At 40.5% G+C, this 57,671-nt stretch carries 52 protein-coding genes, 1 tRNA gene and 3 pseudogenes (2 of these 56 running past the window's edge); 13 read left to right on the top strand and 43 right to left on the bottom strand.

Features of this window, described 5'->3' with window-relative positions; translation table 11 throughout:
• Positions 1–2,131, bottom strand: the 5' portion of a protein-coding gene (gene pcrA / locus PAN07_RS00525) for a DNA helicase PcrA (protein WP_084863401.1). It extends 161 nt beyond the left edge of the window; only the first 2,131 of its 2,292 coding nucleotides appear in the window; it begins with the start codon at positions 2,129–2,131; its stop codon lies off the left edge, out of view.
• A 267-nt stretch (positions 2,132–2,398) separates the two neighbouring features.
• Positions 2,399–4,069 carry a formate--tetrahydrofolate ligase gene (locus PAN07_RS00530; protein WP_084863399.1) on the bottom strand — a complete coding sequence of 557 codons (1,671 nt, stop codon included), beginning with the start codon at positions 4,067–4,069 and terminating at the stop codon, positions 2,399–2,401.
• Positions 4,070–4,294: 225 nt separating this feature from the next.
• On the opposite strand from PAN07_RS00530, the gene coaB reads away from it, so the two are divergent.
• The 5 genes from coaB to PAN07_RS00555 all read left to right on the top strand — a co-directional run bounded on the left by coaB (position 4,295) and on the right by PAN07_RS00555 (position 7,324).
• A complete protein-coding gene (gene coaB, locus PAN07_RS00535; RefSeq protein ID WP_084863397.1) occupies positions 4,295–4,984 on the top strand; it encodes a phosphopantothenate--cysteine ligase in 690 nt (229 codons plus the stop codon).
• An 11-nt stretch (positions 4,985–4,995) separates the two neighbouring features.
• Entirely contained in the window at positions 4,996–5,547 is a 552-nt protein-coding gene (gene coaC, locus PAN07_RS00540) for a phosphopantothenoylcysteine decarboxylase (protein WP_084863395.1), read from the top strand.
• The gene (locus tag PAN07_RS00545) at positions 5,531–6,094 is read left to right on the top strand and encodes an ECF transporter S component (RefSeq protein ID WP_000747412.1); all 564 of its coding nucleotides are present in this window, start codon (positions 5,531–5,533) and stop codon (positions 6,092–6,094) included. Before coaC ends, PAN07_RS00545 begins: the two co-directional genes overlap by 17 nt.
• A 175-nt stretch (positions 6,095–6,269) precedes the next feature.
• Positions 6,270–6,797, top strand: a complete 528-nt coding sequence (locus tag PAN07_RS00550; protein ID WP_001097396.1) for an ECF transporter S component — start codon at positions 6,270–6,272, stop codon at positions 6,795–6,797.
• Between the two features lie 11 nt (positions 6,798–6,808).
• Positions 6,809–7,324 carry a transcription repressor NadR gene (locus PAN07_RS00555; protein ID WP_000159185.1) on the top strand — a complete coding sequence of 172 codons (516 nt, stop codon included), beginning with the start codon at positions 6,809–6,811 and terminating at the stop codon, positions 7,322–7,324.
• Here the strand turns inward: PAN07_RS00555 and PAN07_RS00560 are convergent.
• The 5 genes from PAN07_RS00560 to PAN07_RS00580 all read right to left on the bottom strand — a co-directional run bounded on the left by PAN07_RS00560 (position 7,321) and on the right by PAN07_RS00580 (position 12,018).
• Positions 7,321–7,788 (bottom strand): 8-oxo-dGTP diphosphatase, encoded by a 468-nt coding sequence (locus PAN07_RS00560; RefSeq protein ID WP_084863394.1) that lies wholly within the window; start codon positions 7,786–7,788, stop codon positions 7,321–7,323. The two genes, PAN07_RS00555 and PAN07_RS00560, sit on opposite strands and share 4 nt — an antisense overlap.
• Positions 7,789–7,860: 72 nt before the next feature.
• Positions 7,861–8,349 (bottom strand): GNAT family N-acetyltransferase, encoded by a 489-nt coding sequence (locus PAN07_RS00565; RefSeq protein ID WP_084863392.1) that lies wholly within the window; start codon positions 8,347–8,349, stop codon positions 7,861–7,863.
• A 14-nt stretch (positions 8,350–8,363) separates the two neighbouring features.
• Entirely contained in the window at positions 8,364–8,990 is a 627-nt protein-coding gene (locus PAN07_RS00570) for an NAD(P)H-dependent oxidoreductase (protein ID WP_084863391.1), read from the bottom strand.
• A 9-nt stretch (positions 8,991–8,999) separates the two neighbouring features.
• A complete protein-coding gene (uvrB, locus tag PAN07_RS00575) occupies positions 9,000–10,988 on the bottom strand; it encodes an excinuclease ABC subunit UvrB (RefSeq protein WP_269796699.1) in 1,989 nt (662 codons plus the stop codon).
• A 76-nt stretch (positions 10,989–11,064) separates the two neighbouring features.
• On the bottom strand, positions 11,065–12,018 hold the full coding sequence (locus PAN07_RS00580) for a CPBP family intramembrane glutamic endopeptidase (protein ID WP_269796700.1): 954 nt from the start codon (positions 12,016–12,018) through the stop codon (positions 11,065–11,067).
• Positions 12,019–12,191: 173 nt separating this feature from the next.
• Here PAN07_RS00580 and PAN07_RS00585 point away from each other — a divergent pair, with 173 nt between their 5' ends.
• From PAN07_RS00585 to zwf, 3 genes are all read left to right on the top strand, one after another.
• The gene (locus PAN07_RS00585) at positions 12,192–14,357 is read left to right on the top strand and encodes an ABC transporter substrate-binding protein/permease (RefSeq protein WP_269796701.1); all 2,166 of its coding nucleotides are present in this window, start codon (positions 12,192–12,194) and stop codon (positions 14,355–14,357) included.
• Positions 14,357–15,097 (top strand): amino acid ABC transporter ATP-binding protein, encoded by a 741-nt coding sequence (locus tag PAN07_RS00590; RefSeq protein ID WP_049487244.1) that lies wholly within the window; start codon positions 14,357–14,359, stop codon positions 15,095–15,097. Before PAN07_RS00585 ends, PAN07_RS00590 begins: the two co-directional genes overlap by 1 nt.
• Before the next feature lie 150 nt (positions 15,098–15,247).
• The gene (zwf, locus tag PAN07_RS00595; protein ID WP_084863383.1) at positions 15,248–16,735 is read left to right on the top strand and encodes a glucose-6-phosphate dehydrogenase; all 1,488 of its coding nucleotides are present in this window, start codon (positions 15,248–15,250) and stop codon (positions 16,733–16,735) included.
• A 45-nt stretch (positions 16,736–16,780) separates the two neighbouring features.
• Here the strand turns inward: zwf and ftsY are convergent, their stop codons facing one another.
• The 3 genes from ftsY to PAN07_RS00610 are packed head-to-tail and all read right to left on the bottom strand — an operon-like array spanning position 16,781 to position 19,668.
• On the bottom strand, positions 16,781–18,055 hold the full coding sequence (gene ftsY / locus PAN07_RS00600; RefSeq protein WP_084863381.1) for a signal recognition particle-docking protein FtsY: 1,275 nt from the start codon (positions 18,053–18,055) through the stop codon (positions 16,781–16,783).
• Between the two features lie 3 nt (positions 18,056–18,058).
• Positions 18,059–18,877, bottom strand: a complete 819-nt coding sequence (locus PAN07_RS00605) for a Cof-type HAD-IIB family hydrolase (RefSeq protein WP_084863379.1) — start codon at positions 18,875–18,877, stop codon at positions 18,059–18,061.
• Complete coding sequence (locus PAN07_RS00610) at positions 18,877–19,668, bottom strand: HAD family hydrolase (protein WP_084863377.1); 792 nt, start codon at positions 19,666–19,668, stop codon at positions 18,877–18,879. The genes PAN07_RS00605 and PAN07_RS00610 overlap by 1 nt, the downstream gene beginning before the upstream one ends.
• Before the next feature lie 229 nt (positions 19,669–19,897).
• On the opposite strand from PAN07_RS00610, the gene PAN07_RS00615 reads away from it, so the two are divergent.
• Positions 19,898–20,578, top strand: coding sequence for a VIT family protein (locus PAN07_RS00615; protein WP_269796702.1), 681 nt, complete (start codon positions 19,898–19,900; stop codon positions 20,576–20,578).
• Between the two features lie 56 nt (positions 20,579–20,634).
• On the opposite strand, the gene PAN07_RS00620 is transcribed toward PAN07_RS00615, so the two are convergent.
• From PAN07_RS00620 to PAN07_RS00645, 7 genes and pseudogenes are all read right to left on the bottom strand, one after another.
• Positions 20,635–22,623 (bottom strand): ABC transporter permease, encoded by a 1,989-nt coding sequence (locus tag PAN07_RS00620; protein ID WP_084863373.1) that lies wholly within the window; start codon positions 22,621–22,623, stop codon positions 20,635–20,637.
• 1 nt (position 22,624) lies between these two features.
• Positions 22,625–23,383, bottom strand: coding sequence for an ABC transporter ATP-binding protein (locus PAN07_RS00625; RefSeq protein ID WP_000173372.1), 759 nt, complete (start codon positions 23,381–23,383; stop codon positions 22,625–22,627).
• A gap of 374 nt (positions 23,384–23,757) precedes the next feature.
• The gene (locus tag PAN07_RS00630) at positions 23,758–24,030 is read right to left on the bottom strand and encodes a PspC domain-containing protein (protein ID WP_020901430.1); all 273 of its coding nucleotides are present in this window, start codon (positions 24,028–24,030) and stop codon (positions 23,758–23,760) included.
• 58 nt (positions 24,031–24,088) lie between these two features.
• Entirely contained in the window at positions 24,089–24,538 is a 450-nt protein-coding gene (locus PAN07_RS00635) for a SprT family protein (RefSeq protein WP_020901431.1), read from the bottom strand.
• A complete protein-coding gene (locus PAN07_RS00640) occupies positions 24,525–26,654 on the bottom strand; it encodes a Tex family protein (RefSeq protein ID WP_020901432.1) in 2,130 nt (709 codons plus the stop codon). The genes PAN07_RS00635 and PAN07_RS00640 overlap by 14 nt, the downstream gene beginning before the upstream one ends.
• Before the next feature lie 103 nt (positions 26,655–26,757).
• Positions 26,758–26,840, bottom strand: a pseudogene (locus tag PAN07_RS17430) (acetyl transferase); the annotation flags it as partial.
• A gap of 334 nt (positions 26,841–27,174) precedes the next feature.
• Entirely contained in the window at positions 27,175–27,555 is a 381-nt protein-coding gene (locus tag PAN07_RS00645; RefSeq protein WP_084863369.1) for a PBECR2 nuclease fold domain-containing protein, read from the bottom strand.
• Between the two features lie 150 nt (positions 27,556–27,705).
• On the opposite strand from PAN07_RS00645, the gene PAN07_RS00650 reads away from it, so the two are divergent.
• From PAN07_RS00650 to PAN07_RS00660, 3 genes are read left to right on the top strand one after another with little or no spacing between them, the layout of a single operon-like run.
• The gene (locus tag PAN07_RS00650) at positions 27,706–27,837 is read left to right on the top strand and encodes an SPJ_0845 family protein (protein ID WP_004234728.1); all 132 of its coding nucleotides are present in this window, start codon (positions 27,706–27,708) and stop codon (positions 27,835–27,837) included.
• The gene (locus tag PAN07_RS00655; protein ID WP_020901433.1) at positions 27,838–28,743 is read left to right on the top strand and encodes a permease; all 906 of its coding nucleotides are present in this window, start codon (positions 27,838–27,840) and stop codon (positions 28,741–28,743) included.
• A complete protein-coding gene (locus tag PAN07_RS00660; protein WP_084863367.1) occupies positions 28,740–29,555 on the top strand; it encodes a TIGR03943 family protein in 816 nt (271 codons plus the stop codon). Before PAN07_RS00655 ends, PAN07_RS00660 begins: the two co-directional genes overlap by 4 nt.
• 83 nt (positions 29,556–29,638) lie before the next feature.
• Here PAN07_RS00660 and PAN07_RS00665 read toward each other — a convergent pair whose 3' ends face one another.
• The 26 genes and pseudogenes from PAN07_RS00665 to efeO form a co-directional block, all read right to left on the bottom strand.
• A complete protein-coding gene (locus PAN07_RS00665; RefSeq protein ID WP_084863365.1) occupies positions 29,639–30,565 on the bottom strand; it encodes a bifunctional riboflavin kinase/FAD synthetase in 927 nt (308 codons plus the stop codon).
• Between the two features lie 143 nt (positions 30,566–30,708).
• Positions 30,709–34,248 (bottom strand): chromosome segregation protein SMC, encoded by a 3,540-nt coding sequence (gene smc, locus PAN07_RS00670; RefSeq protein ID WP_269796703.1) that lies wholly within the window; start codon positions 34,246–34,248, stop codon positions 30,709–30,711.
• The gene (gene rnc, locus PAN07_RS00675; protein ID WP_120718712.1) at positions 34,239–34,937 is read right to left on the bottom strand and encodes a ribonuclease III; all 699 of its coding nucleotides are present in this window, start codon (positions 34,935–34,937) and stop codon (positions 34,239–34,241) included. The genes smc and rnc overlap by 10 nt, the downstream gene beginning before the upstream one ends.
• 288 nt (positions 34,938–35,225) lie before the next feature.
• Positions 35,226–35,297, bottom strand: a tRNA-Arg gene (locus PAN07_RS00680).
• A 66-nt stretch (positions 35,298–35,363) separates the two neighbouring features.
• Positions 35,364–36,350 (bottom strand): GMP reductase, encoded by a 987-nt coding sequence (locus tag PAN07_RS00685; protein WP_000931164.1) that lies wholly within the window; start codon positions 36,348–36,350, stop codon positions 35,364–35,366.
• A 198-nt stretch (positions 36,351–36,548) separates the two neighbouring features.
• Positions 36,549–37,328 carry a Sua5/YciO/YrdC/YwlC family protein gene (locus tag PAN07_RS00690; protein WP_223330561.1) on the bottom strand — a complete coding sequence of 260 codons (780 nt, stop codon included), beginning with the start codon at positions 37,326–37,328 and terminating at the stop codon, positions 36,549–36,551.
• A 27-nt stretch (positions 37,329–37,355) separates the two neighbouring features.
• Positions 37,356–37,949 (bottom strand): 3-isopropylmalate dehydratase small subunit, encoded by a 594-nt coding sequence (gene leuD, locus PAN07_RS00695; RefSeq protein ID WP_269796704.1) that lies wholly within the window; start codon positions 37,947–37,949, stop codon positions 37,356–37,358.
• Positions 37,950–37,958: 9 nt separating this feature from the next.
• Positions 37,959–39,341 (bottom strand): 3-isopropylmalate dehydratase large subunit, encoded by a 1,383-nt coding sequence (gene leuC, locus PAN07_RS00700; protein WP_269796705.1) that lies wholly within the window; start codon positions 39,339–39,341, stop codon positions 37,959–37,961.
• Positions 39,342–39,344: 3 nt separating this feature from the next.
• Entirely contained in the window at positions 39,345–39,614 is a 270-nt protein-coding gene (locus PAN07_RS00705) for a DUF1294 domain-containing protein (protein ID WP_124787366.1), read from the bottom strand.
• Entirely contained in the window at positions 39,611–40,648 is a 1,038-nt protein-coding gene (leuB, locus tag PAN07_RS00710; RefSeq protein ID WP_269796706.1) for a 3-isopropylmalate dehydrogenase, read from the bottom strand. Before leuB ends, PAN07_RS00705 begins: the two co-directional genes overlap by 4 nt.
• 11 nt (positions 40,649–40,659) lie before the next feature.
• Positions 40,660–42,222 (bottom strand): 2-isopropylmalate synthase, encoded by a 1,563-nt coding sequence (locus PAN07_RS00715; RefSeq protein ID WP_261150278.1) that lies wholly within the window; start codon positions 42,220–42,222, stop codon positions 40,660–40,662.
• A gap of 313 nt (positions 42,223–42,535) precedes the next feature.
• The gene (locus tag PAN07_RS00720) at positions 42,536–43,192 is read right to left on the bottom strand and encodes an MmcQ/YjbR family DNA-binding protein (RefSeq protein ID WP_269796707.1); all 657 of its coding nucleotides are present in this window, start codon (positions 43,190–43,192) and stop codon (positions 42,536–42,538) included.
• Between the two features lie 43 nt (positions 43,193–43,235).
• On the bottom strand, positions 43,236–43,868 hold the full coding sequence (locus tag PAN07_RS00725; RefSeq protein WP_261072681.1) for a copper homeostasis protein CutC: 633 nt from the start codon (positions 43,866–43,868) through the stop codon (positions 43,236–43,238).
• A 92-nt stretch (positions 43,869–43,960) separates the two neighbouring features.
• Positions 43,961–44,320, bottom strand: coding sequence for a YbaN family protein (locus PAN07_RS00730; protein ID WP_261072680.1), 360 nt, complete (start codon positions 44,318–44,320; stop codon positions 43,961–43,963).
• A 105-nt stretch (positions 44,321–44,425) separates the two neighbouring features.
• Complete coding sequence (gene topA, locus PAN07_RS00735) at positions 44,426–46,513, bottom strand: type I DNA topoisomerase (RefSeq protein WP_261072679.1); 2,088 nt, start codon at positions 46,511–46,513, stop codon at positions 44,426–44,428.
• A 223-nt stretch (positions 46,514–46,736) separates the two neighbouring features.
• Positions 46,737–47,585, bottom strand: a complete 849-nt coding sequence (dprA, locus tag PAN07_RS00740; protein ID WP_084863350.1) for a DNA-processing protein DprA — start codon at positions 47,583–47,585, stop codon at positions 46,737–46,739.
• Positions 47,586–47,673: 88 nt separating this feature from the next.
• Positions 47,674–48,360, bottom strand: coding sequence for a sugar phosphate nucleotidyltransferase (locus PAN07_RS00745; RefSeq protein WP_084863348.1), 687 nt, complete (start codon positions 48,358–48,360; stop codon positions 47,674–47,676).
• An 11-nt stretch (positions 48,361–48,371) separates the two neighbouring features.
• Positions 48,372–49,250, bottom strand: coding sequence for a DMT family transporter (locus PAN07_RS00750; protein WP_084863347.1), 879 nt, complete (start codon positions 49,248–49,250; stop codon positions 48,372–48,374).
• Positions 49,240–50,109 (bottom strand): annotated as a pseudogene (locus PAN07_RS00755) (phosphotransferase family protein). The gene PAN07_RS00750 and the pseudogene PAN07_RS00755 overlap by 11 nt, the downstream one beginning before the upstream one ends.
• Before the next feature lie 16 nt (positions 50,110–50,125).
• A complete protein-coding gene (locus PAN07_RS00760; protein ID WP_084863345.1) occupies positions 50,126–51,148 on the bottom strand; it encodes a ribitol-5-phosphate dehydrogenase in 1,023 nt (340 codons plus the stop codon).
• A gap of 4 nt (positions 51,149–51,152) precedes the next feature.
• The gene (locus PAN07_RS00765; RefSeq protein WP_049552516.1) at positions 51,153–51,860 is read right to left on the bottom strand and encodes a 2-C-methyl-D-erythritol 4-phosphate cytidylyltransferase; all 708 of its coding nucleotides are present in this window, start codon (positions 51,858–51,860) and stop codon (positions 51,153–51,155) included.
• 335 nt (positions 51,861–52,195) lie between these two features.
• Positions 52,196–52,366, bottom strand: a complete 171-nt coding sequence (tatA, locus tag PAN07_RS00770; RefSeq protein WP_020902402.1) for a twin-arginine translocase TatA/TatE family subunit — start codon at positions 52,364–52,366, stop codon at positions 52,196–52,198.
• Positions 52,350–53,081, bottom strand: a complete 732-nt coding sequence (gene tatC, locus PAN07_RS00775) for a twin-arginine translocase subunit TatC (RefSeq protein WP_084863343.1) — start codon at positions 53,079–53,081, stop codon at positions 52,350–52,352. Before tatC ends, tatA begins: the two co-directional genes overlap by 17 nt.
• Positions 53,082–54,770 (bottom strand): FTR1 family protein, encoded by a 1,689-nt coding sequence (locus tag PAN07_RS00780; RefSeq protein WP_084863341.1) that lies wholly within the window; start codon positions 54,768–54,770, stop codon positions 53,082–53,084. It abuts the gene before it with no gap.
• Positions 54,745–55,959, bottom strand: a complete 1,215-nt coding sequence (efeB, locus tag PAN07_RS00785) for an iron uptake transporter deferrochelatase/peroxidase subunit (RefSeq protein WP_084863340.1) — start codon at positions 55,957–55,959, stop codon at positions 54,745–54,747. The genes PAN07_RS00780 and efeB overlap by 26 nt, the downstream gene beginning before the upstream one ends.
• Positions 55,960–55,964: 5 nt before the next feature.
• Positions 55,965–56,837, bottom strand: coding sequence for an iron uptake system protein EfeO (gene efeO, locus PAN07_RS00790; protein WP_084863338.1), 873 nt, complete (start codon positions 56,835–56,837; stop codon positions 55,965–55,967).
• A gap of 334 nt (positions 56,838–57,171) precedes the next feature.
• Here efeO and PAN07_RS00795 point away from each other — a divergent pair.
• Positions 57,172–57,671, top strand: a pseudogene (locus PAN07_RS00795) (recombinase family protein); it runs 106 nt beyond the window's last position.

Below are 57,671 nucleotides of genomic sequence, written 5' to 3' on the forward strand. Positions count from 1 at the left end.
TTGCCTTGCTAGACGCTGATTTTGCTCCAGCTGTAAATTGACCAAATGGGAGACCACTTGACTGGATAGATTTTGGTGCAGCATTGCGTTTCCGTTCTTGAAGAGCTTGAGCCAAACTCATACCTTGACCAAAGGCAAGACCACCACTGCTATAAGATGCCTTAAAGCTTGTATTGGCTGGGCGCGCCAATCCTTGATACTCAAGCAAGTCTGAACTAATTTCATTAATAAAACGAGTCGGACGATTGTAGTTGGTACGACCAAAAAGCAAGCGTGAGTTGGCATTAGTCAGATAGAGAATTTTCTCTGCACGCGTAATTCCAACATAGGCCAGACGGCGCTCTTCTTCCAATTCATCTTGATCTTCAGCCGCACGGCTAAGCGGAAAGACATTTTCTTCCATCCCAATCAAAAAGACAACTGGAAACTCGAGACCTTTGGCAGCATGCAGGGTCATCAAGGTTACTTCTGATGTCTCCTGACTACCTGAATCTGTGTCCGCAATCAAGGCCAAGTCATTTAAGAAACGACTCAGTTTGTCCAAACCAGTTTCCTCTTCTGGCATATCAGAGGTGTCATCAAAGTTTTTCGTAACAGAAAGGAACTCCTCGATGTTTTCTACCCGAGCCTTGCTTTCTAGAGTCGCTTGGGCATTAAGAATATCAACATAACCTGTTTTTTCTAGAACGGCCTCAACTAACTCAGTAATAGTTAAGTGGTCTAGCTGCTCCCGCAAATCTAACATCATATTTGCAAAATCCCAGATAGACTGGGCTGCCTTACCCTTGATACCAGACAACATAATATTGGCTGAAGCATCTAGCATGGACATGTCTTGCATGTTCGCAAAGTCACGGATTTTCTCAACTGTACCTGGCCCAATTCCACGCTTCGGTTCGTTGATAATGCGCTCAAAACTGATATTGTCACTCAAATTAGCAATAAGATTGAGGTAAGCGATGATATCACGGATTTCCTTACGGCTGTAGAATTTGGTTCCTCCAACCATGGTATAAGGAATATTTGACTTGAGCAAGGCTTCCTCAATAGTACGGGACTGCGCATTAGTACGATAAAGAACTGCAAAATCCTTGTGAAGGAAGTTTTGACTCCGACCAAGTTCATCGATAGTTCTGGCTACAAATACAGCCTCATCTAGCTCATCATTGGCACGATAGTAAACGATTTGTTCCCCATCAGCGTTTTGAGTCCAGAGATTCTTAGGACGGCGGTTTTTGTTATTTTTAATGACCTCGTTGGCCGCTTGAAGAATCGTTTTAGTGGAACGGTAATTCTCCTCCAACAAAACAACCTTGGCTTGGGGATAATCCTTTTCGAAATCCAAGATATTCTGCATATCAGCACCACGCCAACCGTAAATAGACTGGTCCGCATCTCCAACAACACAGATATTTTTAAAACGGGAAGCCAAAAGTTTGACCAATTGGTACTGAGCGTGGTTGGTATCTTGGTACTCATCAACATGGATGTATTGAAACTTCTGTTGATAGTAGGTCAGGACATCAGGATTCTGATCAAAGAGACGCAAGGTCAGCATAATCAAATCATCAAAGTCAACCGACTCCGACTGACGCAATTCTTTTTGGTAAGCCGTGTAACACTGAGCCACGATTTGCGTATACATATCGCCAGCTTGGGAAGCATAAGCCACATCATCAATCAAATCATTCTTAGCATTGGAAATGGTCCCCAAAATAGTTCGTTCATTCCATTTTTTAGGATCCAAGTTCAGCTGCTTGAGAATGCGTTTCATGAGGGTTCGCTGTTCACCAGGATCTACAATTGTGAAATTGCGGTTGTAGCCAATATGGTCCGCATCGCGACGCAGAATACGCACACACATGGAGTGGAAGGTCGCAATCAAACAGTCCTGAGTAGCTGGATTAAGATTATAAGCACGCTCCTTCATCTCACGCGCAGCCTTGTTGGTAAAGGTAATAGCCAAGATATTCCACGGATTGACCATCTTTTCATCAATCAGATAAGCAATACGGTGGGTCAAAACACGAGTCTTTCCAGAACCAGCCCCTGCCATGATTAACAAGGGACCTTCTGTCGTTTGCACCGCCTCAGCCTGACGGTCATTCATTCCATTTAATAATGCGTTCATCTTCTCTTCCTTACTCTTGAAGTCAATATTTCTATTATATCAGAATTCAGGGAAAATATCTTTACCTAGATTGATTGCGTCTAGAAGGCAACTTCTTATATCTAGATAAAAAATGAGCTTGGATAGTATTTCCAAACTCATTTTTTACTCAATGAAAATCGAAGTGCAAACTAGGAAGCTAGCCGCAGGCTGTACTTGAGTACGGTAAGGTGAAGCTGACGTGGTTTGAATTTGATTTTCGAAGAATATAAAGTCAATTACAATATACTAGAACAATCCTAGAACTGTTCCATCACTTTCAACATCCATGTTGAGAGCTGCTGGACGTTTTGGTAGGCCTGGCATGGTCATGACATCGCCAGTTAAGGCAACGATAAAGCCTGCACCTAATTTTGGCACCAATTCGCGAATGGTAATTTCAAAGTTTTCAGGTGCTCCAAGGGCATTTGGATTATCTGAGAAACTGTATTGAGTTTTAGCCATACAGATTGGCAATTTGTCCCAACCGTTTTGAACGATTTGAGCGATTTGTGTTTGAGCTTTCTTCTCAAAGTTCACTTTACTACCACGGTAGATTTCAGTGACAATCTTTTCAATCTTTTCTTGGACAGAAATGTCATTGTCATACAAACGTTTATAGTTAGATGGGTTTTCAGCGATAGTCTTGACAACTGTTTCAGCAAGAGCTACTCCACCTTCCGCACCATCAGCCCAGACACTTGCCAACTCAACTGGTACATCGATTGAGGCACAAAGTTCTTTCAAGGCTACAATTTCAGCTTCTGTATCAGAAACAAATTCATTGATTGCTACAACTGCAGGTACTCCAAATTTACGGATATTTTCAACGTGGCGTTTCAAGTTAGCAAAACCTGCACGAACTGCTTCTACGTTTTCTTCAGTAAGAGCGTCTTTAGCCACACCACCATTCATCTTAAGGGCACGAAGGGTTGCAACAATGACAACTGCATCTGGAGATGTTGGCAAGTTTGGTGTCTTGATATCAAGGAATTTTTCAGCACCAAGGTCCGCACCAAAACCAGCTTCAGTAACTGTGTAATCAGCCAAGTGAAGGGCTGTGCTTGTTGCCAAGACTGAATTACATCCGTGAGCAATATTGGCAAATGGACCACCGTGTACAAAGGCAGGTGTACCGTAAATTGTCTGAACCAGGTTCGGTTTAATAGCATCCTTCAAAATCAAAGCCAAGGCACCTTCAACCTGCAAATCACCTACAGAAACTGGTGTACGGTCGTAACGATAACCAATAACGATATTCGCCAAACGACGTTTCAAGTCCTCGATGTCCGTTGCCAAGCAAAGAATTGCCATGATCTCTGAAGCAACTGTAATGTCAAAGCCATCCTCACGTGGAATACCATTTAGAGGACCACCAAGTCCAACTGTCACATGGCGAAGAGCACGATCATTCAAGTCCACAACACGTTTCCAAAGGATACGACGTTGGTCAATTCCCAACTCATTTCCTTGATGCAAGTGGTTGTCAATCAAGGCAGAAAGCGCATTGTTGGCAGTTGTAATGGCATGCATGTCCCCAGTAAAGTGAAGGTTAATGTCCTCCATTGGCAGGACTTGGGCATAACCACCACCAGCAGCACCCCCCTTAATACCCATTACTGGACCAAGAGATGGTTCGCGAATAGCAATCATAGTTTTCTTGCCAATCTTATTCAAGGCATCCGCAAGACCAATGGTAATGGTTGATTTTCCTTCACCTGCAGGTGTTGGGTTGATGGCAGTAACCAGAATCAATTTTCCAACTGGATTGCTCTCAACTGCACGAATTTTATCAAAGCTGAGCTTAGCCTTGTACTTTCCGTACAACTCCAAATCGTCGTAAGAAATACCAAGTTTCTCTACAACATCAACGATTGGCTTCAGCTCAATACTCTGTGCGATTTCAATATCTGTTTTCATTCAAAACTCCTCTAACCTCTTATATGATAATTCATTATATCACAAAACAAGATTTTTAACATCCAAAAACTCTCTAAACGTTCGTAAATATCCCTGTTTTTAAGGTTTTTAGAGTCCTTTCTTAAATTTTATATGGCTTTATAGTTTGAAACTATATTCTTTCCTTTTACCAAAATTTTATCACTTTCATTTTACTTACCGTTTATTTTTGTGTACAATAGTGCTATGAAAATTTTAGTTACATCGGGCGGTACCAGTGAAGCTATTGATAGCGTCCGCTCTATCACTAATCATTCCACAGGTCGCTTGGGCAAAATCATCACAGAAACTTTGCTTGCTGCAGGGCATGAAGTTTGTTTGATAACAACAAAACGAGCCGTGAAGCCAGAAGCCCATCCCAACCTAAGCATTCGAGAAATTAACAATACCAAGAACCTTCTTCTGGAAATGAAAGAACGTGTTGCAGATTATCAGGTTTTGATTCACTCAATGGCGGTGTCCGATTACACTCCTGTCTATATGACAGGGGTTGAGGAAGTTCAATCTAGTTCCAATTTGGAAGAATTTTTAAGCAAGCAAAATCATCAAGCTAAGATTTCTTCAGCTGACGAGGTTCAGGTTTTGTTCCTAAAAAAGACACCCAAAATCATCTCTCTAGTCAAGGAATGGAATCCTGCTATTCATCTGATTGGTTTCAAACTGCTGGTTGATGTCTCTGAGGATTATCTCATCGAGATTGCCAGAAAAAGTCTTATCAAGAACAAAGCAGACTTGATTATCGCAAATGACCTGACTCAAATTTCAGCAAACCAGCATCGTGCTATCTTTGTTGAGAAAAATCAGCTTCAAACAGTCCAGACTAAAGAAGAAATTGCAAAACTCCTCCTTGAAAAAATTCAAGCCTATCATTCATAGAAAGGAAAGCTATGGCAAACATTCTCTTGGCTGTAACGGGCTCAATCGCCTCTTACAAGTCGGCAGATTTAGTCAATTCTCTAAAAAAACAAGGCCATCAAGTTACTGTTTTAATGACCCAGGCTGCTACAGAGTTTATTCAACCTTTGACACTACAGGTACTCTCTCAGAATCCTGTCCACTTAGATGTCATGAAGGAACCCTATCCTGCTCAAGTCAATCATATCGAACTTGGAAAAAAGGCGGATGTATTCATCGTGGCCCCTGCAACTGCTAACACTATTGCAAAACTAGCCCACGGCTTTGCGGACAACATGGTGACCAGTACGGCTCTAGCCTTGCCAAGTCATATCCCAAAACTCATCGCACCAGCAATGAATACAAAAATGTATGACCATCCGGCAACTCAGGCTAATCTGAAAACATTAGAAAGCTACGGCTATCAGCTGATTGCTCCTAAGGAATCCCTACTAGCTTGTGGCGACCATGGACGAGGAGCTTTAGCCGACCTCACAATTATTTTAGAAAGAATAAAGGAAACTATCGATGAAAAAACGCTCTAACATTGCACCTATTGCTATCTTTTTTGCAACCATGCTCGTGATACACTTTCTGAGCTCACTTATCTTTAACCTTTTTCCATTCCCAATCAAACCGACTATCGTTCATATTCCTGTCATTATTGCCAGCATTATCTACGGTCCACGAGTTGGGGTTACACTTGGATTTTTGATGGGGCTACTTAGCTTAACTGTTAACACGATTACAATTCTACCGACAAGCTACCTCTTCTCCCCATTTGTACCAAACGGAAACATATACTCAGCTATCATTGCTATCGTCCCACGTATTTTGATTGGTTTAACTCCTTATCTAGTCTATAAACTGATGAAAAATAAAACTGGTCTTATTTTAGCTGGTGCCCTTGGTTCACTTACCAACACAGTCTTTGTACTTGGTGGAATTTTCTACCTTTTTGGAAATGTCTTTGATGGTAATATCCAAAAACTCCTAGCAACTGTTATCTCAACAAACTCCATTGCCGAATTAGTCATTTCCGCAGTTCTAACCCTAGCCATTGTTCCAAGACTACAGACTTTGAAAAAATAAAAACAATCTCCACTTTCAAGCTTGAAGGTGGAGATTTTGCTCTATACAGTTTCTTTTTAGTGAAATCTTTACCAACTTTTAACTAAAAAACGACCTATAAACCCAAGTAAATCCTTGCTTTATTGTCTTGTTTATTATACTATACTAGTGTATATACAGTTAAAAGGAGATTCTTATGAATACACGGAAAAAGACACAATTTATGACAATGACTGCCCTCTTAACGGCTATTGCAATTTTAATTCCAATTGTTATGCCTTTCAAGATCGTCATTCCACCTGCTTCTTACACTTTGGGGAGTCACATCGCTATTTTTATTGCCATGTTCTTGTCGCCCTTGATGGCAGTTTTTGTCATCCTAGCCTCTAGTTTTGGATTTTTGATGGCTGGCTATCCCATGGTTATCGTTTTTCGAGCTTTTTCCCATATCTTTTTTGGTACTTTGGGGGCTCTTTACCTACAAAAATTCCCAGATACACTAGATAAACCAAAATCTTCCTGGATTTTTAACTTTGTTTTAGCACTTATCCATGCCCTTGCTGAAGTATTGGCCTGTGTCGTTTTCTACGCAACTTCTGGTACCAATGTAGAAAATATGTTTTATGTTCTATTTGTACTAGTTGGATTTGGCACAATTATACATAGTATGGTAGACTATACATTAGCACTAGCTGTCTATAAAGTGCTTCGAAAACGCCGTTAAAAGGAAAAGCTATGACAAAAGATCGCAAACAAGCTCTGCTCCAACTCTTGAAAGAAGCTCCTAAAGCCCTTAATGGCCAAAGTTTGGCGGAACATTTTCATGTCACACGTCAGGTCATTGTGCAGGACATTGCAATTTTGAGAGCCGATGGCGCTCCTATCCTATCTACTAATCGTGGCTACGTCTATAAGCAAATTGATACCAATCCTTATGTCCATAAACTTTTCAAGGTGAAACATGAAGTTGAAGAAATCGGTCAAGAACTCCTTGCTATCGTCGATAATGGAGGGCGTGTCCAGAATACTTTGATTGACCATCCCGTTTATGGAGAAATTGAAACCTTGCTTAAACTGTCTTGCCGCAGAGATGTTCAACATTTTCTAGAACAAGTCGAGCATTCTGATTTTAAACCTTTATCTGAATTGACAGATGGTGTCCATTACCACCTAGTCGAAGCCGAAACGCAACAAGACCTCCACTATATCGAGGAGGCCTTGGATCAGCTAGGTTATTTAGTAAAGGATTAGAAAATTTTCTTTTCCCAATCGTCTTCTGTACGGCGAGGGTAGAAAAATTCAGATTTGTCCGATGCTTCCATCATCTCCATCAAAGGTAGCATATCATAGGCCAGATCCAAGTTTGGAATCTGGCCTTTTTGCACCCAAGAAACTTCTCCTTCATCTGAAGAGCGAAGGGTACCAGAGAACTCAGTTGCCTTATAACAAACGACAATATAGCGCCCACCTGTATCTAGTGGCCAATTTTTAATGCCGACAAGTTGAGGATTTTGGATAGTCAACCCTGTTTCTTCATAGATTTCACGAATGACAGACTCTGCGAAAGATTCGCCATTTTCTACATGGCCTCCTGGAAAGGCATAACCGGACCAGCGATTAGTTTCAGGAGCGCGATACTGCATCACCACGCGCTGAGCTTCGAGATCTTCAATCAGACAAATATTTGTTAAAATCGTTAATTGTGCTCGAGACATAAATTTACTCACTTTCTAATTTATTAAATTTTTAGACTTGGTACCAGTACCATTAGCTTCTACTTTTTAAAATTATTTAGAATAGAATACCATCCGTTTTTCATTTATGGGCTTTCCAAGTTCAAGTATCTTTTCTTGTTCATCAAAAGTAAAGCCCATTTTTTGATAGAAAGCAATTGCGCGCTTATTATCTTTCAATACCCATAAGAAAATTTCAGAAAAATGATTAAGAGCAATCAAAGCTGCTTTTATTAACTTTTGTGCAATACCTTTTCCATAATAGTCTTTTAAAACATATAAGGCAATAATTTCGCCAGCTTTAATAGTCTCATCACGAAAGTTTCCATAACTGATAAAACCAACTACCTTCATGCCATCCATCGCGATCAATGTATTTTCTGGATATTTTTGACTAAAGAATCGACATCTTTCTAGTGTCATCGTCTCCTGAAATTCTGCAGGTAAAAGGTCATCATAAGCCTCTCTCCACGTCTGCCAGTGAACGAGGGACTTACCTTCTATTTCTTCAGGAGTTTCCATTGATTTGATAATAACCGTCATTTATTTTCTTCTCCTTAATTCAACACCCTGACTTCCTTTGCTACTTTTTGTAGAAATTTTTGTCTTGTTGAACTTGTATTTACTTCACGGCCTAACTCTCCCAAGATTGAAACCCTCTTTGTTTTTATGCCACAGTGATTCAATACAGCATTCTTTAATACTGATATTCCATAACTGTCTGGAATGTTAATCGGACCTGAAAATACTGTGTACCACCAAGTTGGTGCCATGGAGGTTGCATAGATACTAGCTGTTTTTCCTTTTAGTAATTTTTTGAACTGTTTACCTCTCAAGTAGTTCAAAATAAAGCTTCCACGATTATTTGCGGAGTATGCAATGCCTGGCGTAAAAACACGATCAATCCACCCCTTCAATAGACTAGGCATGCTACTCCACCAAATAGGATAAACAAAAATGAAATGATCTGCCCACTGGATTAATTCTTGAGAGCGTAGAATAAACGGATTGTCCTCCATTCTTTGTCGATAACCATAACGTAAAACAGGATCAAACTCTTCCTCATTAAGATTAATCACTTCAAGTTCATGTCTCTTTGAGTCTATACTTTCTACAATCGTTTGAAAAATTGCTTGACAGTAGCTTTCTTTATCAGGATGTCCATTGATAACTAAAATATTCATAAAATTCCCCTAATCCAAGGCCTTCACTTCCAGCATCATATCGCGGATCTGAGCTGCGAGTTCAAAGTCAAGCACTTCGACGGCTTCTTGCATTTGTTTTTCTAGTTTCTTGACGAGTTCTTTGCGTTCTTGTTTGTTGAGGCTATTGATATCGACTTCCTTGTCTTCTTCCTTAGCAACCGCCTTGGTCACAGCAATCAGGTCACGGATTTCTTTCTTGATTGTCTGAGGCACGATACCATGATCTTCATTATAAGCCATCTGGATTTTGCGACGACGGGCCGTTTCATCCATAGCACGTTGCATAGACTGAGTCACAGTGTCCGCATACATGATGACATGGCCTTCGCTATTACGGGCAGCACGTCCAATGGTCTGGATGAGTCCACGCTCGTTACGAAGGAAACCTTCCTTGTCAGCATCAAGAATGGCTACGAGACTCACTTCAGGTACGTCAATCCCTTCACGGAGCAGGTTAATTCCGACCAAGACATCAAAGACACCCAAACGCAGATCTCGGATAATCTCTGTTCGCTCTAAAGTCTTGATATCCGAGTGCATGTACTTGACCTTGATGCCCATTTCTTTAAAGTAGTCGGTTAAATCTTCTGCCATTTTCTTGGTTAAAGTGGTAATAAAGGTACGCTCATTCTTCTCAACACGGGCATTGATTTCACCTAAGAGGTCATCAATCTGTCCCATTGTCGGACGGACTTCCACTTCAGGATCTAGAAGCCCTGTCGGACGAATAATTTGCTCAATCACTGTCTGAGTCTGTTCATTTTCATAATCACCTGGTGTCGCTGAAACGTAAACAATCTGATGAACGTGACTCTCAAACTCTTCACGACGGAGAGGTCGATTGTCCAAAGCTGATGGCAAACGGAAACCATAATTAACCAGCATTTCCTTACGAGAACGGTCTCCATTGTACATACCCTTGATTTGTCCCATGGTCATGTGACTCTCGTCAATCATGATTAAGAAATCATCTGGGAAGAAGTCGAGAAGCGTATAAGGAGGCTCACCTTCGCTACGACCATCCATGTGGCGTGAATAGTTTTCAACCCCGTTGGTATAGCCCATCTCACGGAGCATTTCGATATCATACTCAGTCCTCTGTTTCAAGCGTTGCGCTTCAAGCAATTTACCTTCCTTTTCAAAGACAACTAGTTGCTCTTCTAATTCTGCTTGAATCTTGGCAATAGCAACTTCCATATGGTCGTCATTGGTCACAAAGTGAGTCGCAGGGAAAATCGCCAAATGATCCACTTCTCCCAAGACCTGACCTGTCAAAGCTTCAACCTCACGAATACGGTCAATTTCGTCTCCAAAAAATTCTACTCGAAAGGCATGCTCATCACGAGAGGCTGGGAAAATCTCCACTACATCCCCACGCACACGAAATCTTCCTCGTTGGAAATCAATATCATTTCGCTCAAACTGGATGTCAACTAAGTTATTCAGGAGTTTATCACGAGAAATTTCAAGACCAGGACGGAGACTAACGACACTATCAGCGTATTCCTTGGGCGAACCCAAACCATAGATACAAGAAACGGAAGCTACGACGATAACATCATTGCGCTCCAGAAGGGACGAAGTCGCTGAGTGTCGGAGCTTGTCAATCTCGTCATTGACAGAGCTATCCTTTTCAATATAGGTATCACTAGAAGGGACATAGGCCTCAGGTTGGTAATAATCATAGTAAGATACGAAGTACTCAACAGCATTTTCAGGGAAAAATTCCTTAAATTCTCCATAGAGCTGTCCTGCCAGAGTCTTATTGTGGGCGATGACCAGAGTTGGTTTATTGACTTTGGAAATGACCTGACTCATGGTATAGGTCTTTCCTGTACCAGTCGCCCCCATCAGAATCTGAGCTTTTTCTCCCCCCTCGATATTATCAACCAACTGCTCAATAGCTTGAGGTTGGTCTCCTGAAGGTTGATATTTTGATACTAGTTTAAATTGATTATCTGTAATGCGATTGATCATAAGAATCCTCTCTCGATGTGCTATTCCTATTTTAGCATACTTATAGCATTTTCACGAAGAAAAGGACGGACCGAAGTCACATCCTTTCATTTTCTTTCTTTAATTGATAAGCGATATAGATAATCAGCAGTAACAAGACTAGACTTGTCATGATAGAACCTTCTATGCCAAAAGAACCACCTGATAGCCAGCCTTGATTGCCTTGTGGTAAAAAGGTCATCAGAGACGTTCCTGATGGTTGACCACTAACTAAAATCCCAAAGAGATTGCCCTGAGCAAAATTCCAGGCTCCATGAATACCTGCAACACCCCAAACTGTATCAGTTTTGAGAAGGTAAAGAGCCATGGCAACTCCGAATAAAAAGAGATTCACTAGAGATAGAGGTGTGAGACCCGAATTGCCCATATGAAGCAGGGTGAAGAACATGCTAGATATAAGAACAGCAAGTTTTAGATTGGTTCTTGAGGCCAATTGTGGAAGGAGCCAAGCACGGGATACCACTTCTTCTGCTGTCCCCTGTAAAATCCAAAATGGGATAGTAAAGACAACAAAGGCAAGCGAATAAGGATTCAAGTGAATGGACTCAAAACGATATTGCCCTAATGCTACTAAACCTAACAAGGTCAGAAGAAAAAGTGCCAAACCTAATCCAAATCCTTTCAGAAGACTGCTGAGGAAATTTTCTCTATAAAATCCTAAAGTTCGAATAGGTCTTTTCTCAACTTTTCTAGTCCATCTGAACACAGTGTTGAGAATAAAACCAAAGGCCAGCAATTCTAAAATTAAACGAAAATCACCTGTTTTATCCGTCAAGCTCTGATGCAAGGTCTGCAAGTACGTTGCAAGATTTTGACCAGCCTCTCCAAAATTTCTAGCAAGTCCGATGAGAGCTAACAAGCTAATACCATATAAAGTATAAGCCACAAACTCTCCTATAAAGACAAAAACAAAGGCTAACAAGGGGCTTGTGTATATATTTAAACTCATTTGAGAAGCTTGGAAGTCTTTAAATATTCTCTTGTTCTTCATATTCTTGCCCTCTTTTCTTCTACTATATACTATTATTATAACACTTCATAGTAGCAATTCAAGAAAGAAAATAAAAAAACGATGTTACATTTTCTAACACAAAAATATAAAAAATTTGCCTTTTTTTACTTTTTCTGATATAATGGGAAAATATTCGGAAAAGGAGACTAAAAATGAAGAAAAAATTTCTAGCATTTTTGCTAATTTTATTCCCAATTTTCTCATTAGGTATTGCAAAAGCAGAGACGATTAAGATTGTGTCTGATACCGCCTATGCACCTTTTGAGTTTAAAGATTCAGATCAAACTTATAAAGGAATTGATGTTGACATTATCAACAAAGTCGCTGAGATTAAAGGCTGGAACATTCAGATGTCCTATCCTGGATTTGATGCAGCGGTCAATGCGGTTCAAGCTGGTCAAGCTGACGCTATCATGGCAGGGATGACAAAGACTAAAGAACGTGAAAAAGTTTTCACCATGTCTGATACTTACTATGATACAAAAGTTGTCATTGCCACTACTAAGGCACACAAGATTAGTCAGTATGACCAATTAAAAGATAAAACTGTTGGTGTTAAAAACGGAACTGCCGCACAACGTTTCCTTGAAACAATCAAGGATAAATACGGCTTTAGTATTAAAACATTTGACACTGGTGATTTGATGAACAACAGCTTGAGTGCTGGTGCCATCGATGCCATGATGGATGACAAACCTGTTATCGAATATGCCATCAACCAAGGTCAAGACCTACATATTGAAATGGATGGTGAAGCTGTAGGAAGTTTTGCTTTCGGTGTTAAAAAAGGTAGCAAATACGAGCACCTAGTCACTGAATTTAACCAAGCCTTGGCTGAAATGAAAAAAGATGGTAGTCTTGATAAAATCATCAAGAAATGGACTGCATCATCTTCTTCAGCAGTACCAACCACAACGACTGCTGCTGGTCTAAAAGCAACTCCTGTTAAAGCTAAATACATCATTGCCAGTGATTCTTCTTTTGCACCTTTTGTTTTCCAAAACTCAAGCAACCAATTTACTGGTATTGATATGGACTTGATTAAGGCCATCGCTAAAGACCAAGGTTTCGAAATTGAAATCACCAACCCTGGTTTTGATGCCGCTATCAGTGCTGTTCAAGCTGGACAAGCTGATGGTATCATTGCTGGTATGTCTGTCACAGATGCTCGTAAGGCAACTTTTGACTTCTCAGAATCCTACTACACTGCCAATACTATCCTTGGTGTCAAAGAATCAAGCACCATTGCTTCTTATGAAGATTTAAAAGGGAAGACAGTTGGTGTTAAAAACGGAACTGCTTCTCAAACATTCCTAACAGAAAATCAAAGCAAATACGGTTATCAAATTAAAACCTTCGCTGATGGTTCTTCAATGTATGACAGTTTAAATACTGGAGCAATCGATGCCGTTATGGATGATGAGCCTGTTCTCAAATATTCTATCAGCCAAGGGCAAAAATTGAAAACTCCAATCGCTGGAACTCCAATCGGTGAAACAGCCTTTGCTGTTAAAAAAGGAGCAAATCCAGAATTGATTGAAATGTTCAACAACGGACTTGCAAACCTTAAAGCAAACGGAGAATTCCAAAAGATTCTTGATAAATACCTAGCTAGTGAGTCTTCAACTGCTTCAACAAGCACTGTTGATGAGACAACTATCTGGGGCTTGCTTCAAAATAACTACAAACAACTCCTTAGCGGTCTTGGTATCACTCTTGCTCTAGCTCTTATCTCATTTGCTATTGCCATTGTTATCGGGATTATCTTCGGTATGTTTAGTGTTAGCCCCTACAAATCTCTTCGTGTGATTTCTGAGATTTTCGTTGACGTTATCCGTGGTATTCCATTGATGATCCTTGCAGCCTTCATCTTCTGGGGAATTCCAAACTTCATCGAGTCTATCACAGGCCAACAAAGTCCAATTAACGACTTTGTAGCTGGTACTATTGCCCTCTCACTCAATGCAGCCGCTTATATCGCTGAGATCGTTCGTGGTGGTATTCAGGCCGTTCCAGTTGGTCAAATGGAAGCCAGCCGAAGCTTAGGTATCTCTTATGGCAAAACCATGCGTAAGATTATCTTGCCACAAGCAACTAAATTGATGTTGCCAAACTTTGTTAACCAATTCGTTATCGCACTTAAAGATACAACTATCGTATCTGCTATCGGTTTGGTTGAACTCTTCCAAACTGGTAAGATTATCATCGCTCGTAACTACCAAAGTTTCAAGATGTATGCAATCCTTGCTATCTTCTATCTTGTAATTATCACACTTTTGACTAAACTAGCGAAACGCTTAGAAAAGAGGATTCGTTAATGGCAAAATTAAAAATTGATGTAAATGATTTACATAAGTATTATGGAAAAAATGAGGTTTTAAAAGGAATTACAACTAAGTTCTATGAAGGAGATGTTGTTTGTATCATCGGTCCTTCAGGTTCTGGTAAGTCAACCTTCCTCCGTAGCCTCAATCTTCTAGAAGAAGTCACTAGTGGTCACATCACTGTGAACGGTTATGACTTAACTGAAAAAACTACCAACGTTGACCACGTCCGTGAAAATATTGGAATGGTGTTCCAACACTTCAACCTCTTCCCACACATGTCTGTATTGGACAACATTACCTTTGCTCCTATTGAGCACAAGTTGATGACTAAGGAAGAAGCTGAAAAATTGGGAATGGAGTTGCTTGACAAGGTTGGGCTAGCAGATAAAGCTAATGCTAACCCAGATAGCCTATCCGGAGGTCAAAAACAACGTGTGGCCATCGCCCGTGGACTAGCAATGAATCCAGACATCATGCTCTTTGATGAACCAACTTCTGCCCTTGACCCTGAGATGGTCGGAGACGTACTAAACGTTATGAAGGAATTGGCTGAGCAAGGCATGACCATGATTATCGTAACCCATGAGATGGGATTTGCTCGTCAGGTTGCTAACCGCGTTATCTTTACTGCAGATGGTGAATTCCTTGAAGACGGAACACCTGATCAAATCTTTGATAACCCACAACACCCACGTCTGAAAGAGTTCTTGGACAAGGTCTTAAACGTCTAAACGCAAACTGTAAGGATTTCCTTGCAGTTTTTTTCTATCTCGTATTGGATTTTTTGATTTTTCGGAAAATTATGTTAGAATTAAATTTATGAAATGAGATTTCCTCATACCTAGCAAGACTAGGAATAAAAATAGAAATTAGGTAGCTAGATGTCATCTAAGGTTATTGTTACAATTTTCGGTGCGAGTGGAGACCTGGCTAAACGCAAGCTCTACCCTTCCCTTTTTAGACTATATAAATCCGGCAATCTTTCCGAGCACTTTGCAGTCATTGGAACTGCTCGTCGTCCTTGGAGCAAGGAATATTTTGAATCTGTTGTCGTCGAATCGATCCTTGATTTGGCAGATAGTACCGAACAGGCTCAGGAGTTCGCTAGCCACTTCTACTATCAAAGTCATGATGTCAATGATACAGAACACTACATTGCTTTACGTCAATTGCAGGCTGAACTAAATGACAAGTACCAAGCTGAACACAACAAGCTCTTCTTCTTGTCTATGGCACCTCAGTTCTTTGGAACTATCGCCAAACACCTCAAGTCTGAAAACATTGTGGATGGTAAAGGTTTTGAGCGCTTAATCGTTGAAAAACCATTTGGTACAGATTACGCAACTGCAAGCAAGTTGAATGACGAGCTCCTGGCAACATTTGACGAAGAACAAATTTTCCGTATCGACCATTATCTTGGTAAGGAAATGATCCAAAGCATCTTTGCAGTTCGCTTTGCAAACCTGATTTTTGAAAATGTTTGGAACAAGGACTTTATCGATAATGTTCAAATTACCTTTGCGGAGCGCTTGGGTGTAGAAGAACGTGGTGGTTACTATGACCAATCTGGTGCACTCCGTGACATGGTCCAAAACCACACTTTGCAACTGCTTTCTCTGCTTGCCATGGATAAGCCAGCAAGCTTCACAAAGGACGAGATTCGTGCTGAAAAGATTAAGGTCTTTAAAAACCTCTATCATCCAACGGATGAAGAGCTTAAAGAACACTTTATCCGTGGTCAATACCGTTCAGGTAAGATTGATGGCATGAAATATATCTCTTATCGTAGCGAGCCAAATGTGAATCCAGAATCTACAACTGAAACCTTTGCATCTGGTGCCTTCTTTGTAAACAGCGATCGCTTCAGTGGTGTTCCTTTCTTCTTCCGTACTGGTAAACGACTGACTGAGAAAGGAACTCATGTCAACATCGTCTTTAAACAAATGGATTCTATCTTTGGAGAACCACTTGCTCCAAACATTTTGACCATCTATATCCAACCAACAGAAGGCTTCTCTCTTAGCCTAAATGGAAAGCAAGTAGGAGAAGAATTCAACTTGGCTCCGAACTCACTTGATTACCGTACAGACGCGACCGCAACTGGTGCTTCTCCAGAACCATACGAGAAATTAATTTATGATGTCTTAAATAACAACTCAACTAACTTTAGTCACTGGGATGAAGTTGGTGCATCATGGAAGTTGATTGACCGTATCGAAGAGCTTTGGGCTAAAAATGGTGCTCCACTTCATGACTATAAAGCTGGAAGCATGGGACCTCAAGCAAGCTTTGACTTACTTGAAAAATTCGGTGCCAAATGGACTTGGCAACCAGATATCGCCTATCGTCAAGATGGTCGTTTAGAATAACAAAAAATCCTGCAAGTTTGTACCTTGCAGGATTTTTACTTCTAATTAGATTAAGCCTTCCAAGAGACCCTTCATAAAGTTTTCTGAATTAAATTCTCCAATATCATCGATTTTTTCACCAAAACCAATCAATTTTACAGGAATATTGAGTTCTTCACGGATGGCTAGAACAACACCACCTCGAGCAGTTCCATCAATCTTAGTCAAGACAATTCCAGTTAATGGCGTGATTTTTGAAAATTCTTTGGCCTGTACCAGGGCATTTTGACCCGTTGATGCATCAAGAGCCAAGAAGGTTTCATGTGGTGCTTCTGGTACAACACGTTTGATAATACGACCAATCTTTTCCAGCTCAGCCATGAGGTTGTCCTTGTTTTGCAGACGACCAGCGGTGTCAATCATAAGAATATCGATACCTTCAGCTACTGCTCGTTCCATCCCATCAAAGACAACGCTAGCTGGATCAGCTTTTTCAGGCCCCGTCACAACAGGAACATCAACACGACGGCCCCATTCTGCTAGCTGGGCAACGGCTCCCGCACGGAAGGTATCTGCTGCTACTAGCATGACTTTTTTGCCAGCTTGCTTGTAACGATGAGCTAATTTCCCAATAGAAGTTGTCTTCCCAACACCGTTCACACCGACGAAGAGCATAACTGTCAAACCATCTTGGAAATGGATTTGTTCATCGTAGTTGCCATCCTTTTCGTAGAGTTCAACCAATTTCTCGATAATGACACGGCGAAGTGCATCCGGCTTCTTAGCGTTTTCGAGTTTAGCTTCATAGCGAAGCTCTTCTGTTAGGTTAGAAGCGACCTGCACACCGACGTCACTCATGATGAGCAATTCTTCCAATTCTTCGAAGAAGTCTTCATCGACAGAACGGAAGTTAGCAAAGAAGGCATTCAAGCGTGCTCCGAAGCCTGTACGAGTTTTCTTAAGACTGCGGTCATATTTTTCCTGAACAGTTTCTTCTACTTGAGACGTTTCTGGTTCAAGCACTTCAGAACTATTTTCTTCTACAGTCTCTAGGAGCTCAGTATTCTCTTCCTCTGTGACTTCTTCTGAGTTTAGCAATTCTTCGACTTTTTCTTGATGAACCTCTACATCTGGCTCTGAATCCAGACTTTCTTCAACTGTATCTTGATTTTCCTCTTCTTGGAGCGCAACTTCTTCAGAACTTTCAATTTCTGCTTCTTCTTGAGAAACTTCCTCAGCTTCTGTATCTTCAGACAAATCAAGATTTTCCAGAGCTTCTTTTACAACTTCTTCGATTTTAGGTTCTTCTTTTTTTCCGAATAGACGGTCAAATAATCCCATATCTTAGTTCTCCTTTAGCACATATTCTTCGATAGCCCAGGCGACAGCCTCTTCATCATTGGTCATTGGCGTCACTACATTTGCGACTGCCTTGACTTCAGGAACAGCGTTTTGCATGGCAACACCGAGCCCTGCCCATTCAATCATAGAGAGGTCATTGGCCTCGTCACCACATGCCATGACTTGACTTTGGTTAATTCCAAGATGGCTGATCAGTTTTGCCAAACCTGTTGCTTTATGAACATTCTTTGGTGACCACTCTAGCAACATTTCACGTGACTTAAAGATTTCATATTGATCAAACAATTCTGGAGAAATCTCTTGAATGGCTGCATCCAAGGGTTCTTGAGCAAAGGCAGTCACGCATTTATTATAAGTCATTTGACTAGATAAGTCTGCAAAGTCAACTGGAACAAAAGTCAAAGCTGGATTGAATTTGGCATAAAGACTTTCTTGGTCAGATTGAATTTGATAAACAGTTCCTTCTGAGATGGCATCAAGAGGCAGTGATAATTTCTCTGTTTCCTCATACAAGCGTGCCACATCATCATATGAAAAGACTGTTTTATCAAGGATTTCACCTGTATTTTTCTGAACCAAACCACCATTAAAAGTAATGGTATACTCATCTTCGTGACCGTCAGTCCCTAGCTCATGGAGAAAGAAATCCATAGCTTTTAAGGGACGACCAGTTGTCAATACGACCTTGATACCACGATCACGCACAGCTTTCAAGGTTGCCTTGGTACGATCCGTCAGCCTTTTATCAGTAGTCAGCAAGGTCCCGTCCAAGTCCAATGCGATTAATTTTATATCTGCCATTATAAGCCCTCCATATAAGCTATAACCGACTGGTCCTTATGGTGACCAATCACAGTCTCTGCTAATTCTAAAATTTCTGGTCGTGCATTTTCAGGAGCTACAGGATGTCCCACAACCTGCATCATATGCAAGTCATTTAGATTGTCTCCAAAAGCCATAACCTGATCCATTGTGATGCTAAGTTTTTTAGCCAATTCAACAATGGCCACTCCCTTATCGACATAGTCCAGAACAATATCAATGGATTCAAAGCCAGTTGTCATGGCCTTAACACCAGGGACGTTTTCGTTTACCCAAGCTTCCCCAGCTTCTAGCGTTTCTTCTGTGAAGTTGGTTGTAAATTTGAAAATGTCATCTGTAATATCTTCTAGACTCGCTACTTTTTGGATATTTTCATTATAGTGCTGACTCACTTTTAAATAGGTCTCATCAACCGTATCTAGAACATAAGCTCCCTTTTTTCCCGTCAAGAGCAGTTTATTGATATCTACATAAGGTGAAGTTTTCAGCCTTTCAAAAGTCGTCAGATAAAAGTCACGAGACATGGTCGCTTCATACAAGTCCTGACCTTGATATTCTACCAAACTGCCATTTTCCGCGATGAAAATAATGTCATCACGAACATCAGCAAATAATTTTTCTAGAGACAGAAATCCGCGCCCCGAAGCCACCGCAAAGTAAATCCCTTTTTCCTTGTAGGAAACCAAGAGAGACTTGAGGCGGTCCATTTCAAAGCGTCCATTCTCATCTAGGAAGGTTCCGTCCATATCTGTTGCTACTAGTTTAATCATAAAATCTTTCTTACTCCGATTAGTAAATCTACCTTCTATTATACCATAGATGAGTAGAAAAAGGACGAGTCTATCAGCTTTGCTTCTCTTTTATCCTTCTCAACTAGCTAGTGCTGTTTCTATCTTTTAAAAAACTCGTAAAATTAAAATCGTGCAACTTTTTTCAGATACTTTTAAAAGATTGATTTCATAACCTGTTTCCTTTATACTGGATAAAAAGGAGAATAGTATGTCAGAAACAAATCACGAAATCGATTCAAATTTTGCAGGTCGTTTAAATATCCTGCGTGCTGGTGTTCTTGGTGCTAATGATGGAATTATTTCCATTGCTGGTGTGGTTATCGGGGTTGCCAGTGCTACCAGCAATATCTGGATTATTTTTTTATCAGGATTTGCAGCTATTTTGGCTGGTGCCTTTTCAATGGCTGGTGGAGAATATGTATCCGTCTCAACTCAGAAAGATACAGAGGAAGCGGCCGTTGCGCGTGAGCAGCTCTTGCTAGACCAAGATATGGAGCTAGCCAAAAAATCCCTCTATACTGCTTATATCCAAAATGGAGAATGTGAAACCTCTGCCCAACTCTTGACCAACAAGGCCTTTCTTAAAAATCCACTCAAGGCTCTGGTAGAGGAAAAATATGGGATAGAGTATGAAGAATTTACCAATCCTTGGCACGCTGCCATCTCTAGCTTTATTTCCTTTTTCCTTGGTAGCTTACCACCCATGCTTTCAATTACCATTTTCCCAAGTGATTACCGCATCCCTGCTACTGTCCTTATCGTCGGTGTGGCTCTTCTTCTCACTGGTTACACTAGTGCCAAACTTGGAAAAGCTCCAACCAAAACAGCTATGATTCGGAACTTAGCTATTGGCCTCTTGACCATGGGAGTTACCTTTCTGCTAGGATAACTTTTCAGCATTTAGAACATAAGAAATACCTCGATTTTGAAGTCGAGGTATCTTTTTTACATTTGGACAATCTTGCGATAACTTCTTGAAGTAATCATGAAAATCAGCACATAGGCGATAAGGAAGATAGCGCAGATAGACAAGGTCACAATCAACATCATATTCGTATCTATTACACCAATCACTTTTAAAATCAGACTAAGCATATGGTAGGCAAAGGCGAGATGTATGAAGGCAAAAAGCAAAGGAAGAAAGAAAACAGTTAAAACCTGTTTGTTAATGGTTTGCTTGATTTGCTTTTGATCTAAACCGACTTTCTGCAAGATAATAAAGCGTTCACGGTCTTCATAGCCTTCAGAAATTTGTTTGTAGTAGATGACCAGAACCGTTCCGACCATAAAGATAATGGATAGGAAAATACCGATAAAGAAGACACCACCAAAGAGGGCACTCATTTGAGCACTAGCATCTGATAGATTGCTACCATAAACATAGCTACCTTCCTTGTTTAATTGAGCATTAAATTGATTGAGGTATTTATCATATTCTTCAGCAACCTTGAGTTGTTCTTCTTCGCTGGCATTTACATTCATGCCACCGTAAAACTGATTATAGATAGCCGAATCTGGGAATTGATCCAAAAATGCTTGCAAATTAGGAACAACAAGGTAATTGTAATCAGCAGTCAAAATATTAAACTGATTTGGGACATGGTTGACAATGAAATCTTTAGTAAATTCTTCTTTGACAGAAAATTGATGATCGTTCAGAGTTAGAGTTTTCTGTTCTTTAACTCCCTCATTCTTTGCAAAGAGTCCGACCTCATTTCCTGATAGAGACAGTTTTTGACCAGTCATATTTTCATAATCTTTTTGGTCAAATACCATGAAAACTGTTGTGGGTTGGACACGGTTTTGTCCTTTTTCAAAAATAGTTAACTTATTTCCTTCTTGGTTTGCAACACCAAAGTAAGTGTAACGAAGCACTTCTTTCTCTTTAATATTATAACCTTTGTCACTTGCAAACTGGCTCAAGAGTTTGTCCAAATCTTCTTTTTCAACATTTTGCCCTGAAACCCCAAAATCATGAGGATTTAGAACTTTTTTAAAGCTTTCTGAGGCATTGAAAATACTAGTCGCTGCAGACATGGTCACCAAAACCATTGTTGACAAGATAGCGATAGTTGCTAGTCCAACCGCATTTTTCTTCATACGGAAAATCAAATTAGACACTGAGATCAGGTTATTTGGCTGGTAATAATATTTCTTATTTTTCTTCAACATTTGGAGGAAAACGGTAATCCCTGCGTTAAACAAGAGATAAGTTCCAAAGATAACCAGTAAAACAGCTAGGAAGAAGGTTGTTAAGGCTGTAAGAGGATCTTTTACCGTAAGGGCAAGATAATATCCAATCCCTAAACTAATCGAACCAAGAATAGTTTGTAGAGGTAGGAAACGACCTTTTTTCTCTCCGCTTGCTTTCTCACGCGAGAGCTGAAGGGCATTCATACGGGCAATTCGAAGGGAATTCAGGAACACGAGACCTAGGAAAATCAAACCAAAGACAACAAGTACTGTAATGACAACTTTCATCTGGAAAGTAGCGACTAGTTCTACCTTTAATTTCATCAGTTTGAGTAGGAAAGCGAAAATCAACTTGTCAAACAAGGCTCCAATACCGATACCTGCTCCAACAGTTAGAATCCCAAATACCACTAACTCCTTAAAGGTCATACTGATCAGGTGACGTTTCTCCAATCCCAACATGCCATAAATCCCCAGTTCCTTGGAACGGTTTTTCATGACAAAACTATTGGCATAGAGGACGATAATGGCTGACGCAAGGGTGACGACAAACATACCAAATCCTAGAGTAGCTTGAATCGTTTCCCCTCCACGAATTTCTGCAATCTTGGGATTGAAAGTTAGAGAGTAAAAGAGATAGGTGACAGTGACTGCCAAGAGAACAGCCAGCGCAAAAGGATAGTAGAGTTTGCGGTTTTTAATCAAGTTCGATACCGCTAACTTATTGGTTAATCGAAACATACTAATTCACCTCGCTTGCCATGACAGTCAAGGTATCAGAAATTTCTTGGAACATCTGACGTTCTGTCTTCTCTCCACGGTAGATTTGATTGTAAAGAATGCCGTCTTTGATAAAGAGCACGCGCTTGGCTCTGCTAGCTGCTGCTGTTGAGTGGGTTACCATGAGAATGGTTTGGCCGCGCTCATTGATTTCATCAAATACATCAAGTAAGGCTGCAGAGGACTTGGAATCAAGGGCACCTGTTGGCTCGTCCGCAAGGAGAATTTCAGGTTCTGTGATGATGGCGCGGGCTACTGCTACACGCTGTTTTTGCCCACCTGAAATCTCGTAAGGGTACTTCTCTTGCAATTGGTTAATTCCCAGATTCTCAGCTGTCACCACCAATTTCTTCATCATCTCCGTAATGGGTCTTCTTGACAAGACAAGGGGAAGCAAGATATTATCTTTTACAGAGAGAGTATCTAACAAATTAAAGTCTTGGAAGACAAATCCCAGCTTTTCACGACGGAAGCTAGAAGCCTGTGAATTTTTAATGGTTGCGGTGTCAGTTCCATTCAAGTAAACCTGACCACGAGTTGGTTTATCCAGCATAGCTAGAATATTGAGCAAAGTTGATTTACCAGAACCAGACTCACCCATGATGGCAACGTAGTCACCCTTTTCGACGGTAAAGTGAATATCCTTGAGGGCTTCTACTTGGTTGCCCTGAAAACGAGTTTTATAAATTTTTTGAACGTGTTTTACATCTAAAAGTGTCATGAGAATCTCCTTTCTTAATATCCCATCAAATGAAATGTTGCTTGCATCATAGCGCATCCCAGCTGAACACGCTCGATTTCTTTGTGACTTGGTTTTCTAGTTTTCTTATGTAAGATTTGTTTCATGATGTTACTCCTTTGTTCTTTATGAGTCTAGTTTACATCAAAAAAAGACTGCTTGCCATAACCTAACCTTACAAAAGAGACTTTAATCTTACATTTTTGTAAGATTGGGGGGAAATGTAGATATTTTATTAAAAATATTTTACCATAAAAAGAAAGCAAGAAGAAAACCCTTGCGGATACAAGGGTTCAAGAAATGTTAAAATAGATTAGTCGAATTCATAGACTAACAGTAAAATAACTGTTTCTACCTCACCAAAACCATCCATCATTTTCTTCAATGGCTTGGGCTTCCTTGCGTTTGCGTGGTCCTGTTCCGTACATTTCGGCTTCTATGTCTTCCTTGGTTGGTAAGATAGAGGCAAGAATGATGTAAATAATCACACCAATTCCAAAATTTGCCACGGTAAAAATAGCAAAGAGAAAGCGGACTAGGGTTACATCAAAATTCCACTTGTCTGACAGACCTGCCAGAACTCCTGAAATCATGCGATTTCGTCTCATTTTATAAAATTTACTGTTCATGATTTTTCCTCTTTCTACTAGGTTAGACACAGTATATCACGGGTAGGCTCGGCTTTCATCAGTCCTCAGGCTGATTTATTAGTAGCAATTTACCTCTACAAACTCCACAGCGATAGCGTACAGTATCAATCCTTCTCTTGCGATGATACCTTTGCTTGCAGAATTGACAACGATAAAGTTTGAGTGGTTTGGAGTGGCTATTTGTCAAGGAGGGTACAAAGCGTAATCCATCCACTGCTTTCAACAGTTCCTTAAAATCCCTATCCTTGTGTTGATAGCCCTTCCCTTGAAAATAGAGGTGATAGTGACAGAGTTCATGGCGAACAATTTTCCTAAAAACATCCAGACCCAGTTCCTGATAAACCTTGGGATTAAAATCCAAATGCCCATCTTTGGGGAAAAATCGCCCACCTGTCGAACGTAGACGCCTATTCCACTGAACATGATGGATAAAAGGTCTGCCGAAGTCTTCTAGTGAAACCTGCTTAACGTAATCAGTCAGTTTCATTTGGAGCGAGAAGCGACAGATTGACTTTTTCACGTTCAGTATCAATTTTCTTGACCCAAACCGTTACCAAATCACCAACGGATACCACTTGGCTGGGATGCTTGATAAACTTCCGACTCATATGGGAAATATGAATTAGACCGTCTTCGTGAATTCCAATGTCAACGAAGGCACCAAAGTCAACTACATTACGCACCACACCCTCTAGCTTCTGACCAACCACTAGATCCTTGATATCTAGGACATCTTGGCGAAGCACAGGTGCGTCAAAGGAATCACGGAAATCTCGACCTGGTTTGAGAAGGTCAGCAATGATATCTTTAAGGGTTTCTGGACCAAGTTCTAGTTCTTGCGCCATTTCCTTGACTGAAAGGGACTTGAGTTTGCTTTGGGCTTCTTCATTCAAGTCTGTAATGTCCAAACGTTTGAAAAGTTCCTTAACGGCAGCGTAATTTTCTGGGTGAACTCCTGTATTATCAAGGATATTGCTACTTTCAGGGATACGGAGGAAACCAGCAGACTGCTCAAATGCCTTGGCCCCCAGACGAGGAACTTTCTTGATTTGGGCGCGTGAAGTGATTTTTCCCTCTTCCTCACGGTATTTGACAATATTTTCAGAAATAGTTTTATTAAGTCCAGCGACATGGGAAAGAAGAGCTGGGCTGGCTGTATTGACATTGACACCGACTTGGTTAACCACTGTATCGACAACAAAGTCCAGACTTTCAGACAGTTTCTTCTGGCTGACATCATGCTGGTACTGACCAACGCCGATTGACTTAGGATCGATTTTAACCAATTCCGCAAGAGGATCTTGCAAACGACGGGCGATAGAAATGGCAGAGCGTTTTTCAACGGTCAAGTCTGGAAACTCCTGACGAGCAAGTTCGCTAGCAGAATAGACAGAAGCACCACTTTCATTAACGATAACATAGCTGACTTCAGGGAAATCTTTAAGAACTTCCGCCACAAAGGCTTCACTTTCACGACTGGCCGTCCCATTTCCAATGGCAATAATTTCTACACTGTATTGACCAATCAAGTCTGCCAAATCTTTCTTAGCTTCTTCTATTTGACGAACTGATGCTGGTTTGACAGGATAAATGACCTGAGTTGTCAGCATTTTTCCTGTTGCATCTACGACAGCTAGCTTGGCACCTGTACGAAAGGCAGGGTCAAATCCTAGAACCACGCGCCCTTTCAGCGGAGCAACTAAGAGGAGATTGCGCAGATTGTCAGAAAAGAGTTGAATAGCTCCCTCTTCTGCCTTTTCAGTTAATTCTGTCCGAATACGGCGCTCGATAGCAGGCAAAACTTTTTTCTTAACTGACTGTTGAACAACTTCATCAATATAGGTATTTTTTACCTTGAAACGAGCAGCAAAGAATGCAAGAATACGGTCCGTTGCATGTTCAAAACCGACCTTCAAGACACCTAGCTTCTCCCCACGATTGAGGGCTAAGGTACGATAACCTTGCATATTTCCAACCGTCTCAGAAAAATCATAGTAAATTTGAAAAACCTGCTTTTCATCAAGACTTTCATCCTTGACTTGAGAAGTGAGTTTAGAGTGTCTCAGCACTTCCTGATAAGTCATAGCACGTAAATTGACATCTTCCGATAAGGCTTCGACCAAGATATCAACTGCACCAGCCAAGGCTTCCTTCCCAGTCGCAAATCCTTCACAGACAAACTTCTCTGCCTCTTTCTCTAGGCCAGCTACATTCTGCAAAATCAAGCGAGCAAGCGGGAAGAGTCCGGCTTCACGGGCAATGGTTGCCTTGGTTCGACGCTTTTCCTTGTAAGGAAGGTAGAGTTCTTCTACGTCTGCTAATTTTTCGGCAGCTAAGATAGCTTCTTCCAACTCCTTGGTCAGCTTGCCTTGCTCTTGAATCTTAGCTAAAACAGCTTCCTTACGGTCGTTGAGATTGGTCAGACTTTTATCCAAGTCAATAATGGCCTTAATCGCCACCTCATCTAGACTACCAGTCATGTCCTTGCGATAACGCGCGATAAAGGGAATAGTCGCCCCTTCAGCTGTCAAACTTAGAACGGTATCAATTTGCTTTAACGTCACTCCCAAATCTTGGGAGATTTTTTCATATTTTTTATCCATAAATCTATTATACCATAAGCTAAACGTTTCAAATTACCTCTTACAATATTTAAAAACAATATGTGGGGAATAGATTTATATTCTATAGTGCAATAACTTGTACTTAGAGAGCATTACCTCCTTTTTTAACCACCCCATGACATCAAAAGTATTTAATGGATCAGACATAATAGCCAGTTCTGGGACCCGTATAGTTGAGAAGGTTTCAATTTAGAATTCTACTAGATTACAAAAGAATCTATGAGTAATTTCACTGTTTTTATTTTTTACAAAACGCTTTATAAAGCTATTTGTTGAAATTAACGAATCAATTTTCAGAGCAAATAAAAAATCGCAAGCCTGAGCCTTCGGAGGGGATAATCTTTTTTGAAATTTTAAATAAAAAAGGAGCATTTAAGCTCCCTCCTTTGAAATAACGGACACTTGGCTGGTCGGTGTACCCAGCATCTCAGATACCTTTTTCAAGGTGCGGCAGGAACCTTTCTGCCCTCAAATGTCTTTCGTTAATATTATTCTAGCACTATCTACTTTTTTTGTCAAGTTTTCTCAATCTACCAGACTTAATACGACTTTGTAACTTGTAATCTTGTAAACGATACATGGTCGGAACATAAAAGAAATCACCACTTTTATGTAACTTGATGGCAACAAGAACATTATCATCAAATCTTTTAACATATTCAAAACTAGCATCTTTCTCTCGTGGATTGACCCCAACGAAATCTGGATTATCTAGTATAAGTTCCAGATCTTCGATATGATGAATCACATCATTATGATGCCGTTTCAACATATGACTTCTTAAACCTTCTTTGTTAACCTTGATATCACTCGCTTCAATAATAATATTAAAAATTTCTTTTACTTCGTCGGTAACCTGACCGATTTTTTCGTGATTCATAATTTCCTCCGTTACTTCATAACTATTATATCACAACCATATATCAGGATATATCAAGCTCTATTATTCCTTAGATACTCAATTTTAACTTTTCCCTTTTCCTCAAAATAATAGTATAATAGAGGTAGAATTTAGAATCGAGGTACACCTATGGCTGTAAAATTTACAAAAACGGACGACTTGGACAAGATGTTTGAAGAGTTTGCGAAACTCCCTGATTTGAAACAAGTCACTTTCCCTGATGACAAAGAGAAAAAAGCCAAAGCAGAAAAGAAAAACTAGATGACTGCTTTCCAACAACTCCCATCTAGTGTGCTTCAGACTGGGGCTATTTTTCTCTCTATAATCATTGAAGCCCTACCATTCGTTCTGATCGGAAGTATTGTTTCAGGACTGATTGAGGTTTATATCACACCTGAAAAAGTTTATCATTTTCTCCCTCGCAATCGTTGGGGGAGAATCTTTTTTGGGACCTTCGTTGGGATACTTTTCCCTTCTTGTGAATGTGGAATCGTCCCCATTATCAATCGTTTTCTGGAAAAGAAGGTCCCCAGTTACACGGCTGTTCCCTTTCTCGTAACAGCACCTGTTATTAATCCTATTGTCCTCTTTGCAACCTATTCTGCCTTTGGCAACTCCTTCCATGTCGCCCTGTTACGAGCTCTTGGTTCCATTCTTGTAGCTGTGATACTTGGGATTTTTCTAGGATTTTTCTGGAAAGAACCGATTCAAAAAGAAAATCGTCTAGCTTGTCATGAGCACGATTTTTCTCACTTAAGCTCTGCAAAAAAGATTTTTCAGGTCTTTGTGCAGGCCATTGATGAATTTTTTGATACGGGACGTTACTTGGTATTTGGCTGTCTCTTTGCCTCTGTTATACAGGTCTACGTTCCGACACGCATTTTAACTTCTATCAGTGCAACCCCTCTTTTTGCCATCCTACTCTTGATGATTCTGGCCTTTCTTCTTTCGCTCTGTAGTGAGGCGGATGCTTTTATCGGTGCTTCTCTTCTCTCAAGTTTCGGTTTGGCACCAGTTCTGGCCTTTCTTGTGATTGGCCCAATGCTGGATATCAAAAATATTCTCATGATGAAAAATTACTTGAAAGCACGATTTATCAGTCACTTCATAACGATTGTAACTCTGGTTGTTTTAGTCTATTCTCTCTTGATTGGAGTCATCCTATGATTCGATTTTTAGTTTTAGCTGGCTATTTTGAATTGACCATTTATCTCCATTTGTCAGGCAAATTAAACCAGTACATCAACATGCACTATTCCTATCTGGCCTATATTTCCATGGTGCTTTCTTTTATCTTGGCTATTGTTCAATTGTATATCTGGATGAAGCAAGTCAAAACCCACAGTCATCTGAACAGCCGAGTGGCGAAGGTGACGAGTATTGCTCTTCTGGCCATTCCAATTGTCGTTGGTTTAACTTTTCCAACTGTTAGCTTGGATTCTCAGACCGTTTCTGCTAAAGGCTATCATTTTCCGCTATCAGAAGGAACGGATCAAGCCATTCAGACCAGCGAAGGGACGACAAGCCAATATTTGAAACCAGATACCAGTTCTTATTTTTCAAAAATAGCCTATGAAAAGGAGATGCGAACGGCGGCGGATAAATACTTGTCCCAAGATAGCATTCAGATTACGAATGAAAACTATATGGAAGTCATGGAAGCCATCTACGACTATCCAGATGAGTTTGAGGGCAAGACAGTCCAGTTCACAGGTTTTGTCTACAATGACCCCAGTCATGCCAATAGCCAATTTTTGTTCCGCTTCGGCATTATCCACTGTATTGCAGATTCAGGTGTCTATGGATTGCTGACCAAGGGAAATACTCGTCAGTATGAGAATAACACCTGGATAACAGCCAAAGGAAAACTGGTCAATCACTATCATAAAGAACTTAAACAAAACCTCCCAACCTTGGAAATCGAAAGCTTTACAAAAGTCGATAAACCAGAGAATCCATATGTATATCGCGTGTTTTAAAAAAGTAGCCTGGAAAGGGCTACTTTTTCTATTTAGAAATAAGAATCTAAAGTATGGAAAATTTTATATAAAACTCCGATTTCCTACTCAGCATCCTTCCAATTCCGAGCAATTTCTTCATCTTTCTGGAGTTGGTCTACCAGTTCTTCAACGGAGTCAAATTTGACCATTTCACGGACACGGTCTAGCCAGTAGACAATAACTGTTTCACCGTAAATATCATCTGAAAAATCAAAAATATTGACTTCAAAACGTGGCTCTTCTCCATCGAAAGTAACATTTTTCCCGACACTCGCCATTCCACGGTATCTTTTACGCTGCACTTCGATATCGACTACGTAAACACCATCTGCTGGCATATAGGTTCGATCTCTTAAAACTAAGTTTGCTGTTGGGTAACCGATAGTCCGTCCACGAGCATTACCATGAACAACCATTCCACGTGACGGTAGAGGAGTTCCAAGCAAATGACCAGCTTCCCTGACATCCCCATCAAGAATAGCTTGACGAATACGAGTAGAACTAATTTTCCCCTTTTCATCCTCAACAGGTGGAACAATGATGATTTCTCCATCAAAATAGTCCTTCAGATCATCTGCGGTTTTCTTATCAGAACCAAACGTGTAATCGAATCCTGCTACGATAATAGCTGGTTTTAATGCTCTAACATAGGTATCAAAGAACTCTTGACCCGTTAAACTAGCAAATTTACTACTAAAGTCAAGTAAGAAAAGAGCCTCTACTCCATGCCATTTCATCTTATGTTCTCGTTCTTCATGGCTGACAATATGAAGCATTAATTCTGGCTGGTACGGTTGCAAAGCAAGCTTAGGGGACTCTGTAAAGGTCATCACGACAACTGGAAGATAATCTTTCATTGAAGCCTTGCTAGCTACTTCAAAAAGCTTCTGATGTCCCTTATGAATACCGTCAAAATAGCCTAATACAAGAACTGTTTTATCAGGTACTGCGATGTCTTTTTCATTTTTTATAGGTACTGTTGTAATCATGAAACTATTATATCATAGAGAAAGCCTTTTCGCTAAAAGGAAAGCCCAAATGTCGTTTTTTGCCCCTGAACTGACCTTAAAAAATCATTCAAGATGTTAGTTTTAAAAAATAGCATCCCCTAAGAGATGCTATCGTTTGGTAACTAGTCTACTGTTTCTTCCAAATCTTTTAACTTAACCGAAACAATTTTTGAGACACCTGACTCTTGCATGGTCACTCCATAGATGGAATCAGCCGCTGCCATGGTTCCTTTACGGTGGGTTACGACGATAAACTGGCTGTCCTTGTCAAATCGATTGAGGTAATCTCCAAAGCGTTTAACATTAGCTTCGTCCAGCGCAGCTTCCACCTCATCCAAGATGACAAATGGAATGGTCTTGACACGAATAATGGAGAAAAGCAAAGCAAGAGCTGATAAGGCTTTTTCACCACCACTCATCAGATTAAGAGACTGGATTTTCTTGCCTGGTGGTTGAACAGAAATCTCAACCCCAGCTGTCAGCAAGTCTCCTTCAGTCAAAATGAGATCCGCCTGACCTCCTCCAAACATCTGCTTAAAGGTCACTTTAAAGGACTGACGAATAGCTTCAAAGGTTGATTTAAAGCGTTCCTTAACCTCATCATTCATCTCTGTAATGGTCTCAAGGAGCAGATTTTTCGCTGACAAAATATCATCTCGTTGACTATTTAGGAAATCCAGACGGTTGTGTACTTCTTCGTACTGGTCAATAGCTTCTATATTGACAGGACCTAGTGAGCGAATAGCCTTCTCTAAATCTTTAACCTCTTGCTCTGCCAGATTGAGGTTTTCAAGTTCATGTGCCTTTTCTAGAGCTTCAGTATAGCTAATCTGATACTGGTCTGTTAATTGACTTTGTAGATGGCGCAAGCGCTCGCTAACCTTTTCTTTCTTTGCTTCAGCACGAGTTTGCTTGCGAATCCACTCTTCATTCTGCTGGCGGGCCTGTTCCAAATGACTGGCAATATCATCCAGCTGACCTTCTATATCATCCAATTCAAACTGCTTGCGAATCAAACCTTGTTGGAGGTTTGTTTTCTGAGTTTTGGATTCTTCGGCCTGCTGGGCTAGAAGCTCCGTATCAACCTTTTCAAGATTGTCAACTTTTTCTTGAAGAAGGCGCTGGATTTCCTCTTGTTCGATATCTAAATTGTCCAATTCCTTGCCTAAGCGCTCAATATCAGCTAGTTCATAACGTTTTTGCCCTTGCAGTTCTGTCTTAAGCAAGCGAGCTTGCGCTACCTGTTCTTGCAAGTTCTGATAGCGTTCTTGGATGGCGTTTTTGTTAGACTTAATCTCTTCAATCTCAGCTTCCAGATTTTGCTTTTCACTGGCGATAGTAGTAAGGCGCTCTTGGCATTTTTCCTTATCCGTTTGCCAATCTCCCTCAGAAAGACGATTTAATTCTTCTTCTTGGAGTTTCCAAAGAGTTTCCAGTTCTTCAACTTGCTGACTGGTCTGCTGATAAGCGAGCGACAAGCCTTGCTCCTGAATACGGGCCTGTTCTCCCTGAGATTTGATGGCTTCTAATCTTTCTGTCAATCTAGCCATCTCATCTTGCAAGGCCTTCAAACTCGCTTCATCTGTACGCAAGCTTGCTTCTTCTTCAGCAATTTCTTTTTGTAATTGTTCCAGTTCTGGCTTGATGAAGATACTGTTGTTCTGGCGATTAGCTCCACCTGCATAGGAACCACCTGTACGCAGCTCTGTCCCATCCAATATCACCATACGGACCTGGTAATGAACTTGTCGAGCAGCTGCACGCGCGTGTTCTACAGTATCAAAAATAGCCGTCGTAGCTAGCAAGTTCTTGAAAATAGCTTCTAGTCTCTTATCAAAGGTCACCAACTCATCTGCCATGCCCAGAAATCCCGGACTTGCAGCGATAGCATCTTGATTCTGGCTAGAAATCGTACGCGCCTTGATAGTCGTCAACGGAAGGAATGTCGCACGACCGGCTCTATTTCGTTTAAGGAAATCAATAGCCTTGGTTGCCGCGTTTTCATCTTCCACGATGATATGCTGACTGCTGGCTCCAAGCGCAATCTCTAGAGCAGTTTGATAATGAACATCAAAGGTCAGGTGTTCACTAACTGCACCAATAATCCCACCAAGGCGGTCTTTTTCTTGGAGAACACTCTTAACACCCGCGTAAAAGTTGCTATGATTTCTCAGGATATTTTCCAAACTTTGAGCTCTGGCCTGCTTGTTTTTAAGACTGTCCAGACGGTCAAAGAGTTGACTTTGTTGAACTTGATAGGAAGTTTTCTGCTCTTCTTGCTCCTTGGCAATAGCTTGATAGTCAGCCAATAATTTCCGAACCTGCTCCTTGGCAGTTTCAAGCTCAGCCTCTTGCTGACTAGCCTTCTCTTTAGCTGAAGCCAGTTGTTCTTTGAGCTTTTCTAGTTGGTCTGCTTGTTTTTGAGAAAGCTGACGACTATTTTCCAACTCATTCTCGATGCGTGTCAGTTGGTTTGAGACATCCGCTTCTTCCTGTAAAAGCGCCACAAAGCGTTCACGTAAGAGCTCAATCATCTGATCAGGATCATCTGAAAAAGCTAGTAATTCAGCTTCTAAACGATTGAGTTTTTGATTATTTTGGATTAGATTGTGTTCTAATTGTGCCAAGTTCTCTTCTTTTTCAGCCTTTTCCTTACTTAGAACCTTTCTCTTATCTTCCAAAGTAACCAAACGTGCTTGTGCTTCCTGTTGATTCAGAGCTACTTGCTCAGATTCCAGTTTCGATAAGGCTAATTTTCTCTCTAAATCACTAATTAGACTGGTCAAATCCATCAAACTGCCCTGGTCTTTGGCCATCTCAGCCTGTAAATCTTGACGTTGCTTCTTGAGATTCTGATTTTCTTCTTCTAATTTTTCACGCTTTTGGTAATAGCTCATCAAGAGTTCCTGAACCTGTGCCAACTCTTCTTCTGTCGACTCTAGTTCAGCCTTATTTTCCTTGATTTGAGCAACGAGCACGTCTAAATAAATAGCCTTGCGTTGACCTTCCAAGTCTAAAAACTTACGGGCATTCTCAGCTTGCTTCTCAAGAGGCTTGATTTGATTATCCAACTCGTAGATAATGTCCTCTAAGCGGTCTAGATTATCCTGAGTTTGTTGCAGTTTACTCTCTGTTTCTTTTCTGCGAGTCTTGTATTTTAAAACCCCAGCAGCCTCTTCAAAAATGGCACGGCGTTCTTCAGGCTTGGAGTTGAAAATCTCCTCAACCTTGCCTTGTGAAATGATAGAAAAAGAATCTCGTCCCAAACCTGTATCCAAGAAAAGATCATGAATATCACGCAGACGAACTTTCTTGCCGTCAATCTTATATTCGCTATCTCCGCTACGATAGATATGGCGTTCTACCCTGATTTCTTGACCTGCGTCCTTGATAAATCCGTCATTATTATCCAGAGTCACAACTACAGAAGCATAATTGAGCGGTTTGCGACTTTCAGTTCCAGCAAAAATGACATCCGGCATCTTGCCGCCACGGAGACTCTTAACACTTGACTCCCCCAAGGCCCAACGCAGACTTTCTGTAATATTCGACTTTCCAGATCCATTGGGTCCAACGACTGCCGTCACACCTTGGTCAAAGACAACCTTGGTCTTATCTGCAAAAGACTTGAATCCCTGAATTTCGATTTCCTTTAAATACATGAATCCAGCCCTTTCTCGACGGCATTTTTGGCAGCTTCCTGCTCTGCTAATTTCTTAGAACGACCTTGACCTTGACCGATGCTCTTGCCTTCAACCAGAACTTCTACATCAAAGATCTTATCGTGAGCAGGACCCGTTTCAGAAATTACCTGATAACGAATAGCCACATCCCCATTGACCTGAAGTAACTCTTGGAGATGGGTTTTGTAATCTGTAATCATCTCAAACTCGCCTGCTTCAACCTTAGGAATCATGACTTGATAAATAAATTCCTTGACCTTGGCCACATCCTTGTCCAAAAGGAGGGCACCGAGAAAGGCTTCAAAGGCATCACCAAGAATGGTATCACGATTGCGACCACCCGATTTTTCTTCCCCCTTACCCAGCTTGATAAATTGATCAAACTGGCAATCACGCGCAAAACCAGCCAAACTCTCCTCGCGGACAATCATGGCACGGAGTTTAGACAAGTCACCCTCAGGTTTTTTAGGATATTTTTTATACAGATATTCTGAAATCAATAACTGTAGAACAGCGTCTCCTAAAAATTCCAAGCGTTCATTGTGTGAAATTTTTAAGAGGCGGTGCTCATTGGCATAACTCGTATGAGTAAAGGCAGTTTCCAATAAATTTCTGTCTGCAAATTCGATTGCAAAATGATTCTTTAGTACAGTTTGTAATTCTTTCATACCAACCTCTTTCTAACTGATAACAGTCCTTTTTATTATATCAAAAAAAGCCCCCTGAGTCACTTTAAAACGGGACTGGAGGGGATTTAGGCATTCTTTAAAATAAGATTTTCAGTTTTATACTCAATGAAAATCAAAAAGCAAACTAGGAAGCTAGCCGTAGGCTGTACTTGAGTACGGTAAGGCGACGCTGACGTGGTTTGAACTTGATTTTCGAAGAGTATTAGGGGCAAATTTGAGGCAGGATAAAGAAAAAGCCCTATTAAAGGCTTTTTTAGGATGTTTACATCCACCCTGAGGGAATCGAACCCCCATCTCAAGAACCGGAATCTTACGTGATATCCATTACACTAAGGGTGGAAACTTGTTTTATTATAACAAAAATTTGCTCTAATAACAAGTTTTTTTCTAGTGAGGTAGCCCGTCTTAGTGGGACGCATCCCCATTCCAGATGGAGTTTTTAACGATAACATAATCAACGTGTTTAAGGTCAGCAACCTGACGTCCACCTGCATAAGAAATAGCACTTTGAAGGTCTTGTTCCATCTCAGTTAAAGTGTCTTGCAGGTGACCTTTGGCAGGAAGCAAGATGCGTTTTCCTTCGACGTTTTTATAAGCACCTTTTTGATATTGTGAAGCTGAACCGTAGTATTCTTTGAACTGTTCACCATCAACTTCGATTGTTTTCCCTGGACTTTCGATGTGTCCTGCAAAGAGAGAACCAATCATGACCATGCTGGCACCAAAGCGGATAGACTTGGCAATATCACCATGAGTACGAATTCCACCATCAGCGATAATAGGTTTACGTGCAGCCTTAGCACACCAGCGTAAAGCAGCTAACTGCCAACCACCTGTACCAAAACCAGTCTTGACCTTGGTGATACAAACCTTACCAGGACCGATTCCAACCTTCGTAGCATCTGCTCCAGCATTTTCAAGTTCACGCACGGCTTCTGGTGTTCCCACATTTCCAGCAATGACAAAGGTATCTGGCAATTCTTTCTTGATGTGTTGAATCATAGAAATCACGCTATCCGCATGACCGTGAGCAATATCAATCGTGATGTACTCAGGAGCATCAGCCTTGAGCTGGCTAACAAAATCATACTCATAGTCCTTAACACCGACGGAGATAGAAGCAATAAGGCCTTGATCGTGCATGCGTTTAATAAAAGGAATGCGTCCTGCCTCATCAAAACGGTGCATAATGTAGAAGTAACCACCTTTAGCTAGTTGCTCTGCTACATTTTCATCCAAAATCGTCTGCATATTCGCTGGCACAACAGGTAGTTTAAAGGTGTGATTTCCTAGAGTGACACTTGTATCTGCTTCTGCACGGCTTTTAATGACACATTTATTTGGAATCAATTGAATATCTTCGTAATCAAAAATTGGAAATTCATTTAACATATCGATGTCTCGTTTCTTTTGTAATGACCTACCTATGCTTGCGCATCTCTACGCCTTTTCCGACGTTTCCTTAATTAATTATAAATCAAAGTACAGATTTTGTCAAATAATTTTATAAATTAAAATATAATGTTCGGATTTTTCTTGCGTAAATAGAAAAAAGAGGGGAAATTGTTTTCTCCCCACTTCTTCTACATTCTAATAATACTCCCCCTGACGGTAGTCCCATGAGTTAAAGGTGTCTGACAGGTGCATCATGATTTTATCAATGTCAAGCCCTTTACGGATTACAACTGGTGCTGGTGATGTTGAACGAGCTCCTCCTTGTTCTGGGATGAGTTTGCCGTCTTTATCAACCATAGAGACCATCACACCTTGCTCATAGCGAGTTTCAATCGTTTTGTCAGGCTGGATAGAAGCAACGTAGTCATCTGCCTCAATGACAAGGTCCACTGCCCCTTCGATACGTTCTCCAATACCATCTACTTTACCACGGTTTCCTTTTCCAGATGGGTTGGCTGATGAGGCATAGACCATTTTACCTTCTTCCCAAAGTTTAGCAGCCAACTGTTCACCAGCTTTACCAAACTTGATGACAAAACAGCTAGTGCCACGAACGTCTGTCATAAGTTCTTCTCGGCCATCACCGTATGCTTTGAGTTTTTCAAAAGCTTCTGGTTTCCAAGGAAGGATACAGCCAAGGAGAATATCTTCGTCCCAATGTTTTTGGTAAAAGGCTTCAATTTCTGGGTTGAGTTGTGCTAAAGTGCGAAGTTCATCCATGCTACCACAGAGAACCACACCTGGTTTGTTACGGTTACGTTCTTTGGCTTCAAACTTACGTTCAAGACCAGCCTTATCGCTAGTCATGATGATGTAACCAACTTTTGTAGGGCAAACGATACATCCGCCCTCACCTTTTAAAATGTCATAGCCTTCTTGTGAAAGTGTTCCGTTCCATTGAATGTGTTTTGTCATAGTTCTATTTCCTTTTCTATTTTTCTTCTAATCCTGCCAGTATGCTGGTCGTTGTTTTTCATAAGCAGCAATCAAATCTTCATACTGCAAAGTAATACCGATATCATCCAAACCATTTAAGAGCTTGTGTTTCCATTCACTATCGATTTCAAAAGTGAATTCTCCAACTGGTGAGATGATTTTTTGTTGATCCAAGTCCACAGTTACCTGGTCACTTGGTTTTAGCTGGGCCAGTTTCTCTCTAACCTCTCTGGGCTGTACAATAGGCAACATGCCATTATTGAGTTCATTATTGTAATGAATATCACCAAAAGACCCTGCAATCACAACTTTAAAACCATAGTCTGCTAGAGCCCAAGCTGCATGTTCCCTCGAAGACCCTGCCCCAAAGTTATCCCCTGAGATGAGGATAGTTGCTTTACGGTATTCAGGCCGGTTAAAGACAAAGTCAGGATCCTCAGTATACTTGTCATCCAAATAACGCCAAGCATACATGAGATACTTACCAAAACCTTTTTTGTCAATCAACTTTAGAAACTGCTTGGGTAGGATTTGGTCGGTGTCAATGTTATCATTCATGAGAGGAACAGTCGTTCCCGTATAAACTGTAAATTTCTCCATATCCTCTCCTTACTGAGCTTCTGGCATTTGCCGAACATCTACGAATCGCCCTGCGATAGCTGCCGCAGCTGCCATGGCTGGACTGCAGAGATGGGTCTTAGCGCCAAATCCTTGTCTGTCCTCAAAGTTCCGATTGCTGGTTGAAGCACAGTGGACACCATCAGGTACCTTGTCAGGATTCATCCCTAGACACATGGAGCAACCTGGGTCTCTCCATTCAAAGCCAGCATCTAGGAAAACCTTATCTAAGCCCAACTTCTCAGCAGCTCGTTTGACAGGACGAGATCCTGGAACCACGATAGCCGTTAAATTAGGAGCAATTTGCTTTCCTTTGACAAATCGCGCAGCCAGCTGTAAATCGCTGAGACGAGCATTGGTACATGAACCGATAAAGATATAGCCTAGTTCAATATCTGCTGGCTTTTGACCTGGTTCCAAATCCATATAATTGTAGGCTCTCTCATCATTCATGTCCTTAATTTCTGGGAAGCTACTGTCAAAGTCAACACCCATAGCAGGATTGGTTCCCCAGGTAACCATAGGAGCTAGGTCTGAGACATCCATCCGGATAACCTTATCGTAAACGGCATCATCATCACTGACAATTGTTTTCCAATCCGCCACAGCCTCTTCGAAGTCCTCTGGAACACATTCCCGTCCCTTAAGATAATCATAGGTGGTTTGATCCGGGTTCATGATTCCCATCTTAGATCCAAACTCGATGGACATATTGCAGATGGTCATTCGCTCTTCCATGCTCAGTGCATCAATAGCCTGTCCACGATATTCCACAACATAACCAACACCACAAGCAACGCCGTATTTAGCAATTAAGGCGAGAATGAAATCCTTGGAATAAACTCCTTTTTGAGGAATACCAGTGAATTCTACCAACATTTTCTTGGGTTTGACTTGCCAGAGGGTTTGAGTAGCAAAAACATGCTCAACTTCACTGGTCCCAATTCCAAAGGCGATTGCTCCGAAAGCTCCGTGGGTTGCCGTATGGCTGTCCCCACAAACGATGAATTTTCCTGGTTGAGTTCTTCCAGTTTCTGGTCCAACCATGTGAACAATTCCTTGTTTTTCAGAACCATGGGCCGCATGTTCAATCCCAAACTCCTCAACATTTTCAGCTAGCTTATCAATTTGCGCCTTGGAAATGACATCTCGAATATCGTAGATATTGACCGTCGGGACATTGTGGTCAAAGGTTCCAAATGTCAAGTCTGGTCGTCTCAATCTGCGTCCTGCATCTCGTAGTCCTTGAAAAGCCTGAGGGCTGGTCACTTCGTGGATATAGTGCTGATCCACATACATGAGTTGCGGCTGCCCCTCTTCTCCTGTGACGACATGACGGTTCCATAATTTATCAAAAATCGATTTTCCTGCCATCCATTACCTCCAAATAAAATATAAGGCTACTAGTGTGGACACCATCCCGAGAAACCAAACTGTTTTAAAATACCATTTTCGAGTCTTGTGGTGAAAGATGATTCCTGCTAGCCAGGCACCAAAACCACCACAAGTAAAGGATAAAATAAGTAAGATTTTCTCAGGGATGCGCCAAGCTCTTCTCCTTGCCTTGGATTTGTCAATACCATAAATCAAGAAAACCATGACATTCCAAATCAAAAGGACTAGAGTAATTTTTTCGTCTAACTTCATAACCTTGCGATAATAGCTTCCGTCATTTCCTTGGTCGAAGCCTGTCCTCCTATATCTCTCGTTAAAATTCCAGCTGCTAAACTTGCCTCAACAGCACGCTCGATACGCTCTGCATCCTCATAACGTCCGAAACTATTTCTCAACATCATGGCAACTGATAAAATCATGGAAATAGGATTGGCAATTCCTTGACCTGCAATATCAGGCGCTGAACCGTGAATAGGTTCATAAAGACTTGGTCCATTTTCAGAATGACTGGCTGATGGCATGACCCCAAGTGTACCAGATAGGACGCTTGATTCATCAGATAAAATATCTCCAAAAAGATTCTCCGTCACGATGACATCAAACTTGGCAGGATTGGTAATCATGAGCATGGCAGCTGAGTCTACCAGCTGGTGTTCCAAGGTCACATCTAGGAAATCCTGTGCGACCTTCTCAGCTACTTTCCGCCAGAGTTTTGAAGTCGCTAGAACATTTTGCTTATCGATACTAGTAACGATTTTTCTGCGATTTCTTGCAATTTCAAATGCCTTACGAATAATCCGCTCTATTTCTTCATAGCTGTATTCGTTGATATCACGCGCTTTCCGCTCTTCAAGGATATGATCCCCAAAGTAAATCCCGCCTGTCAACTCCCGCACAACGACAAAATCTACACCAGCAATTCGTTCTGGTTTTAGTGGTGACAAATGCTTGAGACTCTCAAAAATCTTAACAGGGCGAATATTAGCATAGAGATTTAGTTCCTTACGGAGAGCCAGCAAGCCTTGTTCGGGCCGGACCTCTACTCCATCATACTGAGGACTACCGATAGCCGCTAGGAGAATGGCATCTGCTTCTCTACATGCTTTGAGGGTTTCACTAGGTAAAGGATGGCCTGCTGCATCAATTCCTGCACCTCCAAAAGGTCGTTTGTCTATTTCATAGTCAAAGCCTGTTTTTTTAGCTATAGCTTCCAGAACCTCTAACCCAGCATCCATGATTTCTGGGCCGATTCCATCCCCTGCCAGAACTACTATTTTCTTTGTCATAGCTTTCTCCTTTACACACTAGGCATATCACGATAGGAAACACTGCGTCCCATCTCACCAGCATTCTCTTTTTGAACAAAGGTATTAGCATTGATGTAGGCAATAGCAGATGCTTTCAGTACATCGAAATCAAGCCCTGCTGCATTAAAGATGGTTTCTGTATCTCTGTTTTCAACAGTGACCAAAACCCGAGCTTGGGCATCAATTCCATCTGTCACAGCGTCAATAGTATAGGACACCAAGCGGACGGATTGGTTAAAGAACTTATCGATAGCGTTAAAGATTGCTTCAACAGAACCTTGCCCTGACGCATTGAAATCAACTTTCTCACCATCCATATTGGCTAGGCTAACGAGTGCTTCAATGTCATTATCTGCATGAGTTTGAAGTTGTAAATCATCAAAGTGGAAGCCTTCTGGATTTTCAACCATGGTTCCAGCTACCAGAGCACGAATATCTGCATCTGTGATTTCTTGTTTCTTGTCGGCCAATGCCTTGAACTTAGCAAAGAGTGGTTTGATATCCTCTTCTGTAAAGTCTAAGGCCAGTTCTCTTAGTTTTTCAACAAAGGCATGGCGACCTGACAATTTTCCAAGTGGGAGGCTGTTACTCTTGACACCGACCAATTCAGGGGTGATGATCTCATAAGTAAGAGGATTTTTAAGGACTCCGTCTTGGTGAATACCAGATTCGTGAGAGAAGGCATTGCCACCAACTACAGCCTTGTTTTTAGGAACTGGAATACCAGAGAAGCGAGAAACCATTTCTGACGTATTGATGGTTTCATTTAAAACAATACTAGTTTCTGCTTGATAGTAATCTTGGCGAATATTGAGGGCTACTGCAATTTCTTCCAAAGCAGCATTTCCAGCTCGCTCCCCAATACCATTGATGGTTCCTTCGACACGTCCTGCTCCGTTCTTGACAGCAGCAAGGCTATTAGCTACTGCCATCCCAAGGTCATCGTGACAGTGAGGTGAATAGATAATCTGACGATCTGTCTTAACATTCTCAATCAAGTATTTGAAGATAGCACCATACTCTTCTGGTGTGGTAAATCCTACCGTATCAGGAATATTGATATAAGTCGCACCTGCATCAACCGCTGTTTGAACGACTTGTAAGAGGAAATCCAACTCTGTTCTGGTCGCATCCTCAGGAGAGAATTCGACAACCTCAAACTTGGAACGTGCATAAGAGACATGCTCCTTAATAGCTTCTAGAATCTCTTCCTTGCTCTTATTGAGCTTATACTTGCGGTGAATGGGACTAGTAGCGATAAAGACGTGAACCTGTGGATATTTGGCATCCTTGAGGGCTTCGTAACAAGCATCAATATCAGACTTGACAGAGCGGGCCAAACCAGTCACTGCCGTTTTCTTCAAGGTCTTAGCAATCTCCTGAACTGCCGTAAATGAGTCTGGACTAGCCGCTGGAAAACCAGCTTCGATGGCTGAAATGCCCCATTTCTCCAGCTGTCTTGCAATGGCAATTTTTTCCTTGATTGAAAAGTTAACACCCGGTGTCTGTTCTCCATCCCGAAGGCTGGTATCTAGAAATTCAACTGTTCTCATAAGATTTCCCCTTTTCCAAATGTGGTTTTAAAAAAACATCTCGCTCAGAAACCCAAGCGAGATGTTGATTCACTCCCGCTTGGTAAGCCAAACAGGACTAATGCTTTTTGCACTAGCCCGAGTACCTCAACAACAAAGCGAATTGATTAAACTTAGCTGCTTTCATGTTTGACTTTCTCCTTCGTTTGATATCTTGTTTAGTATTTTAGCATAGGCAAAAGTACTTGTCAAGAAAAAATCCAATATTTTCTGAAAATTTCTTCAGTAGAGAATATTTTGCTAATTGAAAGTTCTTGAAAAATATTGAAATGTTTCATTTTTTAGTGGTTAAATTCCAGCTTCTTTCTATCAATTCCAGTACTTCTTCATCTGATAAAGTATCATCAAGCGCCACACTAATCCAGTAACGTTTATTCATATGAAAAGCTGGATAAATGCCGTTTTTTGAAAGTAAGTCAGCTACTTGGTCATGTTTGAGGTTGACTGCTTCCACCTGTCCTTCTCTGCCCTTTTCCAGCTTATCCCAAGAGATTTTCATCAAGACGGCATACCACTTTTTATTTTCTTCGTGTCTTAACACTGCTGTATCAGGCGATTTCTCCCACAAATACTCCAACTGATTTCCATACTTTTCCTGAACCTGAAACATGGTACGCTTAGTCTGAGGATAGATAAAATCCTGTACCTCAAAACAAGCCTTCCGAATCTGGTAGAGAATCTCCAAACAAGCCTCACGGACACTTGCAACAAAACTTCCTTTAAAACTTTCCATATGAACTTGAGGATAGAGGTCACCAGTCTCCTGGTCAAAGACTTGAAAACTCACATTATCAGTAGTGATGGACACAGTCATGACAAAGTCACCCTGCAAAATTTGGCAACTATAGATCCACACTCCACCATTTTCTACAAAACCATAATCATGAGCCTTTTCTTGATTAAACTGATAGGATTTAAAAATTTCAAACATAAGTGAAAACTGCTACCCAAAGCTAGCAGTTCCTTTCTATTTTTTAAAAGACAACCTTGGTTCCATGTAATTGTGTCACGCCTAGCTGATCGATAAAGGTTTGACGGTTGTCAAGGTCAATCCCCCCACCTGGTAGAATTTCAATTTTACCTTTAGCGTGCTCCAAAATTCTGTGATAGTGAGCAAAACGTTTTTCTAAGGAGTCGCCAGACACACCAGCGCGAGTTAGGATACGAGTGACTCCAGCTTGACTAAGCCAGTCAATAGCTTCCAGTTGATCATCATCACTCAATTCATCAAATGCCATATGAAAGACAATTTCCATTCCTTTTGACGCAGCTATCAACTTCTCCAGATTAGGCTCATCCAACTTTTTGTCAGCAGTTAAAGCACCAAATACAACTCCTTGACTTCCAGCCTGAGCAGTCAAGCGAATGTCTTCTAGCATAATAGCAATTTCTAGTTCATTATAGACAAAGTCACCACCACGTGGACGAATCATAGTCATAATGATCGTATCATAGTTAACTGCCAGTTCAACCGCTGCCTTAGTCACTCCATAGCTGGGTGTTGTCCCACCAACTGCAAGATTATCACAGAGTTCGATTCGACGAGCTCCAGCCTGCATCGCTTTTTCAAGTAAGGTCACATTTTCAGCACAAAATTCATAAATCATTTGATTCTCCTTGAAGATTACTTTAAATTTATTATATCATATTGTTGTGAATATGCTTTCAATTTTATCAAGGCAAATAACTACTATTTTAACTATTCTTTGTCTGGAATAACCTTAAAGAGATAATAGGTGATAAAGATGGTCAAAGCACCCAGACCGATTTTGACTGGTAAAAGAGGTGCAAAAAAAATGGAAATTCCCATCAAGATGTAGATAGATACGATGATTTTTTTCTTTCGTTCACGCGCAATAGACTTAGTCTCGCGAAAATCAGCTACATATGCTTGATAGAGCTTGGTATGATAAAGCCAGTCTTCGAAACGCTTGGAACTTCTGGAGAAACAAGCAATAGACAGTAAAAGAAAAGGTGTTGTAGGCAACAAGGGTAAAACTACCCCAACAAGAGCCAAGGCCAGTGATAAGAAACCAATTATTAGATAAATAAGACGCATAACTACTCCTAATTAAAATAATCTTCTTCTAGTTTCGCATACAATGGTGAATTTTGTCAAGCTCCAACCAGAAAGAGCCTGAAATTCACTTTCAGGACTCTACTCTTATTTAATCTTTTCTTCCTCGTAGTCACCCTTGCTACAAACAACCTGCTTGCCACCACCACGGACTTTTTTCTCCATGAGGAAGTGTCCACATTTTGGACAGTCACGACCAACAGGCTTGTCCCAAGAAGTAAATTCACAGTCTGGATAGCGATTGCAACCATAGAAGAGGCGGTTACGTTTTGTTTTACGCTCAATGATTTGTCCCTGATGACAACTTGGACACTCTACACCGATTTCTTTCACGATTGCTTGGGTATGACGGCAATCTGGGAAATTGCTACAAGCGTAGAACTTACCAAAACGACCAAGTTTAATGACCATTGGACTGCCACACACTTCACAATCAAATCCAGCTGGTTCATCCTTGATTTGGATTTTTTCCATTTCTTCTTCAGCCTTGGCCACTTCTTTAGAGAATGGTTTATAAAAGGCGTCAATAACACGTTGCCACTGCTCTTTTCCAACCTCGACATCATCCAGTTTGCCTTCCATTTCAGCTGTAAAGGTCACGTTTACGATATCTGGGAAATATTCAACGATGAGCTTGTTAACAATTTCTCCCAACTCTGTCGGTTCAAAACGTTTGGCTGCAAGGCGAACATAATAACGTTTCTGAATAGTTTCAATGGTTGGTGCGTAGGTTGACGGACGACCAACCCCATTTTCCTCCAAGGTCTTGATCAGTGTCGCTTCAGAATAACGAGCAGGCGGTTGAGTGAAATGCTGCTCTGGTTTGCTATTCACCTGTTTGACCACATCTCCAACAGCCATCTCTGGTAACATCTTATTCTTGTCAGAATCATTGTAAATGGCAAGATAACCATCAAACTTAATCTGACTACCATTAGCAGCAAATTGGACCCCATTTTGAGACAATTTAACGGCCATGGTATCAAAGACAGCAGCTGTCATCTGACTCGCTACAAAACGATTCCAAATAAGAGTATAAAGCTTGAGCTGATCCTTGTCCAGATACTTAGCAATACTTTCAGGTGTGTTAAAGACACTAGACGGGCGAATAGCCTCGTGGGCATCCTGAGCTCCTGAAGCATTTTTGACCTTGCTACCATGCTTAGAATACTTACTACCAAAACGGTCCGTAATGAAGCTTGCTGCCTCATTTTGCGCTACAGGACTGATACGAGTCGAATCGGTACGCATATAGGTAATCAAACCTTGAACACCAGAACCAATATTAATCCCTTCATAAAGCTGTTGGGCAACCATCATAGTCTTTCGAGTACGGAAGTTAATTTTATTGGCAGCGTCCATCTGCATGGATGAAGTGGTATAGGGTAAAGGAGCATTGCGTTTGCGCTCTTTCTTATCTACCTGATCCACTGAAAAATCTTTACTAGTCAGACGAGACAAGACTTCCTTGACCTCATCATTGCTAGTCAGTTTCAGCTTTTTACCATCCACTCCATAGAAGGAAGCCTGAAATTGCTTGGTACCCTTTTTAAAGACACCATCAATTGTCCAATATTCTTCTGGCTGGAAGGCATTAATTTCATTCTCACGATCAATGATTAACTTAAGCGCAATAGATTGAACGCGACCTGCTGACAAGCCCTTCTTAACCTTCTTCCACAAAATAGGCGAAATCGAATAGCCTACCAAGCGATCCAAAACACGACGAGCCTGTTGGGCATCAACCAAGTCCATATCAATCTTGCGTGGTTCTTTAAATGCATTTTTGACTGCATCCTTGGTGATTTCATTGAAGACCACACGGTTAGCATCATTTTCATCCAAGTTGAGAATATGAGCCAAATGCCAAGAAATCGCTTCTCCTTCACGGTCCGGGTCACTCGCCAGAAAGACTTTATTAGCTTTTTTGGCTTCTTTTTTCAAGTCATTGATAAGAGGACCTTTTCCTCGGATATTGATATATTGCGGTTCATAATTATTTTCAATATCGACTGACATACTGGATTTCTTCAAATCACGGATATGCCCGACACTGGCTAAAACCTTGTAGTTTCTACCTAGATATTTTTCAATCGTCTTGGCCTTAGCAGGCGACTCCACGATTACTAGATTTTTTTTAACTGTTGATTTTTTCTTTTTTGTTGCCGTAGCCACAGTATCACACCTTTTCAAAGTAATAAACTTTATAAAGTGTAAACCATTTTGCCATAACTGTCAAGACTTAGCTCCTATATATAGAAGAAAAGTTTGTCTAGTAAGCGGACTTTCTTCTTATACTCAATGAAAATCAAAGAGCAAACTAGGAAGCTAGCCGCAGGCTGTACTTGAGTACGGCGAGGTGAAGTTGACGTGGTTTGAATTTGATTTTCGAAGAGTATTAAAATTCAAATTCCGCAAGAACATCTTGCCCACTGGTGACCAATTTTGCTCCTTCCTGAATCAAATGATGGCAACCGTCTGATAATCCATCTAAAATGCTACCAGGAATAGCAAAGACATCACGCCCTTCTTCCATTGCTCGCTCACAGGTAATGAGACTACCTGAACGCATCTTAGCCTCTGCTACAATCACACCACGGCAAAGTCCAGCAATGATGCGATTACGGGCAGGAAAATGAAATTTCAGAGGTTGTTCACCAGGTCCATACTCACTGAGAACTAGATGATCATTTCCGATGTAGTCTTGCAAGCGTTTATTGGCTTTAGGATAAAACACATCCAGCCCTGTTCCAATCACTGCAATGGTTTTGCCACCATTCTGGAGAGCTGCCATATGAGCTGCTGTATCAATGCCCTTAGCAAGACCACTTACAATAACCAGTTCATTTTCCAAGCCCTGAATAACTTTTTCAACTGACTTAGCTCCCTGTTTGCTACAAGCACGACCACCCACAACCGCTACCTTAGGAAATTTCAAGAGGTCCAGATTTCCCTTGTAAAATAAAAGCACAGGTGCATCGTATATTTCACTTAGATCCCAAGGGTAACAGTCGTCTAAAATAGAGAAAGATGGAAACTTTTGAAACTCCTTCTCCAAATGCGCATCGTCTATCTGAAAATAACGTTCCGTAAAAACAGCTGGATTTCGGCAACCTGATATATCTGCAATATCGCCCAATAAAAGTTCTTGATCAACATTTTCACCGTATTCTAGCACTTTCAAAACCTGTTGATTGGTCAAACCTGATTTTTTTAACTTATAGATTTCATAGTTTGTGATTTTCATAAATAACTCCATTTCTTTTTCTACTCATCTATTTATTCGTAAAAAAATCAAAAAAACATCCGACTATTTCAGTCAGATGTTAGAATCTTTAATTTTCGTTTTTAAGAATTTCTTCTAATTTGTGATAGTCTTGGACGCTATCAATATCATAGATGCTATTGCCTTCTAATTCTTCAACATAGACATCTAGCTCTTTGATATTATCCTTAACCATATTGTCCCAGTAGAGATCAACAAATTCACCACTTGCATAAGCCTTATCGATAAAGCCGACAATTTTTTCTGCAGTTGGAGCATCCCAGAAAGATACACCACTAAGAATACGACCTGCCTTGCTATCAACAATAATGTCTTGAACCTTGTAGTCATCTCCATAGACCAAGAACCATTCGTTGGTACAATCTTCACGATAAACACTAAAATAAGTCGAACGAGTCAAATCATTACGGAACATATTTTTAAAGAGATAATTATCGGCATCAATAACATAACTGTTGGCCAATTCTTCTTTTACAAGATAGAGAGAATAAAAGTTATTGTAGGCAGCGTATTTATCATTGAAGACAAGGCGAACCCCATATTTTTCTTTCAAGTAATCGAATTGTTCTTTAAGGTAACCAACAATGAAGATGTCATTGATTCCTTTTTCTTTTAAAAACTCAATTTGGTATTCAATCAAGGGTTTTTGATTAACCTGAACCAAGGCTTTAGGAGTATTTTCAGTCATAGGACGCAAGCGAGTTCCCAATCCCGCTGCTAAGATAATGGATTTCACACGAATCTCCTTTATTCTTTAATAATAATATAAACTCCAGCAATAACGACAAGTGACGTAATAATTGTCAGCATATCTAGCGGTGCACCCAAGAAAACAACTGCAAACAAGACTGTCCATACTACATAGCTCACATTCAAGCCTGTAGCCTTGACTGGTTGCAAGCGATTGATAGCGATATAATAAGCCAAATAGGAAATCATATCAAAGGCTGCAAAGACAATCATAAGACTTAACAATTGTCCATTGGCCACTTCTGCAAATGACTGATGAGAGAAGAGCACAATCACAAGATAGGACAAGAATGAAGTCACTTGACGAATCAAGAGGGCTTCGATTTCACTCAATTCACTTTCCATGGCAAAAGAGCTAAGAACACTTTCGCTTCCCCATGCAATAGCACAAACCAAAGCACAGAGAATCCCAATGTAGTAGGAATTGACCTGTTCAACCATATAGGTCTGAGCAACTATCCCTCCAATAATTAAGACAATCTCAAATACAGTATTTTTTGAAATCTTGTGCTTTAAAAAGAAGAAAGCCAATAAAACCGAAATCGCAGGGTAAATAGCCGACACAGATGAAGCTAAGGAACTTCCGATATACTTAACCGCATAAAGATTGGCCTGCATACCGATAGGGCCTGCTAGCCAGGCTCCGATGATAACACTAACATTGCGAATATTTAAGAAAATTGAGAGACGAACTTTTCCTTCTTTTACCAAGAGAAAAGCTAGTAAGATAAAGATACTCAAGAAATCGTGAGCAGCGGCCACCACAAAGGGAGACAAATCTGTAAAAATCGAAAAGATATAAGCACTAATCGTTAGACCTAACCCCCAGAAAATACCTGAAAGTAGACCAAAAGAAACTCCACTTTTATTTTTCATCTGAACCTCCATAATAGGCCAAACCTTTAACAGCTCTTTGGTAACGATTCACACCATAGTCACCAAAATCTGCGCCTTGCTCTTCCTTATAGACAGTCCATAGACTCCAAATAGTATCTTGCAAAATTTTATAGATCGCAATCTTTTCACAAGAGACAGGTGTTTACTCACTCTCATAGTGAGACAATAAGGCTTCTTCCTCTTGACGAGTGAATTCAGACTCTAAAAAGAAAGCAGCCAAATCCCACATTGGATCGTTCATTGATGAATATTCCCAGTCAATCAGATAAAGTCGTCCTTGAGGTGATTCGATAAAGTTTTCAGGCACCAAAACGATATGACAAGATTTTCTGTCAACACCTAAGTCAGCTAGTCTTTTCCCTAAAGAGAAGACTGCATTTCGAACAGCTTCATAGTTGGCATAAGGGATTTTTTCCTCAATCAAGGATTCGTATTTCTTGATTTCTTCGAAAGGAGCAAATTCTCCTCTTAATTCCTTGCCAGAAGCATGAATGGTTTGTAAAATTGGAGCAATTTCATCAAATTTGGTCTTGATTGTAGTTGAATCAAGCGTAATCGCAGATTCGATATACTCATTTACTTTGAAACCAACTTCAATATCAAAAAGATAATTTTTTACATCTAAGTCTAAATCCTTTAGTAGTTCAAGATTGTACTTTTCATCTTGACGATTGATCAGCTTTTCTGTCCCTTTACCAAAGAATTTAACAATATATTGCTTATTTGTTGTTTTGGCCAAATAGTTTTGATTGGTCATTCCCCCCAGTTGTTCAACACTGAGGACTTACTCTTCTGCACTAAGTAAGGAAGAAATTTTTTCTTTAATAATTTTCTCCACAATTAACCTCCAGCACTTATACTTCCCACTTAAACACAGTTTTAAAGGCTGTATTTAAATCGGTAGCAAAGACACGGTGAATATCTTTAATTTCCCTTACAGGTTCTTCTAGATAAAGGATATTTTTAAGACGATTAGCGAATTTCTTGACTTCCATCATTTGGATTGCATTTTCAAAATCAATGCGACCAGAACGAGAGGAACCAACCAAGAGCAAGCCTTTTTCTAAGGCATCGCGTGTATTGATATTAACTTTATACTCGCTAACTCCCATCATAAGGATCGTTCCCTGAGGACGAATATAGCGAATCAAATCATTAATAGCCGGTCCAGTACCATCCCCACCACAACACTCAAAAGCATGGTCAAAGGCCAAATCTTCAGGAATATTATCAGTGATATAGCATTCTTTGGCAAATGAGAAAAGTTCCAATTTTTCCCAATGACGACCAATAACCACAATCTCTGCTTCTGGCAAAGTATAGTTGATAATATTGGCAACCACAAAAGCTAAACTTCCATCTCCGATAACGGCGATTCGGTCCCGCTTGCTATGAGCAAGGGTCAATAAGCGATTCATGGCATGCATACCGACACTAACGAACTCTGTAATCGCAGCAACCGTATCTTCAATAGCATCATAAGCCACCACACGGTCTTTAGGGAGAGAAACAAACTCTCGCATAAAGCCATCAAATCCACTAGACAAGAAATGGATCCCTGTCATGTAGTTCTCATAGAATTCTTCATCACTCTGCATAGGAGGCTGATTGGGAATCATGACAACTTTTTGACCAACTTCATAGGTTCCTGTCGGGTCAGAAATAACGGTTCCACATGACTCGTGAATCATTGCCATTGGAAGCTTTTTATTCAAAATCTTTGGATCACGTTTTCCTTGGTAGTAACGCTGATCCGCATGACAGACCGCCATATAATTAGGGCGGATGAGGATATGATTCTCTTGGTCAATAGCCTCTTCCTGATATTTGACATTGATAAACTTAGGCTTTGTTAGTTGGTAAATTTGATTAATCATTTTATTACTCTTCCTCAATCATGCTTTTTGCAATCTTCAAATCTGTTACTGTAGTAATTTTCAGATTTGAATATTCACCCTTAGCCAAGGCTACATCTTTTCCTTTGATTACAAAGATTTTACATGCATCTGTTAAGATTTCTTTCTCTTCGGCAGAGAGAGAACCGTAAAGATCCATGAAGTCCTTGCAACGGAATGTTTGAGGTGTTTGTCCTTGATAGAGGTGAGCACGATTTGGAATATCTGTAATAAATTGACCGTTAGTACTTTCAACGATAGTATCAACCGCTTCTACCACTGTGTCCACTGCGTCATGATTTTGAGCAAGTTGGATATTGTCCTGAATCATGCGAAGCGTAATAAATGGACGAACAGAATCGTGGGTAACAACGATGTCCTCTGGAGTAAGCGGACGATAAGCATCAATGGCTTCAATGATTTTCTCAATACTCGTATTACGGTCAGCACCACCTTTTGTAATGATGATACGATCTTTATGAAGAGGTAGATATTTATCTACAAGATCCTCTGCATGGGAAACCCAGTCTCCATGAACCCCAACCACAATTTTTTCAATACTTGGTTCCAAGACAAATTTTTCAATTGTATGAACCAAAATAGGTCGATCACCTAGCTCTAAAAATTGTTTTGGCAAATTACTGATTCCCATACGTGTGCCAGTTCCACCGGCAAGAATTCCTGCATAAATCATCTATTTTCTCCTTTGTCTTACTAAAAAAACTTATTCTCTCTATTATACCACAATCTAGTCCTATCATAAAAGAAATACTAGTCATCCCGTTCTAGAATAGGAGGATTAAGCAGTTCCATTATTCAAAGAAACTAGTCCATTTCTAGTAGTGACTAGGAATTCAATAGTCATTACTAATAAATGGCTGTGAAATTTTAGAGTTCTTCAGAATAATATAGTTTTCTTAAAGAAAGCTTAAATTTATATTTTCTTAATACAAGAAAAAGCTAGGAAATGATAAATGTCCAATAGAGACACACTTCCTAACTTCTTATTTTTAGTAAAACTCACCAGTCTTAATCTTTCTTATCTTGATTTTCAGTTCCTTTAACTGCTTTTTTAAATTCAGATAGCATTTTACCGATTGACTCTCCTAGTTCAGGCAATCGCTTTGGTCCGAAGATCAAGAGAGCTCCTAAAACAATAATAATCAATCCTGGTGCTCCGATATCACGTAAGATTCCCATTTCTCTCTCCTTTCTGCTTGCGTTTCATAATATGTTTGCTGATAGCAATACTCAATTCATAGAGTAATATCAAGGGGGCAGTCATTGCCAAATCGCTGACAAAGTCAGCTGGTGTCAAGATGACTGCGAGTACCAATAAAATAAAATAAGCATATCGGCGATAAGCAATCAATAATTCTGGTCCAATGAGTCCAATTGACGTTAAAAAGGCAATGATAACTGGCAATTCAAAAATCAGAGCCAAGGGCAAGGTCGTTTGAAAAACAAAGGACAGATAATTTTGAGCTGTTAACTGTGTTTCAAATAGTCCTTCTCCTAGCCCTAATAAAACCTGAAGTAAGGCTGGTGTTACAAAGTAAAAACCAAAAGCCAGTCCAACTAGAAAACAAAGGAAACTAGCTGGAATATAGGCAAAAATTACTCTAGCTTCTTCCTTTCTTAAACCAGGTTTGATGAAAGACCAAATATGATAAACTGTATAAGGTAGGGTGATGGTAAAGGCCATCAGACTAGCCAAACGTATGTATATCCATAAAATATCATTAGGACCTAAAACAATCAACTTTTGCTGAAAAGCTTGGGTCACATACTGGTAAATCTGGTCTGCAAAAAGCAAGGAGACACAGAATACTAAAAAGAAGCAAATGACCACTGCCAATAATCTCTTTCTAAATTCTACCAGATGTTCAACGATTGTCAATTCTTTTCTATCCATCTATTTTTCACCCTGTCTGAAAGTGACAATCAAGACAATAACAACAAAGACTAGCTGGCTAACCAAACCTTCCCAACTTGGATAAATTCCAAGTAAGTCGATTGTTAGAAATCCTGTCAGCAAGTGATTTGGTACCATATTAGTCAACTGAAGAGCGTGGACACTAACCCCTAGCATCTTGAATGCCAAAGCATAAATCATCCAAGTCAAGATAAAGAAGACCTTATGAGGCAGGAAGAATTGACTGGCCTTGTTCATCACAATAGCAATAATTACCAGAACCAGCAAGGCAAGGGAAATTCCCAAGACAAATTCAAAGCTGGAAATTCTTGGTAAAATCCCAACATAAAAGAGAATGGTTTCTGCTCCCTCACGGAAAACAGCTAGAAAACTGAGAGCAAACATGGAAATAAAGGAGCCTGTCTTGGTCACTGTTTCCATTTGTGACTCCATAAAGGCATTCCATTTTTTGACCGAGGATTTGCTGTGGAGCCAGATTCCAATCAAAATCATCATAGCAACTGCAAAAATCCCAACTGCTCCTTCGATGATTTCACGATTGGATCCTGATGTCACTGCTGGAAAAGCAATTTGCAGGATGAAAGCAATAACCAGACTTGCCATGATCCCTGTGATAGCACCACCATAAACCCACTTGAGCCCTTTACGCATCTTGGCTGCTTTCAAGGTCGTTACCAAGGCCATAACGATTAAGAGAGCCTCTACCCCTTCTCTTAGGAGAATCAGCATAACATCAAAGGCATTGTAACGTGCACTAGTATCAATCTGTGATAAATCTGCAATCAGTTTTTCTAATTTTTCTTGGTAGTCCTTCTCACTTCCCTTAACCATAATCACAGGGCTTTCACTTTCCACTCGAGTATAGAGGGAAGGATTGGTTGTGCTGACAGAACCCTCAATCGTTGGCCAGATAGTGATAAATTCCTTCATACTAGCTACTCCTGATGATTGGTCGCCAGCTTGGAATTGTTCTAGAGCCTTCTTCAAAAGGGCAATACCGTCTTTAAGATTCAAATCAGAAGACGTTGCTACTACTTCTTTTCCGCTTACAAAATCATCAATAGCCTTTTTTAAGTCCTCAAAGGAAGTCTGGATCGAGTTAAAATCTGTAGGCTCGGTTTCCATGCTACTACGTAGGAAGGAAATAGCTGTTTCAACACGTCCATAATGGGCCGTACTATTGTCACGAACCACACTTTCATTGATAGTCCAAGTGGAATTCATTTTCTTAAAGGCTTCTCGCACTTTTTCCAAATCTTTGGAGGCAATGGCCTGCTCCAATGCTTCAAAACGAGGACTTAGACGGTTCACCAATTTTTCCTTTTCCGCATCTAAGTCAACAGGATTTTGTTCTTTTTCAAAGGCTAATAAGGCTGAAGAAAGTTGAGTGAGTTTGTCTTCAGTAATCTCTCCTGATTGTACTAACTTTTCCTTAACGACTTTACCAGCCTCAGAATTACTGTCTTTTACTCTTTCAAAGTCTGATGCCATCTCTGCAACGAGTTTCTGTGCTTCAGACTGATTGCCATTTTTAACCGCTTTGGACGCATCTGTGATTTTCACAAAGTAAGAACTTAGACTCTCTTGGGCACCTACTGGGGAAAGAATTAAAAATAACAAAGCTAAAACCAAGAACCAGCTTCTAGCCTTCCAATAATTTCTGACCAATGTAGCCTCCTTTCTCCACACCACCAAAGCAAGCAAAGAGTCCACTACCGATGTGAGTGATATATTCATTCATCTTATCAGTAGCACCTAGATTGGTTTGAACCTTGACAAAGTTATCAGGATCCTTCTGGAAAGAAATGAAGAGCAGACCCGTATCAAACTGGCCAGTCTTTTCATCAATCCCATCTGAGTAAGAATAAGAACGACGTAAAAGGGGCTTGTCCACTTCCTTGGCTAAACGAACATGCGAATCATCTGGCAAAAGACTCAAATCCACTTCATCAAACTCATTTTTCTTACCGAAGGGAGCACCACTTTCCTTATAACGGCCAAAAGTATTTTCTTGTTCTTCAAGACTAGTACGGTCCCAGGTCTCTAAAAACATCTGAATCCGACGAACTGCCATATAAGATCCATTTTCCATCCAGTCCTTACTATCAGCCCAGATAACGCGGTCAAAGTCTTGCTCCTTGGTTGGATTTGCTGTCCCATCTTTAAAACCAAAGAGGTTACGCGGAGTCTCCATTCGATCTCCGATGGCAGCAAAACCAGACTGACTCCAGCGAAGAGTCACGGCATTTCTGCCCTTACGGATGAGGTTGCGAATCGCATGAAAGGCAACCTGCTCATCATCTGCGCAAGCCTGAATGACAATATCCCCACCAGTATATTTTTCACGCAATTGCTCTTTAGGGAATGGCGGTAAATCTCTGAACACTTGAGGACGCTTGTTTTCTAAGTTCAATTTTTTCAAAAAATTCGCAGACACACCAAAAGTCAGGGTCAAACGATGCGGATTGAGTCCTACTGTTTCCCCTGTATCACTAGGTGGTAAAAGGCCGTTTTGACCATCTTTTTTAACCAATTCTCCTTCTACCAGTTTTGCACTATAATCTGTCCAATCCTTGAACAACTGAATAATCTTATCCTTATCCGTCGTATGCAAGTCCAAGACAACAAAATAGATATTCTTTTGCATGGGCGTACTAATGCCAGCTTGATGCTTACCATAAAAAGCAATTTTTTCATTTCCGTACGAGATTTTTTCCTGACTTCCTAGCTTAGGTGCGAAAAAAGCAGAAGCACCAGAGAGTCCTAGCGCTAAACCAGCCCCTCCAATGCCTGCTTTTTTTAGAAATTCTCGACGGTCCATTTTCTTCTCAAAAAACTTTTCGTCTTTTTCAGTCATGACTCTTATTCTCCACTAAGAAATTTACCCATTTGTGATAGAGGTTCACCAAGTTTTGTCACAGCTTCTGACAATTCTTTGGTATCTTCTTTTGTTAAATCAGTATAGAGTTTGTAGTGTTCCTTGTCAGTCATGTGTTTGTCCAGCAAACTATTAACAGACTTGAAATCTGCTTCCAATTCTTTAACTAGGTTGGCGTCTGATTTTTCAAGTAAAGGTTTAAAGAGTTGGAAAATCTTCTCAGCTCCCTCGATATTGGCACGGAAGTCATACAAGTCTGTATGAGAATAAATTTCCTCTTCACCCGTAATCTTGCTTGTTGCCACTTCGTTTAGCAAGTCAACTGCTCCAGTCAACATAACCTTGTAGTCTACATCCACAGTTGCAATCTTGGCTTTCAATTCCTTGATATCATTGACCAACTGATCGCCATAGCTTTCAGTTCCTTTAGTCGTATTTTCTTCCCAAAGGATACGTTCGATACGGTGGAAACCTGACCAACCTTCCTCTGTCTTGTTTTCGTCCATATAGTCTGCCAAACGGAAGTCAATCTTAACATCTGACTCACCAAAACTTTCGGCAATCGGTTCTGAACGCTCATAAGACATACGAATCAGTGGATAAACCTTCTTAGACTCTTCTAATTTGCCTTCTTTCAACAGTTTGACAAAGCCTTCCGTATCGGTCAACAGTTTATCAATTTGCTCTTGCACAAAAGTCTTATAGTCAGCAGTGGCCTTATCAAGCATTTTTTGCTTGTCTTCAGATAAGGCTGTCACCTTAGAAGAATCACTTGTGTTGCTTGGCTTAGATTGGTTATTAGCACAAGCAGTCAATAGCAAGGCTGAAGATAAAAGGACAAAACCTAGTTTTTTCATTGTTTACTCCTATTGGTTCAGGAAACCTGAATTAATTTTACGTTTCATTATACCATATTTTCACTCATTTTTCAATAAATTGTCAGACAATTTAATGTTTTGAATTTAAACTTATATTAGACTTTTAACCTCAAAATTGATAAAATAGGAATGAAAATAATTGTAAAAGAATTTTAAGTCCTTAGGATTTTTTATCCAACACTACTATTCACGCAAACAAGACAAAATCTTGGCAAAAAGATACCGTAGCAAAGAGTACACCAAACTACCACTCATTATGGGCGGTAGTTTTCTTTTCGTCTAAAATAGAGATAAAAAGATAGGTGGTAGCCTTATGCGTTATGGTTATGTACGAGTATCCACTAAGGAGCAAAATATCGATAGACAAATGTCTGCCTTGGCATTCGAAAATATTCCCCAAAATCAAATTTTTATACATAGGGCCTCTGGAAAAGATTTTGACAGGACGGAATACCAAAAATTGCTAACCGTTCTACAAGCAGATGATGAGATAGTTATTAAATCAATTGATAGACTCGGACGAAACTACGATGATATTTTAGAACAATGGCAGTTACTCACTAAGACAAAAAAGGTACATATCAGAGTTTTAGATTTTCCACTCTTAAATACTAAAAATACCAGCGATACAATCACTGGTAAACTAATTTCTGATTTGGTTTTACAAGTTTTATCTTATGTGTCTCAAATGGAAAGAGAGCAAATCAAGTAAAGACAACTAGAAGGAATTCGAGAAGCTCAAAAAAGAGGGAAACAGTTCGGAAGACCGAAGCTAAATGATCCACCAAATTTTTACGATTTAGAAAAAAAATA

It is taken from the genome of Streptococcus sp. SM5 (assembly GCF_027497975.1).

Coding starts and splice junctions, on each gene's coding strand:
- PAN07_RS00530 (WP_084863399.1), bottom strand. CDS start 4,069: ATGAAAACAGATATTGAAATCGCACAGAGTATTGAGCTGAAGCCAATC.
- coaB (WP_084863397.1), top strand. CDS start 4,295: ATGAAAATTTTAGTTACATCGGGCGGTACCAGTGAAGCTATTGATAGC.
- coaC (WP_084863395.1), top strand. CDS start 4,996: ATGGCAAACATTCTCTTGGCTGTAACGGGCTCAATCGCCTCTTACAAG.
- PAN07_RS00545 (WP_000747412.1), top strand. CDS start 5,531: ATGAAAAAACGCTCTAACATTGCACCTATTGCTATCTTTTTTGCAACC.
- PAN07_RS00550 (WP_001097396.1), top strand. CDS start 6,270: ATGAATACACGGAAAAAGACACAATTTATGACAATGACTGCCCTCTTA.
- PAN07_RS00555 (WP_000159185.1), top strand. CDS start 6,809: ATGACAAAAGATCGCAAACAAGCTCTGCTCCAACTCTTGAAAGAAGCT.
- PAN07_RS00560 (WP_084863394.1), bottom strand. CDS start 7,788: ATGTCTCGAGCACAATTAACGATTTTAACAAATATTTGTCTGATTGAA.
- PAN07_RS00565 (WP_084863392.1), bottom strand. CDS start 8,349: ATGACGGTTATTATCAAATCAATGGAAACTCCTGAAGAAATAGAAGGT.
- PAN07_RS00570 (WP_084863391.1), bottom strand. CDS start 8,990: ATGAATATTTTAGTTATCAATGGACATCCTGATAAAGAAAGCTACTGT.
- uvrB (WP_269796699.1), bottom strand. CDS start 10,988: ATGATCAATCGCATTACAGATAATCAATTTAAACTAGTATCAAAATAT.
- PAN07_RS00580 (WP_269796700.1), bottom strand. CDS start 12,018: ATGAAGAACAAGAGAATATTTAAAGACTTCCAAGCTTCTCAAATGAGT.
- PAN07_RS00585 (WP_269796701.1), top strand. CDS start 12,192: ATGAAGAAAAAATTTCTAGCATTTTTGCTAATTTTATTCCCAATTTTC.
- PAN07_RS00590 (WP_049487244.1), top strand. CDS start 14,357: ATGGCAAAATTAAAAATTGATGTAAATGATTTACATAAGTATTATGGA.
- zwf (WP_084863383.1), top strand. CDS start 15,248: ATGTCATCTAAGGTTATTGTTACAATTTTCGGTGCGAGTGGAGACCTG.
- ftsY (WP_084863381.1), bottom strand. CDS start 18,055: ATGGGATTATTTGACCGTCTATTCGGAAAAAAAGAAGAACCTAAAATC.
- PAN07_RS00605 (WP_084863379.1), bottom strand. CDS start 18,877: ATGGCAGATATAAAATTAATCGCATTGGACTTGGACGGGACCTTGCTG.
- PAN07_RS00610 (WP_084863377.1), bottom strand. CDS start 19,668: ATGATTAAACTAGTAGCAACAGATATGGACGGAACCTTCCTAGATGAG.
- PAN07_RS00615 (WP_269796702.1), top strand. CDS start 19,898: ATGTCAGAAACAAATCACGAAATCGATTCAAATTTTGCAGGTCGTTTA.
- PAN07_RS00620 (WP_084863373.1), bottom strand. CDS start 22,623: ATGTTTCGATTAACCAATAAGTTAGCGGTATCGAACTTGATTAAAAAC.
- PAN07_RS00625 (WP_000173372.1), bottom strand. CDS start 23,383: ATGACACTTTTAGATGTAAAACACGTTCAAAAAATTTATAAAACTCGT.
- PAN07_RS00630 (WP_020901430.1), bottom strand. CDS start 24,030: ATGAACAGTAAATTTTATAAAATGAGACGAAATCGCATGATTTCAGGA.
- PAN07_RS00635 (WP_020901431.1), bottom strand. CDS start 24,538: ATGAAACTGACTGATTACGTTAAGCAGGTTTCACTAGAAGACTTCGGC.
- PAN07_RS00640 (WP_020901432.1), bottom strand. CDS start 26,654: ATGGATAAAAAATATGAAAAAATCTCCCAAGATTTGGGAGTGACGTTA.
- PAN07_RS00645 (WP_084863369.1), bottom strand. CDS start 27,555: ATGAATCACGAAAAAATCGGTCAGGTTACCGACGAAGTAAAAGAAATT.
- PAN07_RS00650 (WP_004234728.1), top strand. CDS start 27,706: ATGGCTGTAAAATTTACAAAAACGGACGACTTGGACAAGATGTTTGAA.
- PAN07_RS00655 (WP_020901433.1), top strand. CDS start 27,838: ATGACTGCTTTCCAACAACTCCCATCTAGTGTGCTTCAGACTGGGGCT.
- PAN07_RS00660 (WP_084863367.1), top strand. CDS start 28,740: ATGATTCGATTTTTAGTTTTAGCTGGCTATTTTGAATTGACCATTTAT.
- PAN07_RS00665 (WP_084863365.1), bottom strand. CDS start 30,565: ATGATTACAACAGTACCTATAAAAAATGAAAAAGACATCGCAGTACCT.
- smc (WP_269796703.1), bottom strand. CDS start 34,248: ATGTATTTAAAGGAAATCGAAATTCAGGGATTCAAGTCTTTTGCAGAT.
- rnc (WP_120718712.1), bottom strand. CDS start 34,937: ATGAAAGAATTACAAACTGTACTAAAGAATCATTTTGCAATCGAATTT.
- PAN07_RS00685 (WP_000931164.1), bottom strand. CDS start 36,350: ATGTTAAATGAATTTCCAATTTTTGATTACGAAGATATTCAATTGATT.
- PAN07_RS00690 (WP_223330561.1), bottom strand. CDS start 37,328: ATGACAAAACACATTCAATGGAACGGAACACTTTCACAAGAAGGCTAT.
- leuD (WP_269796704.1), bottom strand. CDS start 37,949: ATGGAGAAATTTACAGTTTATACGGGAACGACTGTTCCTCTCATGAAT.
- leuC (WP_269796705.1), bottom strand. CDS start 39,341: ATGGCAGGAAAATCGATTTTTGATAAATTATGGAACCGTCATGTCGTC.
- PAN07_RS00705 (WP_124787366.1), bottom strand. CDS start 39,614: ATGAAGTTAGACGAAAAAATTACTCTAGTCCTTTTGATTTGGAATGTC.
- leuB (WP_269796706.1), bottom strand. CDS start 40,648: ATGACAAAGAAAATAGTAGTTCTGGCAGGGGATGGAATCGGCCCAGAA.
- PAN07_RS00715 (WP_261150278.1), bottom strand. CDS start 42,222: ATGAGAACAGTTGAATTTCTAGATACCAGCCTTCGGGATGGAGAACAG.
- PAN07_RS00720 (WP_269796707.1), bottom strand. CDS start 43,192: ATGTTTGAAATTTTTAAATCCTATCAGTTTAATCAAGAAAAGGCTCAT.
- PAN07_RS00725 (WP_261072681.1), bottom strand. CDS start 43,868: ATGATTTATGAATTTTGTGCTGAAAATGTGACCTTACTTGAAAAAGCG.
- PAN07_RS00730 (WP_261072680.1), bottom strand. CDS start 44,320: ATGCGTCTTATTTATCTAATAATTGGTTTCTTATCACTGGCCTTGGCT.
- dprA (WP_084863350.1), bottom strand. CDS start 47,585: ATGAAAATCACAAACTATGAAATCTATAAGTTAAAAAAATCAGGTTTG.
- PAN07_RS00750 (WP_084863347.1), bottom strand. CDS start 49,250: ATGAAAAATAAAAGTGGAGTTTCTTTTGGTCTACTTTCAGGTATTTTC.
- PAN07_RS00760 (WP_084863345.1), bottom strand. CDS start 51,148: ATGATTAATCAAATTTACCAACTAACAAAGCCTAAGTTTATCAATGTC.
- PAN07_RS00765 (WP_049552516.1), bottom strand. CDS start 51,860: ATGATTTATGCAGGAATTCTTGCCGGTGGAACTGGCACACGTATGGGA.
- tatA (WP_020902402.1), bottom strand. CDS start 52,366: ATGGGAATCTTACGTGATATCGGAGCACCAGGATTGATTATTATTGTT.
- tatC (WP_084863343.1), bottom strand. CDS start 53,081: ATGGATAGAAAAGAATTGACAATCGTTGAACATCTGGTAGAATTTAGA.
- efeB (WP_084863340.1), bottom strand. CDS start 55,959: ATGACTGAAAAAGACGAAAAGTTTTTTGAGAAGAAAATGGACCGTCGA.
- efeO (WP_084863338.1), bottom strand. CDS start 56,837: ATGAAAAAACTAGGTTTTGTCCTTTTATCTTCAGCCTTGCTATTGACT.